This window comes from uncultured Acetobacteroides sp., assembly GCF_963667355.2.
GTDB lineage: Bacteria > Bacteroidota > Bacteroidia > Bacteroidales > ZOR0009 > Acetobacteroides.
This window is the reverse complement of sequence record NZ_OY763328.2, coordinates 57,672-115,342: the sequence shown is the minus strand read 5'-3', so window position 1 is coordinate 115,342 and position 57,671 is coordinate 57,672. Positions and strand designations below refer to the sequence as shown.

Below are 57,671 nucleotides of genomic sequence, written 5' to 3'. Positions count from 1 at the left end.
AAGTGGTGGAGCTGGAAGGATATTAGAAAGTAAAACCCTATACGATGAAAGTAATTGCAGTTAATGGAAGCCCCCATAAGGAGGGCAACACCTACCACGCTCTTATGCAGGTGGGCCGATCGCTAAACCTTAATGGTGTCGATTTCGAGATTATCCATGTTGGCAACAAGGCGATACATGGTTGTACTGCTTGCGGGCAATGCGCAAAGAACCGAGATGAGAGGTGTGCCATATCCTCCGATCCGCTGAACGGCTGGATTCAGCAGCTTAAGGCAGCTGATGGGATTATTATCGCATCGCCAGTTTACTATTCGGGTATTGCGGGCACCCTGAAGTGCTTCCTCGATCGGGCATTCTACGTTTCGGGGGTAAACGGAGGGCTTTTCCGTCAGAAGGTGGGAGCCGCCGCTGTTGCCCTTCGTCGTACCGGTGGCTCGGCTACGCTTGATAGCCTATACCACTACCTAACCTACTCGGAGATGATTCTAGCAACTTCTAACTACTGGAATGTTATCCACGGAAGAACACCTGGAGAGGTGCTGCAGGATGGCGAAGGTGTACAGGTTATGGAGGTTCTTGGAAACAACATGGCTTGGCTGCTCAAGATGCGAGAGCAGACTAAGGATACAGCTCCGGCTCCAGCCCCTGTTGCCAAGGTTGCCACCAACTTTATAAGGTAGTAAGGCCGTGTGGCTAGCCAACGGCGAAGGCCGATCTTTTCTATTGCCTCAAATTCTTACAGTATAAGTAGCGGTCAAACGACCGCTACTCTTGTTTTACGGCCTAGCTCCTTCAGCGCAGAAGGTGCGATGTGATTTATTGGGATGGCTTTTGCAGCGCAGAAGGTATGTCTTTAAAAATGGAGATGTCGTGTGCAGCGCAGAATGGATGGTGTCAAAAGTTGAGATATAAATATCTGCGCAGAATGAGTGGTATGAATTATCGGTATAGCATGTGCAGCGCAGAATGTATGTCTTTAAAGTTGGAGATGGCGTGTGCGGCGCAGAATGTATGGCGTCAAAAGTTGAGGTGTAATTATCGGCGCAGAAGGTGTGGCGTGATTTATCGGTATAGTGTGTGCAGCGCAGAAGGTGTATGACAAAAATTGGAGATGTAGTGTGCAGCACAGAATGTATGGTGTCAAAAGTTGAGGTATAATTATCGGCGCAGAAGGCATGGTGTGAATTGTCAGTATAAAATGTGCAGCGCAGAATGTGTGTCTTCCAAATTGAAGGTGAATTGTGCAGCGCAGAAGGTGTGCCCGAATATTCAATGAATCGTCTGCGGAAAAACGATGCTCCGCCCTGCCCGAGGTGGTGCTCGGTGGGCGAGGGGGCCACTTCTTTGCGATGCGGGAGGTAAGACGCTGCCATAAGGTAACATTTGCGTGGCAGCACCATGCGGCATACCTCCTATCTTTGCGGAAACCTTACGCCAGAGGTGTGGCGTACCGTAAAAGCAAGGATTATGTACGACAGGTTTTTCTTATTCGTGGAGAGCATCATTGGGCTTGCCGATGGCGAGCGGGCGCTGCTTCGGGACGCTTTCCGTCCGGTATCCCTAAAAAAGAACGGCTACCTGGTGGAGGCGGGCCAGCGCTGCACCGAGGTAGCCTTTATGGTGAGCGGCAAGCTGCGCGTCTTCCATTTCGATGGCGCCAACGAGGTTACCTGCTACTTTGCCATGGCTGGCTCCTTTATTACGTCGTTCCCGAGCTTTATCCGCAACAAGCCCTCGAACGAGTACATTCAGGCCGTCGAGGATTCGGTGCTGCTGGTGGTCCATCGCGACGAGCTGGAGCGGATCACCCTGCTGATCCCCCAGCTGCAGCTCTTTAGGCGCATCCTCACCGAGGAGCAGTACATTGCCGCCGAAAAGCGGATAGAGATGCTGCAGACCAAGAGCGGCCAGGAGCGGTACGACCTTATGATGCGGTACTACCCGGAGGTTATCCTCAGCTTCCCCCTTCAGCATATCGCCTCGTACCTCGGCATTACCCCCCAGCACCTTAGCCGCCTGCGCAAGAACCGGTAGTTTTCTTCACATTTGTTCAGCAGCCGGCGAGTGGGGGCGCGTACCTTTGGGGCATTAACGAATAGCCATATCATGGTACATAAAGCATTGCTCCTTCTTACATCGGTGGCCCTGTTCCAGTCAGCCTTGGGCCGCGGCTACAACCCCGACTACCTGAGCATGGTGGCGAGCGCCATCAAGGCGCCATCGGGGCATAACACGCAGCCCTGGAAGTTCCGAATCCGCGAATCGGCCGTAGAGATACATCCCAACCTCAGCTGCTCGCTGCCCAATGTCGATGGCGACAACCGCGAGCTGTACATCAGCTTGGGGTGCGCCCTCGAAAACCTTTGCCTTGCCGCCAGCCAGCAGGGGTACCAGCCCATCCCTTCGGTGGTCGATAGCGCTGGCGGCTGCTACATCAGCGTTCGGCTCGTAAGGGGCGGCGCCAGCGGCTCCTCGTACCTCTTCGGGGCCATCGAAAAGCGCCAAACCAACCGCAGCGTGTACAGCGGGCGCGTGGTGGCTGTCGATACCCTCGCCCTGCTGCAAGGCCTGCCCCTCGAGCGGGGGATACGCTGCCGCATTATTGGCAGGGACGAGCGCTCCTTTCTACGGCTTACCGACTACGTTATGCGCGGCAATTTGGTGCAGATGAACGATAGGGGATTTAAGGCGGAGCTTCTCTCTTGGATTCGATTTAACAAAGGGGAGGTGCGCCGCTGCAGCGATGGGCTAACCTATAAGGTGATGGGCTCGCCATCTACCCCGCGCTGCCTGGGGAAGCGTATTGTTGGGCTATTTCTGAAGGCGGATGCGCAGAACAAGGCCGACTTGGCCAAGATACGGTCGTCGTCGCATCTGGTGCTATTCACCTCCTCGGGCAATACCGCCGAGGATTGGATCCTGACGGGCCGTAGCCTCGAGCGCTTCCTGCTATCGGCGGCGCAGCTCGGCATCTCCTGCGCATATGTAAACCAGCCCTGCGAGGTTAAAGCATTGGCAGGTGAGCTTCAGCAGGAGCTGCTGAGCGCTACCGAACGCCCCATGTTGCTGCTGCGCATCGGCTACGCGCCACCAGCACCCTACTCGCCCCGAAAGGCGGTGGAGGATGTTGTGGTGGAGTAGGCTGCCATCTGGGGAAACGTTGTGCTGCTAGTTTACAACAACAACCTGTGATTATGCATGTAGGCCTAGGGCAAAATACCATAACAAAAAGGCGAGGGGGTTTGCCCTCGCCTTACGATATGCGCTTGCGCGATGATGTTCCTGCTACACGATGCCGATTGTGGTGGTGATGCTATGGCTCTGCCCGGGTTGTAGGACAACCGAGTTGGCGTAGGCATTTACCGCCTCCACGCATACAAACGAGCGGTATCCCTCGTCTGGGATGTCGCCAATGGTTTTTGTGGTAGCCTCCCAGGGGTTCCATACCACCGTAACCTCGCTTCCCTGCTTTTCTACGAGAATCTTGCGATTCCATGCAGCATCGGCGATGGTACAGGCTGCCGAGTGGTCGATATATCTTCTGTTCTCCTCCTTTTCGATGGAAAGAATGGCTTCGTTCTGGGTGTGAGTGGGCTCCTTTTCGAATCCATCGTAGTAGCGGTATCCGCTTAATCCCTCGATGCCTACCTTGCCGGCATCGCTTACGTTAAAGTAGCTGTGCAGCGCGTCGCTCACCGTAAAAGGCTGGCTGCTGCCGGTATTGGTGTAGCAGAGCGTAACCTCTAGCCTTTTGCCCACCACAACGGTTAGCGATGCTGTAAAGCTGAATGGCCAAAGCCCTTCGGTGTCGCTGCTATTCCTAAGCTCTAGTACAATTTCGGTATCTCCGGTAGGTAGGGCTGCCGTTTTTACAACATCCCAGGTGCTAAGGCGGGCGAAACCGTGTGCAGGCTTGCTGCTATCTTCGGGGTTCGGTCCAAACCAAGGGAAGCAGATAGGGATTCCGCCACGGATGGGCGTTCCCACTTCGAATGCGCTTTGTGGGCTCATCCAAAGCACCTCTTTTTGCCCGTTTGGCTGGTATTGCTGTACGTGTGCGCCGTATAGCGATATGGTTGCACAGGCTAGCCTGTTGGCTACCTTGGCTACGATTAGCCCATTTTCTTCCTTAAAGTCGATATGCCCGCTGATGGCATACTGCTGGTTTAGTTGGTTTGTGTTCATCTTCAAATGTCTGTTTTATATTTCTGTTAGGACGATATTGTGCGTAGTTGGCGCAGCATGGCTGCAAGTTTAAGGTTGTTTACTCCACCTGACCAATGATTACGACGTAGTTCTTACCGTACTTTTTGGCGCATTTGGGGCAGGTGGTGTACCACATGTACCATTTCTTAATGGTGTAGCCCTTTTGCTGTGCGATGGTTTTGGAGTCGTCGCACCATTTGCCGGTATCCTTAAAGGAACCTTCGTAAACCTTGCAGTAGAACTTGCCGCTTATGGTGGTATTCTGGGCGCCAGAAATCTCCCTATCTGTTGCTAGGTAGATGTCCATATTCCATCGCGATGTATGATCGGAGAGGCAGAGGTAATCGGGTACATCGGCGCTTGCCTTCGAGAATAGATCAAAGATCCGTTTCATAACCTTGCCGAAGTTGATGGGCATGTAGAATAGTGTACATACCTTATCCTTTATAAACTTCTTATTTTCCCATTTAACGATTCTATCGTCCCAAGGTATAGGGTCGAACACAGGGCAGCATGTTGAATCCGATTGTGAGGTAGTTGTCATAGTAGCCTCCTTTGCTGTTGATTTTATGATGCTAATTTATATATTGTATGGCAATAATCCCATTTTTGTTGATGGGGTGTGCTGTGTTTGGTAGTTGCTTGAGTGTTCTGAATGCTTGAAATGGGACTGCTTCTGTAGTCTACATATTTAACAGATAAAATTTTAAATGCGTGCATATTGGACTTAAAGCGATCGAATAAATTGTTGTGAAGTGATGGAATTGATAGGGGAATTTCTGAACTTTTACAACAATAATAAGTTCTATTAGACTTGTGTAGGATTATACTTAAATCCAAAAATTAACATGAATGTGCTATTATTTACCTGATTTTTGAACAGGGTAATGAATAATAGAGTATTTTCGCTGAAAAATTTAATGTTCACAATTATGAAGTTTAAAGTTGTTATTCTTTCAACTGTTGTTGCAGCTTTCCTTCTTTCTTCTTGCGGAAAGGGAGGACACAAGTTTGCTAACCTAGCAGATTCCGCCAGCTATGCTTTTGGTGTAAGTATCGGACGTAACCTAGAAGGTTATCATGCTCAAAATATTAACGAGAAAGTTCTTGCACAGGCAATTGAAGATGTATTGAGCGGGGATACTACTAAGGTTAAGATGAACGATCAAATGGCCATGACCGTTATCCAAACATACTTCACTAAGCTTCAAAAGGAAGTTGCAAGCAAGAATGTAAAAGAAGGAGAAGAATTTTTGGCAAAGAACAAGAAGGAATCGGGCGTAGTTGCTCTTCCAAACGGTCTTCAATATAAGATTAACGCTCCTGGTGACCAAAATATTAAGCCAACCGCTACCGATACTGTGGTTGTTAACTACACAGGAACATTTATCAATGGTAAGGAATTCGACTCTTCGAAGAAGCAAGGAATGCCTGCTCGTTTCGTACTAGGTGGCGTTATTCCTGGATGGACTCAAGGTCTTCAGCTGATTGGTAAGGGTGGTAAAATTAAACTTTTCATTCCTGCTAACCTTGCCTATGGCGAAAAAGGTGCTGGTAATGTAATCCCTGCAAACTCTACCCTTGTTTTTGAAGTTGAGCTTCTTGATGTAATCAAGGGCGGTGCTAAGAAATAGTTCGCTTCTATTCTAAAATACAAAAGGCTGTCATCATATTTATGTCGACAGCCTTTTTTCTGCCATTTAATTTGAAAAATCAAACCCAAATGAAAAAAGTACTCTTAGTTGCAATTGCTTTTGTTGGCATGAACTCGTTTTCCTATTCGTCTTCGGTTGGTGCTATTCAGAATGCCGATTCGCTGAAAACGTTTAAGCTTAACAGCGAAGCCGATTCGGTAAGCTACGCCATTGGTCTTACCGTTGGTCAGAGCCTTCGAAACTTCAAGGTGAAAGGTGTTGATGAGATCATCGTTGCAAAGGCTATTAAGGATATGCTAAGCAATAATCCGCAAAACCTCCAAATCAACGAAAAGGAGGCGATGGGTATCGTTCAATCGTACTTTGGACGAATCCATAGAGAAGCAACGGAGAATGCGCTTAAGCAAGGCGCAGAGTTTCTTGCAAAGAATAAGCAGGAGGCTGGCGTAGTTGAACTACCTAGCGGGTTGCAGTACAAAATCATCAATCCTGGTGATCTTAAGTTAAAGCCTAAGGCTGCCGATACCGTTGTTGTACACTACACAGGTTCGCTAATTGATGGAAAGGTGTTCGACTCTTCGAAGAACTACGGTAAGCCTATTACCTTTCCTTTAAATCAGGTTATTCCTGGATGGACCGAAGGCGTTCAGTTAATAGGGAAAGGCGGTAAGGTTATGCTTTATATTCCATCGAAGTTGGGATATGGAGAGAATGGAGCAGGAAATGCTATACCTGGTAACTCTACCCTAATTTTCGAAATAGAGCTGCTAGACGTTAAGGTCAGCAACGCCTCTGTTGCTCAACCTAAGGTTGCGGTTCCTACAAAAAACGTGGCTCCAGCAAAAGCAGCAGCCCATGCCTCTAAGGCAAAAAAGAAATAGTTGTAGACGACTTATATGTAAGCTGCCTTCGAATTATCCTCGGAGGCGGCTTTTTTACTATCCGTTTAAAACATAATATTGCTTACCTTTGCGGGCAAACAAAAAATAGACAAATAGATGAGAACAGCAGCAATTCATACCGAGAAAGGGGTGATGAAGGTTAAATTCTTCGAGGAAGATGCACCTAACACCGTTGATAACTTCTGTAAGTTGGCTAAGTCTGGCTTTTACGACGGACTTAATTTTCACCGTGTAATTCCAAACTTCGTAATTCAGGGTGGATGCCCAGATGGTACTGGTGCAGGTGGTCCAGGCTACAGCATTAAGTGCGAGACCAGCGGAAACAATCAGTATCACGACAGAGGTGTGCTTTCGATGGCACATGCAGGCAAGGATACCGGAGGCTCTCAGTTCTTCATTTGCCATAACCGTCAAAACACTCAGCATCTTGACCGTCGCCATACCGTTTTTGGAAAGGTTTACGAGGGATTAGAGGTTATCGACCTTATCCGTCAGGGTGATAAGATTATTAAGATTGAAATTTTTGAAGAGTAAAATATAATGAGTTTAGAAGTATCAGGTAGGCTGCTAAAGGTTTTACCTCAGCAGCGTGGTGCCGGAAAAAATGGCGAGTGGGTAAAGCAAGATTTTATTATCGAAACTACCGAGCAGTATCCCAAAAAGGTTTGCTTTTCGGCTTGGGGCGATAAGGTTAACGACCTAAGCAGGGTTAATGTTGGTGACAGCTTAACGGTTAGTTTTAACGTGGAATCGCGCGAGTACAACGAGCGCTGGTACACCGATCTCCGTTCATGGAGAATCACACCAATGTCTCAGGGTAACGGTCCTGCGGATATGCCTCCATTCCCCGGCGAAATTCCACCTCCTGTTGATTCAATGGAGGGCAACGAAGATCTTCCATTCTAATGATAAATGATTAAAACCTCTGTTTTGGCAGAGGTTTTTTTATGGGCTTACTTTTTCAACATTCCAACTACAGAAGGCATCTAGTTCCAGCATTCAATGCTTAGTGTGGAATGCTTCATTCAATTTGGTGTAATTTTGGGGTTCTAAAATAGTAAGTAATGCGGGTAGCAATTCTCGGAGGCTCGGGGTTTATTGGTTCTCATCTGGTGCAACATCTAGTTCGAGAGAGATGGGAAACTGTTGTAGTTTCACGACGACCTGCTGCTGGTGCCGATAAAGGATCTAGGTCAGTTTCCTACGTGCAGTGGGACGGAAGGTCTGTTGATGGGCTGGTTTCGATAGTTAAAAGGGCAGATGCTGTGATTAACCTGATAGGCGAAGGTGTTGCCGATAAGCGCTGGACACCCGAGCGTAAAGAATCCATATTATCATCACGGATAAACTCTGCTAGCGTACTTTGTCTGGCTATTCAACAAGCAGCCCATAAGCCGGAGGTGGTAGTGCAGGCATCGGCGGTTGGGTATTACGGCTATAAGTACGAGAGGAAGGATGAGGTTGAAATAGATGAGTTTTCGGAGCAGGGCACCGGTTTCCTCTCGGAGGTTTGCAAGCAGTGGGAGGATGCCATACTTCCCATAGAAAATATTATTCCGCGGTTAGCCATTATTCGCACAGGGATTGTGCTTGGCAGCAATAGCGGATTCATTAAAAAGCAGGCTTCTTTATTTAAGCTGGGGCTGGGAGGTGCTGTGGGGAAGGGAAGTCAGCCTTTTCCATGGATTCATATTGATGATGAGGTTGGAGCAATAGCTCATCTTATAAAGGATAAGGCAGCATCGGGAGTTTACAACCTTGTAGCGCCTAATCCATGTACCTATAGCGCGTTTGTGAAAGATTTTGGAGATGTCTTGCATTGTCCCACGTTCCTATCTATCCCTGCGTGGTTCGTTCGGCTTCTGTTTGGAAAGGAAATGGCTAACGAGGTGATTCTGGGAGGTAAGATAGTCGCTCCTCGTAGGCTTGTTGAGTCTGGTTACCATTTTAAATACTCGTTGTTGCAGGATGCCTTAAAGTCGACTCTGTAGCAACTGGGGTTGGCTGTATAACTGGGGTTGGCCGTTTGCTAAAGAATTCAATCAACTATTTCGTGGCTGTTTACTTCCCTTGTTCTACCCTCCCGAGTTTCTCTCGGGGCTATCGCGTTGACGCTCTTAAGGTCTTCAATGTACCGTAATGAAGGTTAGGCGCTATGCTTACCCTTGATTAATGCCGCACTATGGCTGTTAAACCATAATCCGAAGGTGTTGAATACGAATTATACCGTATTGCATTCGATGCAATTTCTACTGGCTTCCTATTCAACTGTTCTGCGGTTGAATAGGAAGCCAGTAGTGGGACTTACCCACCTAAATCGTTATAGTGCCTTAGCATTTATTGGAAGAGAGGGTGTATTATTCTTCTGTTTTGTCGTAAAAATGGCGAAATGACTTCTACATTGTAGCTGCAATTGGGGTTTGTGGTGTAAATGTGATGCAAAATTGCTGTGGTTTGTTTTAAAGTAGTATTTTTACCGTCAAAAGTAAAAGGTATTAATATGATAAACGAACAACTGATAAACCCCAAGAGCATAGTTGTTGTTGGCGGTAGCGACGATATTCAAAAACCAGGAGGCAAGGTTCTTAAGAATCTCATAGATGGAAGCTTCGCAGGAGACCTTATGGTGGTAAACCCTAAGGCCGAAAATGTTCAGGGCGTAAAAACATTTAAAACCGTAGCGGATCTCCCTCATGTAGATTTGGCTATTCTGGCCATTGCTGCAAAGTTTTGTCCTGCATCGGTGCGCGAGTTGGCCGAGAAGAAGGGCACGAAAGCCTTTATCATCCTTTCTGCTGGATTTCATGAGGAGAATGAGGAGGGGGCTCGCTTGGAGCAAGAGATCGTGGATATCATCAACGCAAATAACGGTTGCCTGATTGGCCCCAACTGCGTGGGGGTTATGAACTCCAACTATCAGGGGGTTTTCATCACGCCAATCCCGAAGCTCGACCCCATGGGCGTCGATTTTATCTCGGGATCGGGTGCTACGGCTGTTTTTATCATGGAATCGGGAATTCCTAATGGCTTAACCTTTTCTAGCGTGTATTCCGTTGGGAATAGCGCCCAGATGGGGGTCGAGGATGTTATTAAGCACCTTGATGAGACCTACGTTGAGGGCAAGAGCTCGAAGGTAAAGCTGATTTATATCGAGAGCATCAATAAGCCGGACATGCTGCTTAAGCATGCCTCGTCGCTCATCTCTAAAGGGTGCCGGATTGCGGCCATTAAGTCGGGCTCGTCGGAGGCCGGGAGCCGCGCTGCCTCGTCGCATACGGGGGCGCTTGCCAGCCCAGATGTTGCTGTGGAAGCCTTGTTCCGCAAGGCGGGCATCGTTAGGTGCGGCGGCAGGCAGGAGCTGTCTACCATCGCCTCCATCTTCATGCACCCGGAGCTGAAAGGGAAGAATGTTGCGGTGATTACCCATGCGGGTGGCCCTGCGGTGATGCTTACCGATGTCCTCTCGAACAACGGGCTTAACGTACCTCCTATTACAAGCCCCAAGGCAAAGGATCTTCTCGAAAAGCTCTTCGCGGGATCGTCGGTGGCCAATCCAATCGACTTTTTGGCAACAGGTACGGCGCAGCAGCTGGCCGATATCATCGACGCCTGCGAGCACGACTTCGACGAGGTGGACGCCATGGCCGTCATCTTTGGTAGCCCCGGGCTTTTCCCCGTTTATGATGTGTACGATGTGCTCGACCAGAAGATGAAGGAGTGCAAGAAGTCGATTTATCCCGTACTGCCCAGCGTTATCAACGTAAAGGACGAGATTGCGGCATTCCTCGAAAAGGGGCGCATCAACTTCCCCGACGAGGTGGTGTTTGGCGCTGCGCTTGCCAAGGTCTACAACACGCCCAAGCCTGCTGTTCTGGATGCCGATTCGCATCAGTATGCCGTAGATGCCGCCAAAATCCGCAGGGTGGTGGACGAGGCTGCGAATGGCTACTTGTCGCCCGATAAGGTGCAGATGCTGCTCGATGCTGCAGGCGTGCCACGCGCGAAGGAGATGGTGGTTGCGACCCCAGAGGCCTGCGCTGCTGCGCTCGGCGAGATCGGCTACCCAATTGTGATGAAGGTGGTAGGGCCCGTGCACAAGTCGGATGTTGGCGGGGTGGTGCTTAACGTGACCAACGAGGCGACCGCCCTTAAGGAGTTCGACCGGATGATGAAGATTAAGGATACCACGGCCATCCTGCTTCAGCCCATGCTTAGCGGCACCCAGCTATTTGTTGGTGCAAAGCAGGAGGGCGACTTCGGCCACCTGATCTTCTGCGGGCTTGGGGGTATTTTTATCGAAGTACTAAAGGATGTTACCGCAGGCCTGGCACCTATTGGCATCGGCGAGGCGCACGATATGATTCGCAGGCTTAAGTCGTACAAAATTATTGAGGGCGCAAGAGGGCAGGAGCCCGTTAACGAGGCGCAGTATGCCGAGGTTATCGCGCGGGTTTCGGCGCTATGCCGGGTTGCCCCCGAGATATTCGAGATGGACATCAACCCGCTGCTCGGCACCCGCGATAGGGTGGTGGCCGTGGATGCGCGTATCCGCATAGAGAAGTAGGCGATGTGCTACAGCATACGGAAAGGGCGGCTTCGGCTGCCCTTTCCTGCGTTGGGAGGTGTGGGGCAGTGCATGAGGCTTTCGTTTACGGTTTTTTGGCTCGTGCAAGCTGCAAAGAGATAAAAGTTACTGATTTTTTATCCATGCATACGGTAAGAAGATAAAATGCATGTGCTATTATAGCCATGTATAATGTAGTATGATAAAATGCATGTGAAATTATTACCATGCTTAATGCAAGATGATGAAATGCAATTGTAATTATGGCTATGCATGTTGTAGAAGAGTAAAATGCAAGAGAAATTATATATATGCATATTGCAGAATTAAAAATAGCATGTGTATTATTTTCCATGCATATTGCATGAAGATAAAATGCATAGGTTTTTAGCTCCGTGCAGACATTCAAGAGGCAACAATGTGCAGGATTTTGGTTTGCTCACCGGATATAGATGCCTTCATGTCCGATTTCGAAGTTTTAGGCAGCCTGCAAGGATTGCCCCTTTGTGCCGGAGGGGGAGGCGCCTGCCTTAACGCGGTGTGGGCGTGCGCATAATTTCAGTATGCGGGCAGATAGTAGCATTCTTTTGCTACTTTTGCAGGTCAAAATAAAAGATGAAGCTATGAGTAACCGAGTTGCCTCCCTTTTCAATATAAAGTATCCGATAGTTCAAGGTGGAATGGTATGGTGCAGCGGCTGGCGCTTGGCCGCAGCGGTATCGGAGGCGGGCGGACTGGGCCTTATCGGGGCCGGATCGCTGCATCCCGAGATGCTGCGCGAGCACATACAGAAGGCCAAGGCGGCCACCAGCAAGCCGTTTGGCGTAAATGTGCCGCTGCTCTACCCCGAGATTGAGAAGATCATGCAGATCATCGTCGAGGAGGGGGTTAAGGTGGTCTTTACCTCGGCTGGGAACCCCAAAACCTGGACCAAGCACCTAAAGGATAACGGCATCACCGTGGTACACGTAGTGTCGAGTTCCAAGTTCGCGCGCAAGTGCGAGGAGGCGGGCGTTGATGCCGTGGTGGCCGAGGGCTTCGAGGCTGGTGGCCACAACGGACGTGAGGAGACCACCACCTTTGCGCTGATTCCGCAGGTGCGTAAGGCCACCACGCTTCCGCTTATTGCGGCAGGCGGTGTAGGGTCGGGCAGCGGCATGCTGGGCGCCATGGCGCTGGGCGCCGATGGGGTACAAATCGGAACTCTTTTTGCCCTTTCCGAGGAATCGTCGGCCCACGAGGCCTTCAAGCAGCGCTGCATCGCGCTCGAGGAGGGCGATACGATGCTTAGCCTTAAGAAGATTGGTGCAACCCGCCTTATCAAAAACGAATTCTACCAGAAGGTGGCTCAGCTGGAGGATCGCGGAGCCGCCGCCGAGGAGCTCAAGGAGCTGCTGGGCCGCGGCCGCGCCAAGAAGGGCATCTTCGAGGGCGATTTGGTGGAGGGCGAGCTCGAGATCGGGCAGATCGCCTCGATGGTAAAGGCCATTAAGCCTGTTAAACAAATCGTAGATGAGCTTGTTGCTGAGTTTAGCCAAGCACAAGCGGCCCTATCATCCATTAAATTCTAGGTTGATGATCGATTTTAAAAAGCATACGCTAGCCAACGGGCTAACGGTTATCGCGCACCGCGATGGCTCGTCGCCCTTGGCTGCCTTTAACCTGCTCTACAAGGTGGGTTCGCGCAACGAGTCGCCCGAGCGCACGGGCTTTGCCCACCTCTTCGAGCACCTGATGTTTAGCGGCTCGGCAAACGTGCCCTCGTTCGACGATCCGCTGCAGATGGCCGGCGGCGAGAACAACGCCTTTACCAACAACGACTACACCAACTACTACGAGACGCTCCCCAAGGAGAACATCGAGACGGCCTTCTGGCTGGAGTCCGACCGCATGTTCGGGCTCAACATCAACGAGCAAAGCCTCGGGGTGCAGAAGAACGTGGTGGTGGAGGAGTTCAACCAGCGCTACCTCAACCAGCCCTACGGCGACCTGTGGCTGCTGCTGCGCAAGCTCGCCTACACGGTGCACCCCTACCAGTGGCCCACCATCGGCAAGGAGACGTCGCACATCACCAACGCCACGCTCGCCGACGTGCGCGACTTTTACCAGCGCTTTTACAGCCCCAACAACGCCATCCTGAGCGTAACGGGCGATTTTGATAGCCAGTACATCTTCGACTTGGCCGAGAAGTGGTTTGGCGATCTTCCTGCCCAACCGCTCGATGGAAGCATCATTTCACAGGAGCCCAAGCAAGCCGAGGCTCGCTTCCTTGAGGTGGAGCGCGAGGTGCCCACATCGGCGCTCTACAAGGTGTACCACATGGCCGATAGGCTAGGCTGCGGGTATCATGCCACCGATATGCTGTCGGATATCCTATCGAACGGCCGTTCGTCGCGCCTCTACCGCAACCTGGTGCAGGAGCGCCGCCTGTTTACCGAGGTAAACGCCTACCTCTCGGGCGATGTCGACCCGGGGCTGTTCGTGTTCTCGGGCAAGCTCAGCGAGGGCATTTCCTTTGATGCTGCCGAAGCAGCCATTGCCGAGGAGATTGAACGGGTTACCAACGAGAAGATCTCGGAGTACGAGCTCGAAAAGGTGAAGAATAAGTACGAAGCCTCCATCGTGTTTGGCGAGACCAGCATTCTCAACAAGGCGATGAACCTGGGCTACTACCAGATGCTCGGCGATGCCGGCATGATAAACACCGAGGTGGATAGCTACCGCGCCGTCACCGCCGACGATATCGCAAAGGCAGCAGCCGCGCTGCTGCTCGAGAGCAACTCGTCGACCCTTCGTTACATCGCAAAAAAATAGGGAAACATGGTAAACAGAGCAATCCAACCCGAGTATTCGTTACCGGTCACGCTGGAGATTCCTACTCCCAACAAGTACCTCACCGCCGACCAGCGCGAGGTGCTTTGGCTGAAGATAGGCACCCAAAATATAGTACGCATTACCCTGCAGTTCCCCGCGGGCACCAAGTACCAGCAGAAGATGCTGCAGGCATCGTCCACCATGGGGCTCCTGTCCGATGGCACCAAGAACTACAGCGCCCGGGAACTTGCCGAAAAGCTCGACTTCTACGGGTCGCACATCGACTACAGCATCGACCGCGATCATGCGGTGGTGTCGGCGTTCTGCTTGGAGAAATACCTCTACCAGACCATCGAGCTGCTAACGGACATCGTGCTATACCCCAGTTTCGACGAGCACGAGTTCGAAACCTACCGTCAGAAGCGCAAGAGCACCATGGCTATCGACAAGGCAAAGGTGATGTACCAGGCGCGCGAGCAGTTTGCCGCAGCTCTATACGGAAAAGCGACCCCTTACGGTTCCTATGCCGAGCCAGAGGACTACGATGCCCTCTCGTCGGACGATTTGCGGGCATTTCATCGCGAGCGATACCTTACCCCAGGGGGCTTGCTGTTTGTGTCTGGCATGGTAACCGAGGAGATTGTCGCCAATGTAGCTCGCGAGTTCGATGCCGTTATCCGCCGTAACACTACTGATGCCCCAATAGTAAGCCTATCCGAGCTTCCAGCGCCTAGTCGCATCTTCATACAAAAGGATGATGCAGTGCAGTCCGCCATTCGCATGGGACGGGTGCTCTTCTCTCGCAACCATCCCCACTATTCGGGGATGCAGGTGCTTACCACCGTCCTCGGCGGCTACTTTGGCTCTCGCCTAATGGCCAACATTCGCGAGGATAAGGGGTATACCTATGGCATATTCTCGTCATTGGTGTCCATGCAGGAGAGCGACTACCTCACCATCTCCACCGAGGTGGGATGCGGGGTAACCAACCCAACCATCGAGGAGGTGGTAAAGGAGATGCAGCTCCTTCGTGCAGAAAAGATAGGAGAGGAGGAACTAGCGTTGGTGGTTAACTACATGGTAGGCGAAATGCTTCGCATGCTCGATGGGCCGTTCAGCATCGTCGATGCCATCCTCGACCTGTACCAGTCGGGGCTGCCCATCAGCTTCATCTCGCAGCACTTCGAAAGGATCAAGAGCATTACCTCCGACGAACTTTTGGCGCTAGCCCAAAGGTATCTCGATCCCAAGGACTACTCCGAAATAGTTGTGGGGAAGCGATAGCCCTTCATAGGCTGAATTTTTGAAGCAGGCACATTGTTGTAAACCGTTAATGGGTACAATACAGTCCCTTTTTTAGTTATATTAGGCCACTTGTTTTAAAATAGACGGATTAGACATAAGCCACCGTAGCAAATTACGGTTGTTGAAATTTTAGGTTAACGGACGATGGCAAAAGCGGAGCAGCCCCAATTATCGATACAGGAAGAGCAGGATATGGTCAACGAGCGTTTCGAAGAGATGCTCAGCAGCTGCATACGCCAAATTGACGAGAATGGTGTGGCAATGATTCGTAAGGCATTCGAGTTTGCCAACGAAGCCCACATGGGGGTGCGGCGTAAGTCCGGTGAGCCCTATATCCTACATCCCATCTCTGTAGCGCGCATCGTAGCCCACGAAATTGGGCTAGGGGCAAAGTCTATAACCTCCGCATTGCTGCACGATGTGGTAGAGGATACCGAGTTTACCATCGAGGATATTGAGCATCGGTTTGGAACCAAGATCGCCTATATGGTTGATGGGTTAACCAAGATGTCGGGGGTGTTCGACCAGAACGCCTCGCTTCAAGCCGAGAACTTTCGGAAGATGCTGCTCACCATTACTGACGACATTCGGGTTATTATCATAAAGCTGGCGGATAGGCTCCATAATATGCGGACGCTCGATTCGATGCCTCCGCATAAGCAGATGAAGATTGCCAGCGAAACCATCTACCTCTTTGCCCCGTTAGCCCATCGCCTAGGGCTTTATGCCATCAAGTCGGAGTTAGAAGATTTAAGCCTAAAGTACCGCTTCCCCGAGGCGTACGATAGGATTCTTAAGAAGATTGAGGAGACTGAGGCCAACCGACACGAGCTAATACAGCAGTTTACTCACCCAATTCTAGAAAAACTGCAGGAAAGCAACATCGTGTTTGAGTTGAGCAGCCGGATGAAGTCGATCTACTCCATCTGGAGAAAGATGCAGGTGAAAAAAGTATCCTTCGAGGAGATCTACGACCTCTTTGCCATTCGAATAGTTTTCGAACCATCACCAGGAATACCCGAGCGCGCACAATGCTGGCACATTTACTCCATAATTACCGAAATATACAAGCCAAAACCAGATAGACTTCGCGACTGGGTAAGTACTCCCAAAGCAAATGGCTATGAGGCTTTGCACTGTACAGTAATGGGACCTCTTGGTACATGGGTAGAAGTGCAAATTCGGTCTGAGCGCATGAACGATATTGCCGAGCGCGGCTTTGCTGCCCACTGGAAGTATAAGTCCGGTGATCAAACTGCTGCTGAGAGGGAGTCGGAAATTGATAAGTGGATACGTCGTATTCGCGAGCTGCTCGAAGACCCTAAAAGCGATGCAATAGAGTTCTTGGAGGATTTTAAACTTAACCTTTTTGGAGCCGAAATTGTGCTGTTTACCCCTAAAGGGATGGAGAAGGTCATGCCCCAAGGTGCAACCGCGCTTGATTTTGCCTACGAGATTCACTCGGAGATTGGCAATCACTCAATAGGGGCGAAGGTGAACCACAAATTGGTGCCGCTTAACCATATCCTTAATAGCGGGGATCAGGTGGAGATACTTACCGCGAATAACCAAAAACCACAGAGCGAATGGCTCAACTTTGTGACTACCGCAAAGGCAAAATCGTACATCAAAAGTGCGATGAAGTCCGAAGTGAAGAATCGAATAGCAAAAGGTAAAGAGATTCTTGCCAGCCGCCTACAGGAATTGGGGCTTACCCCAAATTCACGAGTTCTGAATAAGCTGCTTCCTGCCTATAAGATGCAATCGAAGGAGGAATTTTACAGTAAGATTGGTGCCGGTATCATTAATATCGATGATTTTAAGAATATCCTAAAGCAAAACAAGCCCAACCGCTTTGTCCGCTACTGGAATATTACCTTTGGTGGATTAGTTCATATTAATACCAATTCAAATCGAGATTTTGAGGAAGAGGAGAAGCCTAGCGTCGATATTAAGAAGCCATTCATGCTTGAGGAAAATGTGGTGGATAATACGGCGACACTCTCCTATGTTCGTTCTGAATGTTGTAGACCTATTCCTGGTGATGACGTAATCGGCTACCTCGACGAGGACGATAATGTAGTAATTCACAAGAAAGGGTGTCCTGAAGCAATTCGCCTTTCGGCACAGCACGGCGATAGAATTGTGAATGCAAAATGGTCGGTGCACAAGCTGATGTCCTTCCTTAGCCGAATTGAAGTTCGTGGAATAGATAGAATAGGAATCATAAGCGACATTGCAGGGCTTATTTCAGACCAACTCAACGTTAATATGCGCCGATTTACCATCGAAAGCCACGATGGCATATTCGAAGGGTATATTGACCTATATGTTCATAGTAGAACCGACCTGAATAACCTTATTCTAGGTCTTATGAAGATAAAAGGCATAGACTCCATCAATCGTGTAGAAAAGGTGGAGGAATAGCCTTTAATCATCTGCTTACGTAAGGAGATAGGTGTTTGTCTACACATCCCTTGTTAACTTGTTGGTCTTCTTCTTCGGATAATTCATCAATTTTAGTTTGATTTATAATAAATCTAAATAAATTTGCAAAGCCGTTTTGAATAAAAGATTGAGCTATGGTTTGCATCGATTCCCGCGATACCGTTAAGAAAATTTTTACCGACTACCTTGAGAAACGAGGACACCGTAAAACTCCTGAACGATTTGCTATTCTTGAAGAGATTTACTCCCGCGAAGGTCACTTCGATGTAGAAACTCTCTACATCTACATGAAAAATAAGAACTATCGAGTAAGCCGTGCTACGCTTTACAACACCATAGAACTTCTTCTGGAATGTGGATTGGTTACCAAGCACCAGTTTGGAAAGAACTTGGCTCAATTCGAAAAGGCATTCGAGTGTAGCCAGCACGATCACCTAATCTGCCTAGAGTGTGGTGATGTTATCGAGTTTTGTGATCCCCGGATACAGGAGATTAAGGATACTGCCGGTAGGCTGATGGACTTTAAGATTGCCTACCATTCACTCTACTTCTACGGTATCTGCAATAAATGTAAAAGCAAAAAGCCCGAGGAGCAATAGCAGGCTGCTTGTGTTTCGTGATGCCCATTAGATAAGCGACATCTAGCACCTCATCGCTTTACAAAGCATAAATATTAGGGGAACTGATTCTGTCAGTTTCCCTTTGTTGCATAATATAGAATTCATAATGATTAACATAGGACGGTTGCATAATTTTATACCTTTACGAACTGTAAAAAAAGAGCAACTGCGACCCGCACTACTTTGCACCCCTTGTGTTTGGTATTGCGGGTTGTATATGAACAATATAATTTAATGCTTCTTCCGATGAAAGTAGATGTTGTTTTAGGTCTTCAATGGGGAGACGAAGGGAAAGGTAAGGTGGTTGACGTGCTTACTCCGAAATACGAGGTTATTGCACGCTTTCAGGGGGGGCCAAATGCTGGTCACTCGCTTGAATTTAACGATTCAAAGTTTGTTCTTCACACCATCCCTTCCGGTATATTCCACGACACCATCAACCTCATTGGCAATGGCGTTGTTATTGACCCAGTAATTCTCTCGGAAGAGATTAAGCAGATCGAAGAGTTCGGCGCTGATCTTACCAAGAAGCTTGTCATTTCGAAAAGAGCGCATTTAATACTTCCTACCCACCGTATACTTGATGCTGCCTCGGAAGCATCAAAAGGTAAAACCAAAATTGGTTCGACTCTTAAAGGTATTGGGCCAACTTACATGGATAAAACTGGTCGTAATGGCCTTCGTGTAGGCGATGTTATCTCGCCATCTTTCATGCAAAAGTACGAGGCGCTAAAGCAAAAGCATATGGACATGCTTAAGCATTACGATTTCCAGTACGATGTTGCAGAATACGAGCAGAAGTGGTTCGAAGGTATTGAGAACCTTAAGCGATTTAAGTTCATAGAAAGCGAGCATGAGATTAACAAGTACCTTACGGAGGAGAAGTCGATTCTTGCCGAAGGTGCTCAGGGATCGCTTCTCGATATAGAGTTTGGCTCTTACCCATTTGTAACCTCTTCGAATACCATTTGTGCTGGTGCTTGTACCGGATTGGGTCTTGCTCCTTCGCGTATTGGTAACGTTTACGGAATATTTAAGGCATACTGCACCCGCGTAGGTAGCGGTCCGTTCCCTACCGAACTCGACGATGAGGTGGGTGAGGAGATTCGCCGTATTGGCCGCGAGTTTGGCGCAACAACAGGTCGTCCTCGCCGTACAGGTTGGCTAGATTTGGTTGCCCTAAAGTATGCGGTAATGCTTAACGGTGTTACTGGCTTTATTATGACTAAGGCGGATATCCTCGATACCTTCGACACCATTAAGGTGGCTGTTGCCTATAAGGTAAACGGCGAGGTTATCGATTATCTACCCTACGATATTGAGGCAAAAATTGAGCCTGTTTACAAGGAATTCAAGGGATGGAAAAAAGACATCTCGAAGTGCAAAGCTTACGATGAACTACCTGCTGAACTAAAGGACTACATCAAGTACATCGAAACCGAAACTGGTGTACCTATTCAGGTGGTATCGGTTGGCCCAGATCGCGAGGCAACCATCGTTCGTTCGCTGTAGATATTTCTTTTCTTTCTGCTATATACAAACCGCCATTCAGCAATGAATGGCGGTTTTTTTACGTTTGCTTAGTTCCTGCTACAGCAAGATTCAAATAAAAAAGGCACCCCGAAATGGAATGCCTTTAAAATATTGTAGATTTCCCTATTTCTTAATGTTAGGAAGTTCGAGTCCATAACCCTTTTTAGCATCTTCGCGCTTAAGCATGAAAGCAAGAACAACTGCAAGCACACCGAAACTGGCGAATGTAAGCATTGGAAGCGTGTAGTTGTAGGTTGTAAGGGTTATTCCATTAATAACTCTTGTACCTGTAATACAGTAGGTGTTAAGTATCCACCCAATTAGAGCAGGAACACCCATTAGACCAATATTCTGAACCCAGAAAATAAGAGCGTATGCGGTACCAAGTTGATTTTCTGGGATAATTTTAGGAACGGAAGGCCACATAGCAGATGGAACAAGCGCGAAGCCAATACCCAAAATAATGGTAAGAACAATAGCAAATAGCCAACTGTTGAAGAATGGAATAGCAAATAAAAGGTGTACCATCACTAGTATTAACGATCCAAGAATCATGATGGAAGCGCCTTTGCCTTTTCGGTCGTATAGGTTACCAAAAAGAGGGGTGAGGATAATGGTTCCAAATGGAAGCATCGAAGGGATGGCTCCTGCAAGATTTGGATTAATATCAAACTTCTGAACCATCAAATCAGCAGCATACTTTAGGAATGGGAATACTGCAGAGTAAAACAGTAGGCAAAGAAGCGCGATCAGCCACCAACCTTTGTTTCCAAGAATGCTAAATATGTCGCTAATTTTAAACGATTCTTCCTCTTCCTCTACTACATTGTTTTGAATCCCAACGGCGGTAATGGATGCTTCGAGTTTCCTATCCATAAAGGTGTAAACGATGAAGGAAATCAAGCCGATTATTACCATGACCACTCCAAAAAGAACGGGTTTCGAGACGTTATTAAAGGAATTCGCAATTGGAAGCGCGGTGCCTAGCGCAAGACCAGTACCAATACGTGCAACCGCCATCTCGAGGCCCATTGCAAGCGCCATTTCTTTTCCCATAAACCACTTTACGATGGTTTTTGAAACGGTGATACCCGCTATTTCGATACCTACTCCAAAAATGGCGTACCCCAGACCTGCCATTAGAACTTGGGCATTGACGTCCCAAACGATGACTTTCCAAACCTGTCCGTCGAGAGCGTGGGTGGATATTGCCCAGTATTTAATGCATACGCCAATAAACATGATGGCGGCGGCCATTAATCCTGTAAATCGAACGCCCATTTTGTCTAGTATTATACCTCCAAAAATGAGCATCAGTAGGAATACGTTAAACCATCCGTAGGCGCTAGTAAACACACCGTAGTCCACGCTATTCCAGTGGAGTTGTCCCTCGAGCAGTCCTTTAAGCGGAGCCATTACGTCGGTTACGAAATAGCCGCAGAACATCAAGAAGGCTACAAGCCCTAGGGCTGTCCATCTTGCCGCTTTAGAATCAGAAAGGACTTTGTGAATTTTTTCTGTCATGTAGCAGTTAATTTTTGTTTGTCGCAAAACTAAACAAAATGGGCTAACGTGATTCGAAAAGTGAAAGAATTTTAAAAAAAAGAGTGACGAAAAGCTAAGCGATTCTTGAAACCACCTTTTCGCCGACTATTTCGACCATGCCCGTGTCGATCATCCAGCTTAGGACGGTGGCTACCTTTTCGGGGGGGAACTTTACGGATTCGGTAATGGTACTGGGTAGGGCACCGCTGTTGCCAATGGCCTTGAGAATGTCACCCTTGATGGTGTCCTGCTCGTGGCGGGCCATCTCCAACTCGGTTTTTTCGAGGCACACGTCGCACACGCCGCAGGGCTTGTGGCTCTGCTCGCCGAAGTAGGCCAGCAGCTGCTGGTTGCGGCACTGGGGGGCGTTGCAGTAGTCGAGCATGGCGTTGAGCCGCTGCTGGTAGCGCTCCTTGCGCAGGCGGTAGTTCTCGGGCGAGAAGCGGATATTCCTGTCGTCGAGGCGCTCCTCGGTGAAGATGATCAGCGGCGTTTTCTTTCGGGGGATGTAGTTGATGACGCCCGCCTTGGTGAGCTGCTTGAGCAGTTCGTACACCACCTGGACGTTCACCCCCGATATCTTGGCCAGGTATCCCTCATCGATATTCGCGTAGCTGGAGAAGAGGCCGGTGTAGGTGCGCAGCAGCAGCTTGGTGATGGCGTCGAGCTCCTGGCGCGACACCTGCACCTTGTACAGATCCTCGCGCGATACGGTGAACATGGCCCTGGAGGGGTTGTCGAGCTCGTCGGTAACCTCCAGGTAACCCTCGCTCTTGAGCAGCTGGGTGGCGTTGTACACCGACAGGGTGCTCATGCGGTAGTGGGTGCAGAACTCCATCAGGTTGAAGTCGTACACCTGCCCCTTGCCGCCGCCGTAGGGGATGTTGTAGAACGAGTAGAGCGCATGGTACACCCGCCGCAGCTCGTCGATGGGCGGGAACGACTTCTCGAGCCTGTCCCTAGCCTGCACCTCGTCGGCCTGGCTGAAGAGCATCACGGCGTAGGCCTTCTTCAGGTCGCGCCCGCCGCGGCCCGCCTCCTGGAAGTAGGCCTCCACGCAGTCGGGCACATCGAGGTGCACCACAAAGCGCACGTCGGGCTTGTCGATGCCCATGCCAAAGGCGTTGGTGGCCACAATCACGCGGATCTGGTTCTTGATCCAGCGGTCCTGCTTCAGGTTGCGCATCTCGGTGGATAGCCCCGCGTGGTAGAAGTCGGCCGAGATGCCCGCCTTGGCCAGCATGGTGGCAATCTCCTTGGTCTTGTTCCGGTTTCGGACGTACACCACGCCCGACCCCTTCACGCTGCTGGCGATTTTGACCAGCTGCTGCTCCTTGTCGTCGCAGCGGCGCACCACGTAGGCCAGGTTGGGGCGCTCGAAGCTCGACTGGAAGCGCCGCTCGTTCTTAAAGCTCAGCTTTAGGCAGATGTCGTCGGCCACCTCGGGCGTGGCGGTGGCCGTAACGGCCAGGATGGACACGTCGGGCAGGTGCTCGCGCAGCTTGGCGATCTCGAGGTAAGAGGGGCGGAAGTCGTAGCCCCACTGCGAGATGCAGTGCGACTCGTCGACGGCCACCATGCTGATGGTCATCTTCTGCAGCCGCTCCAGGAAGAGGTCGGTGCCCAGCCGCTCGGGCGAGAGGTAGAGGAACTTCACCGAGCCGTAGGCCACGTTGTCCAGCGCGATGTCAATTTCGCGGCGGGTAAGCCCCGAGTGGATGGCCATGGCGCTGATCCCCTTCTTTTTTAGGTTCTCCACCTGGTCCTTCATCAGCGCGATGAGCGGCGACACCACCAGGCAGGTGCCCCCCTTGGCCAGCGCCGGCACCTGAAAGGTGATGGACTTCCCGCCGCCGGTGGGCATCAGCGCAAGCGTGTCGTGCCCCTCGAACACCGATTGGATGATGTCGAGCTGCAGCGGCCTGAAGCTGCTGTAGCCGTAGTACTTCTTAAGTATTTGGTGGAAGATGTCCATATATCCCGTTTGCGGTTGCCATCAGCAAAGATAACCGAAATGTTGGGAATGGGAATTCTTCGGTGGGCGATCGACGCTTCGTACTGATCCCAGTACGCGTTCCTGCAGCGTGCATGGCGTCGTACTGATCCCAGTACGGGTTCCTGCAGTGTGCATGGAGGCGTACTGATCTCAGTACGGGTTCCTGCAGCGTGCATGGCGTCGTACTGATTCCAGTACGGGTTCCTGCAGTGTGCATGGCGTCGTACTGATTCCAGTACGGGTTCCTGCAGTATGCATGGAGTCGTACTGATCTCAGTACGGGTTGCATGGAGCCATGCAGCGTTGAGCGCCGATTCCTTTGGGCTACATGATGCTGTTGAGCCACCGTATCGGCTGCCAACTAGCCTTAAAGGGTACCATTAAAGAATGTCAATCTTGCCGGGCGTAGGCCGCCTGTGAGCAGAAAAAGGCTACTTTTGCTCAATTTTATAAAAAACACTCCTGATGTCGTTCATTAATGATAAGCTTGTAGCCGAAGGGTTAACCTTCGATGATGTTCTTTTAGTACCAGCCTATTCTGAAGTGCTGCCCCGCAACGTCGACATTTCCACCCGCTTTACCCGTAACATCAAGCTGAATGCACCCATCGTATCGGCTGCCATGGATACCGTAACCGAGGCCGAGCTGGCCATAGCCATCGCTCGCGAGGGAGGTATCGGGGTAATCCACAAGAATATGTCCATCGAGAAGCAGGCCGCAGAGGTTCGTAAGGTTAAGCGTGCAGAAAACGGCATGATCTACGACCCCATCACCCTGCACCACTCCGGATCGGTGGGCGATGCGCTTGGCCTGATGAAGGAGAATAAGATCGGCGGAATCCCGGTTGTCGACGACCGCAGCGCTCTTGTGGGCATTGTCACCAACCGCGACCTGCGCTTTCAGGAGGATCTGAGCCGCCCCGTTCGCGAGGTGATGACTTCGGATAACATCATCACCACGATGTCTACCGAGATCGAAACCGCCACCGAGCTGCTCAAGAAGAATAAGATCGAGAAGCTGCCCGTTGTTGATAAGGATAACAAGCTGGTTGGCCTGCTCACCTTTAAGGATATCACCAAGATTAAGGATAACCCTAACGCCTGCAAGGATGTTAAGGGCCGCCTACGGGTTGCCGCCGGCGTAGGCGTTACCGCCGACTCGATGGTGCGCATCAAGGCGCTTGTCGATGCGGGCGTCGATGCCATCGTTATCGACACCGCGCACGGCCACTCCAAGGGCGTTATCGACCTTCTGAAGCTGGTCAAGAAGGCTTACCCCGCCCTCGACGTGGTTATCGGCAACATCGCCACCGGCGATGCCGCCCGCATGCTGGTTGATGCCGGAGCCGATGCCGTAAAGGTGGGCATCGGGCCAGGCTCCATCTGCACCACCCGCGTAATTGCCGGCGTGGGCGTACCCCAGCTCGAGGCCGTTTGGGATGTGTACAACGCCATAAAGGGCACCGGTGTTCCCATTATTGCCGATGGCGGCATCCGCTACTCGGGCGATGTGGTTAAGGCGCTGGCTGCTGGTGCCGATACCATCATGGCCGGATCGCTATTTGCTGGGGTAGAGGAGTCTCCTGGCGAAACCATTATCTTCAACGGACGTAAGTTTAAGTCGTATCGCGGCATGGGTTCGCTCGATGCTATGCAGCAGGGCTCTAAGGACCGCTACTTCCAGGATGTGGAAGACGACATCAAGAAGCTGGTTCCCGAAGGTATCGTTGCACGTGTTGCATATAAAGGTAATCTTGCCGAGGTTTACTACCAGATGATTGGCGGCCTACGTGCCGGGATGGGCTACTGCGGAGCACCAACCATCACCGCGCTTAAGAATGCTAAGTTCATCCGCATCACATCTTCAGGAATGAACGAGAGCCACCCGCACGACGTGCAGATTACCAGCGAAGCACCAAACTACAGCCGATAGAGCCGTAGGTCTTACCATATAACCGAGCCACGCTACCCGCTAGCGTGGCTCGGCTTTTTATGTATGCGAGATGATACTTTGGATTTCCATATAACAAACGGTTAAAGAATAGCGGCCTAGCCTACAATCAAGGCTGCTTTTCCCCTCCTTGGGAGGGGCAGGTGTGGGGTTTGCTGATGATGTCAAAGGCGTTAATGGAAACGTTGGTGTCGCATGGTGGCCGCTGAGCCTATGTGCGAAAGCGGCCTCACCTCTCCCGAAACGGCTATTTTTTTTCAAATCCGCTAATAAAATGGCGATGCCATCCGTTATCTATAGTAATAAAATCGGCTATTTACCTATTTTTGTAGGCTGTCAGCAAAACTGGCAAAAGGATGATGAGAAAAGGACTGTACTTACTTGTGCTTATGGTTGGAGCATCGGCCTGTTCCTTTTTTAGGGACGCCCAGGACGAGCCTATCGCGGAGGCGTTTGGGAAAAAGCTCTACATATCGGATGTAAAAAACATATTTCCCGAAGGGGTGAAGCCCTCCGACAGCCTTGCTATACTTAAGGGGTACATCGATAGCTGGACTCGTAAGCAAATCCTGCTGAACCTCGCCGAGGATAACCTATCAAGCTCCGATAAGGATGTGGAGCAGGAACTCGACGACTACCGAAGCACCCTGCTGATCAACCGCTACGAGCAGCAGTTCCTAAACCAAAAGCTCGACACCAACGTCTCGAAGGAGGAAATCCAGAAGGTGTACAGCGCCAACTCGCAAAGCTTTGTCCTCACCGCCTCCATTGTAAAGGCGCTTTACATTAAGATAAAGACCACCTCACCCTACCTCGATAAGATCCGATCGCTATACAAGGGCAGCGGCGAGTCGTCGATGAAGGAGCTGGAGAGCATTGGGCGTCAGGCTGCCGAAAACTTTGACTACTTTAACGATAAATGGGTCTTCTTTAATGAAATATTGAGCGAGCTGCCAACAAAACCCGCAAATGCGGATGAATTCTTGGTAAAAAATCCCAACTTTGAGCAGCACGACAACGCCTATACCTACTTTGTATCGGTAAGGCAGTATAAGCTCAAAGGTTCGCTCTCGCCTTTCGACTACGAAATGGAGAACATCAAAAGCGTAATCCTCAATAAGCGTCGTCAGGAACTCATTGAGGGCTTGGAAAAGGGCGTTTTCGAGAATGCAAAGCGCCAAAAAAAGGTGAAAGTTTACGTTGATAATAAATAAATTCTATATGCGAAAGCTTTTAAAAGTTGTACTAACGCTATTTTTTCTAACCACCGGATTCCTCTCCTTTGCCCAGCAAAAGGGTGTGGTGGATTATATCGTAGCAGTTGTTGGTAAGGATATTATACTTGCATCGGATATCGATCAGCGCTTGCTGATGATGAAGCAAAGCGGCGAACTTCCTACTACAGGCGATGTAAAGTGTCAGCTACTAGAGCAGATGCTAACCGAGAAGCTGCTCCTAAACCAGGCACGCATCGATAGCATTAAGATAAACCAGATGGGGGTAGAAGGCCAGCTACAAGATAGAATGGATAGGCTTGTTGCCACCATGGGATCAATGAAGGCTGTTGAGGAAATGTATAAAAAGACAGCCTTTCAGATTAAGCAGGAGCTTCGCGAAACCATCAAGGATCAGTATTTGGCAGGGCAGGAGCGTTCTTCCATAATGGAGAAGGTTACCATAACCCCAACGGATGTACAAAGGTTTTACAGCAAGCTTGCCAAGGATAGCCTTCCACTACTTCCCGATCAGTACGTATTCCGTCAGATCGTTCTTTACCCACCAGCAGGTAGCAATGCCAAGTTAGAAGCTAAGGATAAGCTACTTTCCATTCGCGAGCGTATTCTAAAGGGCGAGAAGTTTGCAAACTTAGCCATCCTATATTCGCAGGATGTGGAGTCGGCTAAGCGTGGCGGCGAATTAGGCTTCGCTCCGGGCAAGAATTATGTTAAGCCTTTTGCCGAGGCTTGTGCCAACCTTAGGGAAGGTCAGGTTTCGAATATTGTAGAAACAGAGTACGGTTTCCACATCATTCAGATGGTCGAGCGCAAGGGAGACCTATTTAATGCACGCCATATCCTTATCAAGCCCGATTTTTCGGCAGAGCATAAGATGCAGGTTATAAATAAGCTCGATAGCATTGCCAATCTTGTACGTCTAGATTCGCTAACCTTCGAAAAGGCTGCGCTTCGATTTTCTGAAGACAAGAATAGCCGTTTGAATGGAGGTCTAGTGGTTAATATGGTTCCATACAACTCAAACATTAACTACAACACGACCAAGTTCGATAAGGACTACATCAATCCAAAAGATTACTACTCAATTAGCAGCTTAAAGGAAGGACAAATTTCACAGCCCTACGAATCAATAGATGATGCTCAGCAGGCTGTGGTAAAGATTACCAAGATCGAGAAGTTTATTCCTTCGCACGTGGCCAATCTAAAGGATGACTTTAAGCAAATTCAGGATATAGCCCTTCAAAAAAAGCAGGAAGAATATTTTGAGAAGTGGCTGGGTGAAAGCATCCAAAAGATGTACATCCGAATCGATCCTTCGTATGTAAAGTGCGATTTCCGTAAAAAAGGTTGGATTAAATAGGTGTAGATGAAGATTGTAAAACTTATATTTTCTCTTGCAGTACTTCTTTCTTGTTTATCGGTAAGAGGCCAGTCTGACTGGAAATCAGGTTGCGATAATATGACTGGGGATGGATTAAATACTGTAATGCAGGGGAATGTTTATTTTATAAAATCTGGAGTAAAGATTACCTGCGACAGAGCTGTTCAATTTCCTGACAAGCGAATACTGGCAACTGGCAATTTGGTTATTAACCGTGAAGGTAGTAAACTCTATGGCTCCCAAATGGATTTTGATAAACCCAACGATTTTGCAGTAATCACTAGCAATACTGGTATAGTTCGTATTGTAACAAAAGATGGAGCAATCTTAAAAACCCCTGTGGTAAACTATAAGTTGAATAAAGGCGAGATGTCCTTTTCTGGTGGAGGTGTTATCGAATCGGAAGGTTCCATTATCGAAGGAGAATTTGGCTTTTACGATGACAATTCAGGAAGGGCTAATCTAACCAAGAATGTGCAGGTTCACCATCCCGACTACCTTGCTATTGCCGATTCTGTTATTTACGATAAAAACGCCAAGAGGGTAACCGTATTAGGAAAGTCTGTTTTCTGGCATAAGGATGGAATGCTTACCTGTAAAAAAGGATCTTACCACGAGCCATCGAAGACATTTACCCTTTTTGCCAACTCGTACGCGCTTTCGAAGGAGAATCAGGCTTGGGCTGATTCCATTGTTTACCATAAGAAAACGGAGTTGTTCTATTTAGGTCACAATATTTGCCTCTTGGATACTGCTAACCATGGTGCGCTGTTGGGCGATTACGGTTTTGTTGATAGGAAACGGGAGTACGCCTTTATGACCAAGAAGGCTGCAGCTGTTACCTTTCAGCCTAAGGAGGATTCGCTATTTCTACGTGCCGACACCCTAAAGGTGTATAACATACATAATAGAAAGGTTACCACTAAGGATTCCCTTAACCGTTTTGCCAAGGCACTTCACCATGTTCGCTTTTTCCGTACCGATCTTCAGGGGGCATGTGATTCGTTGGTGTATACAACCAAGGATTCGGTTATGTATATGTATGGTGTTCCATTGATTTGGAATGATCAGAATCAGATTTCAGCCGATTCTATTTCTATTTATACAAAAAATCAGAAGGTAGATAGGGCCGAAATGGTGCTAAACTCCTTCCTTACTCAGAAAGAAACCGATAAGTACTTCAACCAGATTAAGGGCCGTAGCATGACAGCCTTCTTTAAGGATAATAAAATATCGAGGGTTGATGTAAAGGGTAATGGCCAAACCGTATACTTTGTAAAGGATAGCACCATAATAAAAGGTGTAAATCTGGCTACTAGTAGTGGAATAGGTATTAATCTTTCGGAAGGAAAGGTGGAGAACATGGTGTTTAGGGTTAAACCCGAATCGAATATGTTTCCCCTTGAAAAGGTCGAAGAGTCGCAGCTAAAGTTGAAAGGATTTAAGTGGACGCCTGACAACAGGCCGTTAACCCGATTTGACGTAACTCAAAAGGTGGTACGAAAGAGTATTGCTAAGGAGGTAGAGGCTATTCCAAGGCCTACGTTTCCAATATATCAGCGCATAAACGGGAGGAAACTCTCGAATGAGATAAAAAAATAAGGGGATTAAAAATCCCCTTATTTTTTTCTTCTAGTACTCATCCTCGTTAAAGAAGAAGTCGTCTTTGCTTGGATAGTCTGGCCAAATATCTTCGATGCTTTCGTAGATTTCACCCTCATCCTCGATTTCTTGAAGGTTCTCGATAACCTCTAAAGGTGCTCCAGAACGGGTAGCGTAGTCAATAAGCTCATCTTTTGATGCTGGCCAAGGCGCATCCTCAAGTTTAGATGCAAGTTCTAGTGTCCAATACATAGTGATATTTTTTTTTGAGTAATTCGCTTGTTTGGTTGAATTCGCATTTCTGCTTTTGCGCAAAATAAATAAAAATATTTTCTATTCTACTCGCGGTTTCCATATAATTTCATCCGCATTGGCATCTTTAATTGCTTTTCGAGCCAAAATAAATAGAAAATCGGAAAGTCGGTTAAGGTAGCGTATGCAATTTTCAGGTACTTCGCTTTGTTCGGCGAGCCTTAAAGTATGGCGTTCTGCTCTACGGCAAATGCTACGAGCTACATGGCAGTGCGACGATAGTGTCGATCCTCCAGGTATTACAAACGCGCGAAGCGGCGGTATTTCTGACGTATATGCGTCAATTTTACCTTCAATAAAGGCGAAATCTTCGTCCTTTATGAGCGGAATTTTGTAGGTGGGGTCGATAACGTCGAACGAAAGAATGCCCCCAATGCTCATTAGGCGGTCTAGTATCTCTAGTAATACTTCTTTTACCTCCTTGTTGTCGTATAGGTCTCTAACTAGCGCAACGTATGAGGTAAGCTCATCTACCGTTCCGTATGCTTCTATCCTAGGATTGGTTTTTGCCACGCGTGTGCCTGTTGCCAGCGACGTGGTCCCTTTGTCTCCTGTTTTAGTGTATATCTTCATTTTACCCTTCTAATGTTACTTCTTGGTAAAGCGTTGGGTTCTCGTTAATATGATCCGATTCGATAAGTCCATCGCGAAGGCGAACGATTCTACGGGCGTGTTTGGCTATATCCTCTTCGTGGGTAACAACTATTATGGTATTACCCTGGTTGTATATTTCCTCAAATAGGTTCATGATATCAACAGATGTTTTCGTATCAAGGTTACCTGTTGGCTCGTCGGCGAGGATGATGGATGGCTTGTTGATAAGGGCGCGGGCTACCGCTACGCGTTGCCGCTGTCCTCCGGATAGTTCGTTGGGCTTATGGTCCATTCTGTCGTTCAATCCTACGTTGTTGAGAGCTTCAATCGCCTTATTTGCTCGTTCTTCGCGTGTATCCCCGGAATAAATTAGCGGGAGCATTACGTTGTCTAACGCCGAATAACGTGGAAGCAGGTTGAATGTTTGAAAGACGAATCCGATTTCCTTATTTCTAACGCCAGCGAGCTCGTCGTCGTTCATCTTGCTAACATCGGTTCCGTTGAGTACGTAGGAACCTCCTGTGGGGGTGTCGAGGCAGCCAAGGATGTTCATAAGGGTGGTTTTTCCTGACCCTGATGGCCCCATTATGGCAACGTACTCGTTGGTCCCTATCTGCAAGTCCACGCCACGAAGTGCCTTTACGGTTTGTGTGCCGACCTTATAGAATTTGGTAATTCCTTCGATTTTGATGATTGCTTTATCTTCCATATGCTTGGCGCTATATTTTCCCTGAAAGTAGAAATTTTTTTAATAGCGTACCTGATATTCCTGCTTTTGTAGTATCGGATTGAGAAATATTATGCCAATTCGTCCCAAATCGACGCTTACGCGCACTTGCGGATGCTGCTTTACCTGGTTCCAGGCGCGGAACATCTCCTCCGACCAGCGAATATCATCGAGCACGATGAATGCTTCTGGTGCTGCAACGCTTAATGAATGCTCGAAGGTGCTGATGGTTGCCTCGTAGGTGTGGGCTCCATCAATAAAAATTAGGTCGAACTTTGGGGTAGGGGCAAGGCTTTCGAAGAATTCGGCGAAGGTGCTGTTGGCTACCGAGACGTTGGTGATGCCAAGGCTCCTGAAGGTTGTCTGCGCAATATCAGCATAAGTCTTCATCCCTTCAACGGTTACCACATGGCTGTTGGTGTTACTGTTTGCAAGGTAGTACGACGATACGCCTAGCCCTGAGCCCAGCTCGAGTACCTCCTTGGGAGCGTAGTTACAAACGATGGCGTTAAGCAGCTTGCCGTACTTGGGGCTGATGCTTATCTTCTGAAGCAGGCTGTGGGTAGATTCCGTTTGGTTGCTGGGCGATGCCCCAAAGCTGCTTTTGGTAACGGATTTGGGCGCAATTCTCCTTAGCTCTGCAATATACTGGCTGGCATTGGGCTTCTTTGATGCCTTCATGAGTGTTTCCCGAATAAAGTGGTACATGAATGGGGAGTGTACGCCATGCCCCCGCCAGTGCTCGGACTTAAGGAGGTAACGCGCGAATTCTACTAGCTGAAATGCCTTCTTCATCATTTTTGTAAATAGGGTGCGAAATTAAAAATAAAATTCGCCTATTTTTGGTTGATAATACCATTTGTTGGCATGCGATCATCCATTTTAGATAGCGAAATAAAGTTTATTCCGGGTGTTGGGCCTAAGCGGGCGCAGCTTTTGGAGAAGGAGCTGGGGATAAGAACCTTTAAGGACCTGCTCTACACGTTCCCGTTTAGGTATGTCGACCGCTCTAAGTTCTACATGATTTCGGAGCTGCACCCCGATATGCCCTACATCCAGCTAAGGGGTAAGTTTGTTCGCTTCGAGACGGTGGGTAATGGTCGCTCGGCGCGCTACGTGGGCTACTTCAGCGATGGGCGGTCGTCCATCGAGGTGGTCTGGTTTCAGGGCGTGAAGTGGATTAAGGATAAGTATAAGGTAGGGGTGGAGTACGTCCTCTTTGGGAAGCCCACGTCCTTTAACGGCAAGCTGAACGTTGCCCATCCTGAGATTGAGCAGCCCAAGGCGGAGGAGGGGATCATCAGCACCGCCATACACGGGGTGTACAGCAGCACCGAGAAGCTGAAAGATGGGTTCCTATCGACAAAGGCCTTCTCGCGCATTATTGCCACGCTGCTGCAAATGACTCTTCACCAGATAGAGGAGACGCTGCCCGAGCATATCGTTAAGCAGCTAAAGCTGCTGCCGCTGCGTGAGGCGCTTCTGAACATCCACTTCCCCAAGAACTCGCAGCTGCTGGCCCATGCCGTACAGCGGCTGAAGTTCGAGGAACTCTTCTACATCCAGCTAAATCTTTTAAAGCAAAAGGTGATTCGCGAGCGCACCACCAACGGGCTCGTGTGCAAGGTGGTTGGCGACAAGTTCAACACCTTTTACAGCAGCTACCTTCCCTTCCCGCTTACCGGTGCCCAGAAGAGGGTAATCAAGGAGATGCGGGCCGATATGGGCAGCGGACGGCAGATGAACCGCCTGCTGCAGGGCGACGTGGGCAGCGGCAAGACGCTGGTGGCGCTGATGATGGCGCTTATTGCCAGCGATAACGGCTACCAGGTGAGCCTGATGGCGCCTACCGAGATTTTGGCCAACCAGCACTACGAGTCGATCACCGGAATGCTGAAGGATATGCCCGTAAGGGTGGCGCTGCTCACCGGGTCGACCCGAAAGAAGGCACGAACTACCATCCACGAGGGGCTGCTCTCGGGCGAAATCAGCATACTAATAGGTACCCATGCGCTGATTGAGGACACCGTCCAGTTCAGCAACCTCGGTCTGGTGATTATCGACGAGCAGCACCGCTTTGGGGTGATGCAGCGTGCCAAGCTCTGGACCAAGAACCATCTGCCCCCCCATATTCTGGTGATGTCGGCAACGCCCATCCCCCGAACGCTGGCCATGACCATCTACGGCGACCTAGAGGTGTCGGTGATCGACGAGCTGCCCCCAGGCCGAAAGCCCATCACCACCATGCACTTTACCGATAGCCAGCGCCGCCGCCTCTTCGGCTTCATGAAGGAGCAAATCGACCTAGGGAGGCAGGTGTACGTCGTCTATCCGCTGATAAAGGAATCAGAAAAGATGGACTACAAGGACCTAGAGGATGGCTACGAGAGCATTACCCGCGCCTTTCCGCTGCCCGAGTACCAGACGGTGGTGCTGCACGGCAAGATGAAGTCCGAGGATAAGGATATCTCGATGACCCAATTCGCCAGCGGCAAGGCGCACATCATGGTGGCCACCACGGTGATTGAGGTGGGGGTGAACGTGCCCAACGCGTCGGTGATGGTGATCGAGAGCTCCGAGCGCTTCGGCCTTTCGCAGCTGCACCAGCTACGGGGGCGCGTGGGGCGCGGCGCCGAGCAGTCGTACTGCATCCTGATGTCGGGCTACAAGCTCTCCAAGGAGTCGAAGAAGCGCCTGGAGACCATGGTGGCCACCAATGACGGCTTCGAGATTGCCGAGGCCGACCTCAAGCTGCGCGGCCCTGGCGACCTGGAGGGTACCCAGCAGAGCGGCATCCCCTTCGACCTGAAGATTGCCAACCTGGCCAAGGACGGCCAGCTGCTGCAGTACGCCCGACGGGTTGCCGAGGAGATCCTTGACGAGGACCCAACGCTCAGCCAGCCTCAGCATGCCGTACTCCACTATCAGCTGGCGCAGGTTGCCGCCGAAAAGCGGGTAGACCTGAAGGAGATTAGCTAGGGAGTGAGAAGTGAGCAGGGAATAGGGAATAGTGGCTTTCAGACTATACCTCTTTCAGCACTGAAAGTGCTTAATCCGAGCCTCCGACATCCCACTTTCAGTGCTGAAAGAGCAAGATCCGAGCCCCCGACATCCTACTTTCAGTGCTGAAAGTGCTTGCCCTGAGTCCCGACATCCCGCTTTCAGTGCTAAAAGAGCTAGGCCCGAGCTACCGATGTCCCAGTTTCAGTACTTGAATGGTGTGCTTTTCGCCCCCTGATTTGCCTCTCCAGAACCTTGAGAGCTTGCTCCGACCCCCCGATTTGTCTCTCCAGAACCTTGAGGGCATGCTCCGACCTCCCGATTACTCTCTCCAGAACCTTGAGGGCGTGCTCCGACCCCCCGATTAGCCTCTCCAGAACCTTGAGGGCATGCTCCGACCCCCCGATTAGCCTCTCCAGAACCTTGAGAGCTTGCTCCGACCCCCCGATTTGTCTCTCCAGAACCTTGAGGGCATGCTCCGACCTCCCGATTACTCTCTCCAGAACCTTGAGGGTGTGCTCCGACCCCCCGATTAGCCTCTCCAGAACCTTGAGGGCATGCTCCGACCCCCCGATTAGCCTCTCCAGAACCTTGAGAGCTTGCTCCGACCCCCCGATTACTCTCTCCAGAACCTTGAGGCCATGCTTCGCCCCCCGAGCTGCCTCTCCCAATTCGTGGAAGCCTCTTCCGGCTAAATAAGTTGCTTGGACAGCCTGTAGGGGCGTGGCATTCGAGGTGCGGTTCTCTGAAATGTTTCATAAATTGGGGTACTAAAACAGTGCAGCCATGGAACGAGTAGGCGGTAGGGTGGCATTTTGGTGCGGGCTTTTGGTGGTGCTTCTGCTGATCGGGATGCTCGCCAGCGCGCAGCGGCGCAGCAGCCAGATGGATACCAGCAGCGGCGCATGCGCCTTCCGAATCGACGAGGAGATAAAGATTGTGATCAGCTACAGCTGGTTCTTCGTGTGGACCGATGTGGTTGATGTTTGGCTCAAGCTCAGCGCCGAGAAGAAGAACGGGCGGGATGCCATCCGAATCAACGGCTTTGGTAAGTCGCGCCCTTTTTACGACTGGTTCTACCAGGTGCGCGACACCTACGAGACCTGGCTTGATCCAGCATCGCTACGTCCCATCTTCTTCAACCGCGACGTGAACGAGGATGGCTACCTGATCAAAAACTTCTACACCTACGACTGGGGCAACCGGCGCATCGTTGCCCGCATCCAGCGGCGCAGCAAGCAGGCCTACCTGGACACCATCGCCATAACCCCGAGCACCAACGATGTGATTTCGCTCATCTACAGCATCCGGAATATCGATTTTAGCAAGCTGCAGCCCAACGAGCGATTCCCGATAGAGCTGGCCATTGACGATAAGGTACACGCGCTAAGCATTAAGTTCGATAAGACGGAAACGATTCGGGTAAAAGGCATGGGCAAGTTCCGCTGCATAAAGCTATCGGCAAAGATGATGAAGGGTCGAGCCTTTTCTGGCAAGGAGAGCATGTACATCTGGATCACCGACGACGACAACCGCCTCCCCATATACATGGAGTCGCCCATCAAGGTTGGCACCATTAAGGCCCGAATCACCGAAATGAAGAACCTAAAGCATCCGTTAACCTCAAAGGTAAGCGGCAGGGAGTAGCGAATAGTTGCAGCCTTTCTGAACGTTGGCTGTAGCGCGATGTTTAGTAAAGGAGCGCAAATCCCAATTCCTTATAAGAATTGCAGGGCGCCTATAATATCGCATTATGTAGAGTTATGTTGCAGCAAAGCCCAACCATTAAGCATCTAGGTGTTGTTGATGAGGTAACCGAGCGCACCATCAGCATCCGCATTACCAGCACGTCGGCCTGCGACGCATGCGGGGCAAGGCAGGCCTGCTCGATGGCCGATCAGGTGGATAAGCTGCTTCGTATTCCCAATACTGGGATAGCGGTTGTAAAGGGCGAGACGGTAAACGTTGTAATGGAAGCATCGGCGGGGTACTGGTCCGTTTTTCTGGCCTACGTCATCCCCATTCTTCTTTTAGTTCTGGGGATTGCCCTTTTCACCCTCCTTTCCCTTGCTGATGTCGCTGCGGTGCTGCTTAGCCTCGCTCTAGTAGCGGCCTACTACGCTATCCTTTTCTGGCTGCGCAAGCCCCTAGAGAGGAAGTTCGCGATGCGTATCGAAAAGCTGTAGCCTAAACCATACCACAAGATAATGAGCACAACAATCCTATTTACGGTAATCACGCTAAGCCTTCTGGGGGTTGTCCTAGCCGTTGTTCTCTACTTTGTAGCCGAAAAGTTTAAGGTCTACGAAGATCCTCGGATTGACGAGGTAGAGGCGCTGCTGCCCGGCGTTAACTGTGGCGGCTGCGGCTATCCGGGCTGCCGGGGGCTTTCGGATGCCATCGTCAGGGCCGACACCATGGAGGGGCTGTACTGTCCGGTTGGCGGTGCCGAAACCATGGCTTCGATTGCCAAGCATCTGGGGCGCGAGGTTGCCGTTAGCGAGGTTATGGTAGCAGTACTTCGATGCAGCGGGGCAAAGTCGGTGCGCAGGAGCATCAATACCTACGATGGAGCCCCAACCTGTGCCATTGCCTCGGCTACCTATGCGGGGAATACGGGGTGCCAGTACGGTTGCCTTAGCTTTGGTGACTGCGTTGCCTCGTGCCGCTTCGATGCCATGAGGATGGACGACGCTACCGGCCTCCCGGTTATCGACGAGGAGAAGTGTACCTCCTGTGGCGCCTGCGTTAAGGCCTGCCCGAAGGTAATCATCGAGCTGCGTAGGAAGGGCCCTAAGGGAAAGCGTGTTTTTGTTTCGTGCATCAGCAAGGATAAGGGCGCCGTAGCCAAGCGTGCATGCAACGTGGCCTGTATTGGTTGCGGGAAGTGCGTTAAGATCTGCCCTTACGATGCCATTACCCTCGAAAATAACCTTGCCTATATCAATTTCAACAAGTGCAAACTCTGTCGAAAATGTGCGCCAGTTTGTCCGACCTCAGCCATCCTCGAGGCGAACTTTCCACCACGGCCAAAGGAAGATGCTGGAGCCTCTGCACCCGATGCATAATCATCCGCACAAAACCATTTGAAAGGAGGTTAGTCGTGTCAAGAACATTTAAGATAGGAGGTATTCATCCGCCAAGTAGTAAACTTTCGGCAAGCAGCCCTATAGAGGCGCTTCCCCTTCCCGAAGTTGCATATATCCCCGTTGGACAGCATGTCGGTGCTCCGGCAACGCCCATTGTTGCCAAGGGCGATAGGGTAAAGGTGGGGCAGCTCATTGCCAAGGCAACTGGATTTCTTTCGGCAAATGTTCACTCGTCGGTTTCGGGTACGGTTATCGGTATCGAAAATATGGTGGATGTCAGCGGATATCCCCGCCCAACCGTTGCCATTGCCGTAGAGGGTGATGAGTGGGAGGAGTCGATTGATAGAACCCCAACGCTGGCCGAAGAAATTCGGTTATCCTCCCAAGAGGTTATAAGGCGTGTTGCCGACATGGGCATTGTTGGCATGGGGGGCGCAGCCTTCCCCACGCACATTAAGCTGATGGTGCCCGAAGGCAAGAAGGTCGAAGTGCTCATCATCAATGGTGCCGAGTGCGAGCCCTACCTCACCGCCGATGACAGGCTGATGGTGGAGCATGGCCGCGAGATTCTGGTTGGCGTTAAGCTGCTGATGAAGGCGCTCAACGTAGATCGTGCCATTATTGGCATCGAAAATAACAAACTGGAGGCCATTGGCAATCTTTCCATGCTTTGCGAGTATCATAGCGGGATAAGCGTACTGCCGCTAAAGGCTAAGTATCCGCAGGGAGGCGAAAAGCAGCTGGTTAAGGCTACCATTACCCGCGAGATACCCTCAGGAGGTCTTCCTTTTGATGTTGGAGCCGTTGTGCAGAACGTGGCAACCGCTTTTGCCACCTATGAGGCCGTGCAAAAGAACAAGCCCCTTATCGAAAGGGTTGTGACCGTAACCGGCGAATCGATCTCTCGTCCATCCAACTTCCGTGCTCGTATAGGAACCCCAATTAGCCAGTTGCTGGAGGCTGCTGGAGGGCTGGCTGAAGGTGACGTTAAGGTTATCAGCGGTGGTCCTATGATGGGGAAGGCGCTGTCTACCGTAATGTCTCCTGTAGTCAAGGGTACTAGTGGCGTGCTGGTAATAGCGGGAGGGCTGGTCAAGCGTCCTGCCGTTTCGGAATGCATCCGCTGCGCCAAATGCGTAAGCGTATGCCCAATGGGGTTGGAGCCATTCCTTTTAAATAAGTTCAGCGTGCGCAACATGTATCCCGAGCTCGAGGGCAATAGGGTAACCGACTGCATAGAGTGCGGCTCGTGCGCATACACCTGTCCGGCAGGTATCCCCTTGCTCGATTACATTCGCTATGGTAAGGGAGCAGTAATGCAAGCCATGCGTTCGCGAAAAAAGTAGAACAGAAAAACATTCCGATAAATGGAACGACAGCTTATAGTAGCGCCCTCGCCACATGTTCATGGCAGCTATAGCACCCAACGGCTGATGTTGGATGTGGTAGTTGCCCTGCTACCCGCTTGGGCTGTTTCGATATTCTTCTTCGGATGGGGAGCCGTAATCACCACGCTTGTTGCTGTTGGTGCCTGTATCCTTTTCGAGTATCTCATCCAAAAGTACCTGATTAAGGGGCCTTCTACCATAAACAACCTTTCGGCAGTGGTAACGGGGATGCTCCTAGCCTTTAATCTTCCAACCAACATCTCGCCATTCCTGGTGGTGCTTGGCTCTCTGGTTGCCGTTGGCATTGCAAAGATGACCTTTGGGGGGCTAGGCTCAAACCTCTTTAACCCCGCACTTGTCGGGCGTGTGTTCCTGCTTATCTCTTACCCCGTACAGATGACCTCCTGGCCTGCTCCAATACTAGCTCGTGCGCATTATATGGATGCCGTAACGGGCGCAACGCCTCTTGCAATAGTAAAGGAAGCGGTGAAGGCTGGTAAATCGGTCTCGGAGATTGCCAACTCAATACCCTCGTATATGGATCTCTTTATTGGTAATATGGGAGGATCTTTGGGCGAGGTTTCGGCCCTTGCGCTCCTTCTTGGGGGGGCATATCTGCTGATTCGAAAGGTGATCACCTGGCATATTCCTGTTACGATATTTGGAACCATTGTCATCTTCTCAGGAATACTTTGGATGGCAAATCCTGAAAGGTTTATCGATCCAGTTTTCCACCTAATTACAGGAGGGGTAATGCTTGGCGCCATCTACATGGCTACCGATTACGTAACCTCGCCAATGACGCCGCGCGGAATGATCTACTATGCGGTAGGCATTGGGGTGCTTACCATTCTTATTCGCGACTTTGGTGCATATCCCGAGGGCGTCTCATTTGCCATCCTGCTGATGAATGCCGCCACTCCGCTTATCAACAAGTCTGTTAAACCAAAAAGCTTTGGGGAGGTGTAAGTCATGGCTAAGGAGTCGTCCTTTAAGGAAATGGTACTAACGCTTTTGGTTGTCTCGATCTTTGCCTCAATTGCTCTTGCCGGAGTTTACCTGGTAACGCTGGAACCCATAAAGACCGCAAAATCGGCAAAGATTAACGAGGCCATCAAAAAGGTGGTGCCTGCGTTCGATAACAATCCCGGTGCCGATGTTTACAAGATGGCTGTTGATGGCGATACAATTCGCCTTTACCCAGCCCGAAAGGGAGGGGAACTTGTTGGAACTGCCGTCGAAACATTTACCAACAAAGGATTTGGTGGGCACTTTACCCTTATGGTTGGGCTTCTGCCCGATGGAACCATTAAGAGCGTAGAGGTGCTTACCCATAAGGAAACTCCGGGATTGGGCGATAAGATGGAAAAGTCGAAATCCAATTTCAGCGTTCAGTTCGAAGGTAAGAATCCTAAAACTTTTAAGATGATGGTAAAGAAGGATGGGGGAGACGTTGATGCTATTACCGCATCAACCATTACCTCGCGAGCCTTTACCGATGCCGTAAACCGCGCATACAACGCCTACATGAAAGGAGGTAAGCAATGAGCCCGCTAAGCAACCTCACCCGAGGAATTATTCAAGAAAATCCAACATTTGTACTGATGCTGGGCATGTGTCCCACGTTGGCAACTACCACATCGGCACTAAACGGGATGGGTATGGGTGCTGCAACGCTGTTTGTGCTTGCGCTCTCCAACTTAGCCATTTCGATGGTGGCCAACCTTATCCCCAACAAAGTCCGTATTCCCTGCTACATCGTTATCATTGCAACGTTTGTAACGATGGTCGATTTGCTGATGCAAGCCTTCGTTCCTGCTCTTTATGCCGCATTGGGCATCTTTATTCCGCTTATTGTGGTAAACTGTATCGTGCTTGGGCGTGCTGAAGCGTTTGCCTCGAAGAACGGCATGCTGGCTTCGCTGCTCGATGGCGTTGGAATGGGCCTCGGCTTTACCCTTTCGCTTACCGTTATTGGCGCAATACGCGAGTTTTTTGGCAGCTGGTCTATCTTCGGGCATAAGCTGGTTGGCGTAGATGGCATGCTGATGTTTATTCTTGCTCCTGGTGCCTTTATTGTGTTGGGTTACCTGATGATGCTGTTTAACCGAATCAACAAAAAGAAGTAGTATGGATTTCTTCATCATAGTCATATCGGCGATATTCGTCAACAACATTGTTCTGGCGCAGTTTCTAGGGATTTGTCCCTACTTGGGCGTCTCCAACAAGGTCGAAACCTCCATTGGCATGTCGGGCGCGGTAACCTTTGTCATAGCCCTTTCGACTATTATAACCTGGCTGCTGCAGAAGTACGTGCTTGTACCGCTCAACATCACCTTTATGCAAACCATCACCTTTATTTTGGTGATTGCGGCGCTGGTGCAGATGGTGGAGCTTATCCTCAAAAAGATTAGTCCGGCGCTTTACCAAGCGCTGGGAATTTTTCTTCCCCTTATTACCACCAACTGCGCGGTGCTTGGTGTTGCCATTCTGGTGCAGCAAAAGAGCTACGACCTGCTGCATAGCATCGTGTACAGCGTTGCCATCAGCGTAGGATACGGGTTGGCCATTGTGCTTTTTGCCAGCCTTCGCGAGGAGCTGGAACTGAACAACGTTCCCCGCGAGATGAAGGGAATTCCCATTGCACTTGTTACTACCGGTATTCTAGCCATGGCCTTTATGGGCTTTGCGGGGCTGGTGTAGCGTTGTTCGAACTGAAAGGAATGGTAAACAAACCTCCCTATTTTGTGAATTTTGACTTGTAATTGCGATCCAATAAATCAATACATTGTGAACCGTGTTTAGGGGGCGAAACTAGAGATCCAGTGCTTCCTCAATATTTACGGACGAAGCCTGTTGTAGCCGATAATAGTACGCTGCTGCAACGAATGGCATCTGAATATGGTTGAACTAAATCAATATATAGGATGAGCAATCTGATAGAAACGTTAGAAGGCAAGGGGATAAAGCTGCCGGCAAATCTTGTTGGTGTCCTTAGTGGATGTAAGGGGGCTACCCTTTACAGCACAACCGATGAGCTTGCAGCAGCAGCAACAGGTGGCCTTCAGAACGAGACTTTTGAGGTTAAGTACGATATTCCCGGCAAGGGTATGTACACCGAAGTAGTCGTTGACAGGGTGACCAACGGCATTTCTGCCAACTATACAGAGGCCTACATGCGCCGCCGCGACCCCAATACTATGGTGATTGCCGATAATAAGCCAACCGATAAGGTTCGCTTTAAGGATAAGTTCGGATACGAGTTCTCGGAGCTCCGCAAGGAGACCGAAGAGTGGTTAAAGGATCAGGAGTTGGCCGTTTTCTTCTACTTTGCCGGAAGTCATAACCTAGGCGCAGGAGGTATTGCGGTATGCCCTGCCAATGCCGCATTCTTTGCCCTTGGGCTTGCCATGCTGCAGCAGATTGTTCCTGTCGATAAGGTCGACGCCTCCTTCAGCCTCGATTCGGTTATCTACGTTGCTCCTCCCTTCCGTCACACCCATTTCGATGGGAAGCAGGTGGTGGTGCATAACCGCACCAACGAGCTTCACGAGGTGTTCTCGTTCAACCTTTACCCCGGACCGAGCGCCAAGAAGGGGCTCTACAGCGTTCTTCTCGACAAGGGCGAAAAGGAGAATTGGATTACAGCACACTGCTCCACAGTCCTTGCCATTAGCCCATACGACAACGTTACCACCTTTATGCACGAAGGGGCTAGCGGTGGTGGTAAGAGCGAGATGCACCAGCATATTCTTCGTGAGCCAGATGGTCAAATTCTTATAGGGCAAAACGTGGTTACCAGCGAAAGGCGCTTGATAAGCATTCCTATGTTCTGTGAGTTCCGTCCGGTTACCGACGATATGGCCTTGTGCCACCCCTCGCTCGATAAGGGCAACGGCAAGCTTACCCTTGTTGACGCCGAGAACGCCTGGTTCATTCGCGTAGATAGCATCAAGGAGTATGGCGACGATCCTTTCCTCGAAAAGCTGACCATTCGTCCTAAAAAGCCCCTGCTGTTCCTGAATCTGGAAACTAGGCCCGGATGTACCGCTTTGGTTTGGGATCATATAGAGGACGAGCCTGGTAAGCATTGCCCTAACCCTCGCGTTGTGGTTCCCCGCGAGCTGGTGCCTAACACCGTCGATAAGCCCGTAAGCATCGACGTGCGCAGCTTTGGCGTGCGCACCCCTCCATGTACAGCCGAGAGTCCATCGTACGGGATTATTGGTATGTTCCATATACTTCCGCCTGCGCTTGCATGGCTATGGCGCCTGGTTGCCCCCCGCGGCTACGCTAACCCAAGTATTGCTGGTGCCGGAAGCGGAACCGCAATGGAGTCGGAGGGGGTAGGGTCGTACTGGCCTTTTGCCACCGGCGAAATGGTGCACCATGCCAACATGCTGCTCGATCAGATTGTGGCATCGCCCAACGTGGAGTTTACCCTAACGCCCAACCAGCACATCGGCGCCTGGAAGGTGGGCTTCAAGCCTCAGCTATTCATGCGCGAGTATCTCACCCGCCGAGGAAACGTTAGCCTTCGTGCCGACCAGTACCAGCCTGCGCGCTGCTCGCTGTTGGGCTACGAGCTCAACTACCTCACCATCGAGGGGTCGAAGATCCCCTCGCGCTTCCTGAAGGTGTACAAGCAGCCCGAGATTGGCTTTGACGGATACGATGGCGGAGCTGAAATCATCCGCGAGTTCTTCGCAAAGGAGTTGCAGAAGTACCTCCGTCCCGAGCTTTCGCCGCTTGGACGCAAGATTATTGAGGCATTCCTTGCCGGAGCATCAGTGGAGGAATACAACGAGCTGCTGCCAATGGCCAACAACTTCCCCGACCTACAGAAGTAGCCAGTAGAGGAATAGATACCTTATGCAAAAGGAGGAGCTTGCCCGCGTGCAGCTCCTCCTTTTTTTGTGCAGTAGGCACGGTTTCGTGAATATTCCCGTTGTCGAGACTGTTCATGCAACTGTGTCTGCAAAATGATAACGATAACTTTGCAGACAATGAAAGAGGAAGAAAAAGTAGCGAGCTTCAGCTACGAGGAATTTGAGAAGGAGGCCATCAAAGGCCTTTACGAGCGCAAGAGCCTAAGCGGCGAGAATGGGGTGTTCGCCCCGCTGCTCAAGCACTTTTTGGAGAAGGCCCTAGCGCTGGAGTTGGAGCAGCACCTGAAGGATTCGGAGGGCAACAAGCGCAACGGCGCTACCACCAAAACGGTTAAGAGCTCGAACGGCGAGTTTGAGCTCAGCCCCCCCAGAGACCGTAACGGATCCTTTACCCCAGAGATCGTGGCCAAGCGGCAGGTGCTGCTGGACGACGAGCTCTGCGAGAAGGTGCTCTCGCTCTACGCCAAGGGGATGAGCTACGCCGACATTCGGAAGCTGCTGATGGAGGTTTACGGGCTTTCGCTCTCGCCCGCCCAGATGAGCGAGCTCACCGATCGGCTCATCCCCGAGCTGCAGGAGTGGCAGCAGCGCCCGCTGAGCCCGCTCTACGCGATAGTCTGGTTCGACGCCATCCACTTCAAGTGCCGCGAGGGCGGTGCAGTGCAGGGCAAGGCGCTCTACAACGTCTACGCGGTCAGCCAGGAGGGCTTTCGGGAGCTGCTGGGCATCTACATTGCCGGGAGCGAGTCGGCCCGCTTCTGGCTGGAGGTGCTGCAGGATCTGCGCCTTCGGGGCGTGGAGGACATCCTGATCGCCTGCACGGATAACCTCAAGGGCTTCAGCGAGGCCATCAGCAGCACCTTTCCCGAGACGGTCATCCAGAGCTGCATCGTCCACCAGGTGCGCAGCACGCTCAAGTACGTGGTTAAAAAAGACTACAAGGCCATCACCGCCGACATGCGGGCCATCTACGGCAGCCCCACGCTGGAGGCGGGCGAGGCGGAGCTCGAGCGCTTCGCCGAGCGCTGGGGGACGAAGTACCCCCACCGCCGTCAAGAGCTGGCGGGAAAACTGGTACAAGCTGAGCTCCTTCTTCGACTTCGGCAGGGAGATCCGCCGGCTCATGTACACCACCAACCCCATCGAGGGCATCCACCGGCGCATGCGGAAGGTGACCAAGACCAAGGGGTGCTTCTCCTCCGACATGGCCATCAAGAAGCTGATATACCTCGTTATTCGGGATATCAACTCGAGCCCAAAGCGGGAAGTTGCGGGGTGGAAGCTCATCTACGGGCAGCTTTGCATTAAATTTGCCGAGCGGATGGCCAAGTTTGGAGCATGAAGAACACCCGCGAAGGAAGGCCAGGCCTCCTAGCGGGGCAAGGGTATACAAGTGGCTCCGTTCCTCCGCCACCCTTGCCCCGCTAGCAGCCCTAACCTAAAAGGCAGGCGTAATTCCTGCTTCCGAAAAAATAGGGTAGACACAGTTCCGTGAATAATCCCCCCTATTTTTTTGGAAGCCCGTTATCTACACTAGAAAGCCCCCCAATGTCGCCAGAAATCGACATGGATGATGCTTCGCTACGTTAGAGGATAGGGGATTTGATGGTCGAAGAGCCAATGATCGCCTTATGGCTTAGTGGCAGACTGCAACTGGGCCAATACCCATATGCGCCTATTTAAAATAAGCTGTAGTTCAAGCGCCTTATAGTGTTTCGAAGTTTGAATCTTTCTTTTTTTTTATACTTTTACGATCGAATAATGTAGGGTGTTGTGAATTACTCTAAAGTTTGTAAGTTGTTTATTAGCATTTTATTGTTGCTTTAGCAAAAGCATTAAGGAGTGTTGATGGGCTTATGTTGGTTGGGCTTTCAGATTTTGATCAAGGGTAAGCTGTCCGTGGAAAAAGAATCTCTGGCTGAACAATTTTAGTATAACAAGCGGAACCTGTTTCCTTATATACATTATTTATTTCTGTTGAATACTATTATATGTTGATCATGAATCAGTATATGGGAATTAGAGACCTTTACGACATTCTTTTTAATCGTAAGGAGTTCGTTGTTACCGACGATATCAGGGAAAAGGTTGAAAGTGCTTACCGCTTTCTCGAATGCTTCTCGAAGGATAAGGTGGTTTACGGGATTAATACCGGATTTGGGCCAATGGCGCAGTACCGTGTAGATGACGAACACCTCAAGCAGCTTCAGTACAACATTATTCGTTCCCACTCGGCTGGTGCTGGCGATCCGCTCCCCGAACTTTACGTTAAGGCCGCCATGGTGGCACGCCTGCTAACCTTTGCGCAGGGCAAGTCGGGCGTTCATGTCGAGCTCGTCGATATCCTTTCGAAGTTTATCAATCATGACATATACCCTATAGTTCCTCAGCATGGAAGCGTAGGAGCCAGCGGCGACCTCGTTCAGCTCTCCCACATTGCGCTAACGCTCATCGGCGAGGGCGAGGTAATCTACAAGGGCGTAAGGCGCGATACCAAGGAGGTTCTCGAAGAGGTCGGGATAAAGCCACTTGGCGTACACATTCGCGAAGGCCTTGCCGTTTGTAACGGTACCGCTGTTATGACCGGTATTGGTCTGGTTAACCTGATTAACTCCCGTAGGCTGCTCCGCTGGGGCGTTATCGCCTCGGTAATGATGAACGAGATTGCCGCATCGTACGACGATTTTATGTCGGAGGTGCTAAACGGCATGAAGTTCCATGAGGGGCAGCAGCGCATTGCCGAGATGATGCGCGACCTATCGAAGGATAGCCGTTGCCTTCCTAAGCGCGAGGTGGAGCTCTATGGAGACACCAACAACGAAAAGATATTTACGCATAAGGTGCAGCCATACTACTCGCTGCGCTGCGTACCTCAAATACTCGGTCCAGTTCTGGAAGAGCTGGATAACGCCGAAAAAGTGCTCGTAAACGAGCTGAACTCGGTTGACGACAATCCAGTTGTAGATACCGAAACCAAAAGCGTTTACCACGGAGGTAACTTCCATGGCGACTACGTTTCGTACGAGATGGATAAGCTTAAGATTGCCATCACCAAGCTTACCATGCTTTGCGAGCGCCAAATGAACTACCTGTTTCACGATAAAATTAACGGCATCCTGCCTCCATTCGTAAATCTAGGTGTTCTAGGCCTTAACTATGGCTTGCAGGCTGCACAGTTTACGGCTACATCTACCACTGCCGAGTGCCAAACGCTTTCCAACCCGATGTACGTGCACAGCATCCCCAACAATAACGACAACCAGGACATTGTAAGCATGGGAACGAACTCAGCGCTGATAGCCAAAACCGTTATCGAGAATTCGTTCCAGGTAATGGCCATTCATTTTATGGCAATTGCTCAAGCTGTCGATTGTTTGGGAGTACAAGATAAGTTGTCTTCTAGCACTAAGGCTATCTACGATCAGGTTAGGGCGATTATCCCTGTATTTATCGAAGATACGCCTAAGTACAAGGAAATTGAGGCGATGGTAGCCTTCCTTAAGGCAGGAGAAATGAGTAATTAGTCTCTATAAGTGCATTTCTATTGCTCAAGTATGTTGAAAAAAGCTAACCGAATGCTACTTTTGGCGCTTTAAAATGGAGTAGGCTTAAGTAGAATCTGTAATGGAAGAATAGATTAATATGAGATATGCATTGGTAACTGGCGGTAGTCGTGGAATCGGAAGAGCAATTTGCGTAAAGCTTGCTCAGATGGGCTATCAGGTTATTGTAAACTATAAATCGAATAGGGAAGAAGCAGAGAAGACCCTTGAGCTTATAGTGGAGCAAGGTAGTAAGGGCGAGATGCTGCAGTTTGATGTGGCAAATGCTCAGGAAGCTGCTGCTGCTCTCGAAGGATGGCATTCGGCAAATGCAGGAGCGCATATTTCGGTGCTGGTTAACAACGCAGGAATACGTAAGGATAACCTTTTGATGTGGATGCAACCCGAGGAGTGGAGTGCAGTGCTCAATATTAGCCTTAACGGATTCTATAATGTAACTCAGCCTTTGCTGAAGGATATGCTGGTAAAGAAGTTTGGACGTATTATCAACGTCGTTTCTCTATCGGGCATCAAAGGATTACCTGGGCAAACCAACTATTCGGCAGCCAAGGGTGGTGTTATTGCTGCTACAAAGGCGTTAGCTCAAGAAGTTGCCAAAAAGGGTGTTACCGTAAATGCTGTAGCTCCCGGTTTTATCAAAACCGAAATGACTGCTGATCTTGATGAGGCGGAACTGAAGCGTCTTATTCCAACTGGACGTTTTGGCGAGGCTAAGGAGGTTGCCGAACTCGTGGGCTTTCTGGCTTCCGAAAATTCGGCCTACATCACCGGTGAGGTGATTTCGATAAATGGAGGATTATACACGTAGTACTATGAACAGAGTGGTTATTACCGGTATGGGGATTTATTCCTGCATCGGCAAAAATCTTGAAGAGGTAAAGGACTCATTATATAAGGGAAAATCTGGAATAGGATTCGATTCTGCCCGTAAGGAGATGGGCTTTCGTTCGGGTTTAACAGGGGTTTTAGAGTTGCCTGATCTAAAGGGGAAGCTTGATCGTAGAAGCCGCATTTGTCTTCCCGAGCAGGGCTACTATGCTTACGTAGCTACGCTCGAAGCTTTGCAGAACGCGGGTGTTGATCACGATTTTCTATTAGAAAATGAAGTAGGAATACTTTACGGTAATGATAGCTCGGCTAAAGCGGTAATTGAAGGAGTCGATATCATGCGTGCCAAGAACAATACCACGCTTATTGGTTCGGGTAACATCTTTCAGGCGATGAACTCTACCGTTACCATGAATCTATCGACGATCTTTAATCTTCGAGGCATCAACTTTACCATTGCTGGTGCTTGTGCCAGCGGTTCTCACTCTATTGGCATGGCCTACCTTCTAATCAAGAGCGGCCTTCAAGATTACGTTATTTGTGGAGGAGCGCAGGAGGTTAACAGCTACTCTGTTGGTAGTTTCGACGGGTTAAGTGCCTTTTCGATTCGCGAGGATGATCCGACTGCTGCATCGCGCCCATTCGATAAGAGTAGAGATGGCTTGATACCTAGCGGTGGTGCAGCCACCCTTTTCGTGGAAAGCTTAGATTCGGCTCTTCGTAGAGGTGCAACCATTTTGGGAGAAATTGTTGGTTACGGTTTTTCCTCCAATGGCGAGCACATATCGGTTCCTAACGTTGATGGGCCACGTCGTTCGTTACAGATGGCGATAAAGGATGCTGGAGTCGACTGCAAGGATATTGCCTACGTCAATGCTCATGCAACATCAACCCCAATAGGCGATTTCAACGAAGCAAAGGCTATTAGCGAAGTTTTTGGCGAACATAAGCCTTACGTAGCCTCTACCAAATCGATGACCGGACACGAGATGTGGATGGCCGGGGCCAGCGAAATCATCTACTCGACCCTGATGATGCAGAACGGGTTTATTGCGCCGAACATCAACCTTGCCGAAAAGGACGAGGCGTCGGAGGCGCTTAACATCCCAACCCAAACGGTGGATGTAGAGTTTGACACGTTCCTTTCGAACTCGTTCGGATTTGGAGGAACCAACTCGACGCTAATTGTGAAGAAGTATAATAAATAAATAACGATGACAAACGAAGAAATTAAGGAAAAGTTGACCGCTGTGTTGGCCGATGAATTTGAAGTTGATGCTTCTATTATTACTCCAGATGCTCCTTTGATGGAAACGCTTGATCTCGACAGCTTAGACCTAGTGGATGTGGTAGTGCTGATTGAGCAAAACTTTGGCGTAACGCTAAAGGGACCTGATTTTGTGGGCATCAAAACGTTTGAAGATTTTTACAACCTGATCTCGGCAAAGGTTAATGGGGCAAACTAACGGAAAGACATGGAATGGCAAGTCAAGAGGAGGCTCGTTTGGGCACCTCTTTTTTATTCTTGTGATAAAGTATCTGGGAATACGGGCTGCCTATTTTTATCTCTTTTTTGTGGTTCCTTACTTTGTGCCCTTTGCGCCCAAGGCCACTAAGGCTATATGGCGCTACAACCGCTTCATCCTTAAGTACGGTAAACTGAAGGCAGGGTGGATGGTTCTCGTTAGCTACTACCGCTTTGGACAAACAATCATCGACAAGGTGGCCATCCTGAATGGCATGGCCAATCGGTATAAGTTTGACTTTGATAACTACGAGGAGTTTCTTAGTGTGCTAAATTCTGGCGAAGGCGTAACCATAATTGGTGCACACGTAGGTAGCTGGGAGGTGGGTGCGCCATTCTTCGACCACTATGGCCGTAAGATAAACATCGTGATGTACGATGCCGAGTACCAAAAAATAAAGGCTACTATAGAGAAGCATGGAGGCGAGAAAAACTACAAGGTGATTCCGCTAACCGAGGATTCGCTGGAAAGCATTATACGCATTAAGATGGCCGTTAACGCTAAGGAGTATGTGTGCTTTCAGGGCGATAGGTATATGTCGGACAAGAACGTGATTGCCACAAGTTTTATGGGCGCTGATGCCAAGTTTCCGTCAGGACCGTTTCTAGTTGCTTCGCGGTTGAGAGTTCCTGTTGTTTTCTACTTTGCCATGCGCGAGAAGAACTGGAGGTATCGCTTCTACTTTAAGGTGGCTACTCCGGTAACGCGTACGGCTGCACGAAAGCCGGAGACGCAGCTATTTGACCAGTATAAGGCGGAACTGGAGTCCATTGTGTCGAGGTATCCTCAGCAGTGGTATAACTTTTACCAATTTTGGAATTAATGGAGAAAACTATACTGCTTGTTTCTGCCAACCGCCACCGGGTACCCTATCCGGTGTACCCTATTGGGGTTTCTTATCTGCGAGGTTACTTGGAGTCGAATCTTGCGGATTTTCAAGTGGAGGTATTTGATTGTAACCTTCATTCCGACGAAGAACTTGCCCATGAACTTAAAAGGATAAATCCATCGTATGTTGGAGTCTCGTTACGTAATATTGATGGGGCAAACTCGTTGGACCGATCAAGTTTTATAGGAAACTACAAGGAGATAGTTTCTTGTATCAGGGCAAACTCAGCAGCAACAATATTTATTGGTGGGGCAGGATTCTCCATCTATCCTCAAGCGCTTATCGACGAGCTTAAGCCTGATTACGGCATTATTGGAGAGGGAGAGGAGTCGCTATGCCTGCTTATTCAAACTCTTGAGAAGGGAGAAGACCCTTCGGAGATAGAGGGCATTGCCGGCTACGTGGATGGAACCTTTAGGTGTAATCCTCATACAAAATACTTAAAGTCGCTCGATGTTAATTTTGAGCACGATCTTATCGATTTCTACTGGCAGAGCAGCGGAATGCTCAACATTCAAACTAAGCGCGGGTGTCCCTACAGCTGCATCTACTGCTCCTATCCGCTGATTGATGGACGAAAAGTCCGCACGCTCGATACCGATCTGATTATAGATAATATCAAGCGGGTAAAAGAGGAGAAGGGGATCGACTACCTTTTCTTTACAGATTCGGTATTCAACATCAACAACAGCTACAATATCGAGCTGGCCGAGAAGATTATCAAAAGCGGTTTAAAAATACGATGGGGAGCATACTTCGCTCCAAATAACCTTAACGATGAGATGCTGGCGCTGTTTAGGGCATCTGGGCTAACGCACATCGAGTTTGGAACAGAATCGTTTTCGGACAAGCAGCTGGCTAACTACGGGAAACACTTTACTTTTAAGGATGTGTTGGAATCATCGGAACTGTGCCTAAAGCATAACATCTTCTATGCGCACTTTCTGATACTTGGCGGCTACGGCGAAACGCCGGAAACCTTAAAGGAAACGATAGAGAACTCCAAAAAGATACAATACAGCGTCTTTTTCCCCTATATGGGTATGAGAATATATCCTGGAACTAAGCTTCAGTCAATTGCTATAGCGAAAGGAGTTATTTCTCCAAACGATGATCTGCTTGCTCCAACCTACTACCTCGAAGAAGGCTTCGAGGTGGAAGAGGTAAAACGAATGGCTTTGGAAACAGGAAAGACTTGGGTTTTCCCGGACGATCCGCAAAGCGACATGATGGACGTGCTGCGCTACAAGCGTAATAAAAAAGGATTGCTATGGGAGTATTTGAGAAAGCCATAATTGAAGGCGACGAGGTGCTGACGTACATTCCTCAGCGCCCCCCAATTGTGATGGTCGATAAGTTTTTTGGAGTTCAGGAGAACATGTCGGCTAGCGGACTTCTGGTGAAGGAGGATAACATCTTCTGTGAGGATGGCGTGCTTCAGGAGTGCGGTGTAATTGAGCATATCGCTCAGTCGGCAGCCATGCGCATCGGTTACATCCATATCAGCAATGGAACGGAGGTTCCCATTGGCTTCATAGGATCTATAAACAGGCTAACGATAGATCGCTTACCCTGCGTGGGCGATGACCTTTACACAGAAGTAGAGGTGGAAATGGAGGTCTTCGACATCACCCTGCTATCGGCAAAGGTAATGCTCTGTGATAGGGTTATTGCTGAATGCCAAATGAAGGTTGCAACACCAGGTTCAACAAAATAATTTGAAATGGTAAAGAAAGTAAAACGCCAAGCGGCAAGCCTGATAAACCGTACTCCAATTAGGGTGCGATTTAGCGAGGTCGACTCGATGCAGATCGTGTGGCATGGAGAATATGTACGCTACTTCGAGGATGGTCGCGAAGCATTCGGTCGTGAGTACGGCGGATTGGGCTACATGGAGATGTACAACAGTGGCTATGTGGTTCCGCTGGTAAAGATAAATATGGAGTTTAAGTATCCGTTGGTATGCGGCGATACCGCAATTGTGGAAACGCGCTACATCAACTGCGAAGCGGCAAAGATTATCTTTGAGTACACCATTTACAGGGAGTCGGACATGCAGGTTGTTGCCACAGGCGAGAGCACGCAGGTGTTCTTGAATAGGGATAACGTGCTGGAGCTCATTAACCCCGAGTTTTACATTCAGTGGAAGAAGAAATGGGGAGTGGAGTAAGTAACATAGCCTACTTAGGTGCAACCAACGTTATTAGCTCGGTGGGCTTTACCACCGAAGAGTGCTTTAACGCCCTTGAGCACTACGTGTCGGGTATTGTACCTGTTGATGATCCGATCCTTTACGAGCATCCGTTCCTTGCAGCGCAGGTCAATTGGCAGCGCCTAAACGCGATGGCTCAAGCCGCAGGTTTGGATTGCTACTCTAGCACCGAAAGAATGATGATTCTTTCAATTAAAGATGTTTTGAAGCAATCGGGTGTTAGTTTGGCAAGCAAAGATGCTGTAGTGATCTTCTCCTCAACCAAGGGTAATGTCGATCTGCTTAGCCAAAGCGTAGAGGTGCTCGACGAAGGTGCCTACCTTTGGAAGATGGCTCAATGTGTCTCCAACTACTTTAATGCTTTCAATAAGCCGGAGGTAATCTCCAATGCCTGTATATCTGGCGTATCGGCAACCGTTATAGCCTCGCGTCTGGTCCGTGAAGGTGTATATAAAAATATTATAGTTGTAGGTGCTGATATCCTTACCCGCTTTGTAGTAAGCGGATTTTCTGCATTCAAGTCGGTTAGCAGCCGTCCATGTACGCCGTACGATGTCAACCGTGATGGTCTGACGCTGGGTGAAGGTTGTGCGACGATCCTTATTACTTCGGATAAGAGCCTTTCCTGTGGCATTGCTGTCGAAGGTGGTGCCATTACCAACGATGCCAACCATATTTCTGGTCCTTCGCGCACGGGTGATGGTCTGTGCTACGCCATACAGCAGGCAATGGAGGAGAATGATCTGACTACTGAAGATATTAGCTTCATTAACACACATGGAACGGCAACACCTTATAATGACGAGATGGAGTCGAAGGCAATAGCCTTGGCTGGACTATCATCTGTATCAGTGAATAGCCTAAAGCCTTACTTTGGTCATACCCTCGGTGCTTCGGGTGTTATTGAAACGGTGATGTGCGTGGAGATGCTGAAGCACAGGCTGATTATTGGAACTAAGGGATTTGCTGAACTGGGCGTTTCTCAACCTATTATAGTCTCCGGCGAGCATCAGCCTATAAGTAACATGATGCGATGCATAAAAACAGCTTCTGGCTTTGGGGGATGTAATGGTGCCTTGATACTTGCCCTCGAAGAGCATGTAAAAGCAATTCCGACTAAGGAGAAAAAAGATACAGCACAACGTATTGGTAGCTGCCAAATTGCCGATGGTAAGGTGGTAGTAGATGATAATATAGTATTTGAAGGCAGCGGAGACTTTGCGGAGTTTATTCGTGGCGGGTTTAAGTATCTTGAGGCTCCAAATATGAAGTTCTACAAGATGGATAACCTGTGTAAACTGGGCTATCTAGCCGCGGAGTACCTACTCAAGGATAAAAAGTACTCGCCTCTTGAGTTGGGTATTGTACTTGCCAACCGCAGCTCATCGCTCGATACCGATATTAATCACCAGCGCATACTTAACGAGCATTCGGAGGCTGGAGCAAGTCCTGCCGTGTTCGTTTACACCTTGCCCAACGTTGTTCTGGGCGAGATATGCATTCGCCATAAGATACAAGGCGAAAATACGTTCTTTATCAACGAGAATAAATCTGATAGTTTCCTCGAAAGCTACGCACGTATGGTACTCGAAAGGAGCCATTATAGGGCTGTCATCTACGGCTGGTGCGAGCTGTTGGGAAAAGACTATCAGGCAGAGCTAGTAATAATTGAAAAAAAATAGAGATGGAGAAGCTTATAAACGATCTAAAAGTTCAGCTTATTGAAGCGCTTAACCTAGAAGAGATAACTCCCGAAGAAATTGATGCCGAAGCACCTCTTTTTGGAGATGGGCTTGGTCTTGATTCGATTGATGCCCTAGAAATCATCCTTATTCTTGAGAAGCAGTATGGATTACGCATCGAGAATCCTGCCGAAGCAAAACCAATATTCTATTCGGTGCGTACCTTGGCGGAGTACATCGAAAAAAACATGAAGTAATGCAGATTTGTGTTAGCGGCATAGGAGTTGTTTCCTCAATTGGCATTGGGGTAGATGCTAATGTGGCATCGCTTGCATCGCAAAAGGATGGCATGGGCAGCATAACCTTATTTGATTCTACCCTTAATCTTCCTGTTTCGGAGGTTAAGGCATCTAATAGGGAACTGATGCAGATGCTATCGCTACCCGAGCGTAATACCTATTCGAGAACGACTCTGTTAGGTATGCTCGCTGCCAATGAAGCATTAAAGGATGCTGAAATCGATTTGGATAAGCTTAGAGTTGGGCTTGTGTCTGCCACCTCGGTAGGCGGAATGGACTTAACCTACGGCTTTTACGAGGAGTTCAGAAAGGATAATTCAAAAGGAAGTTTAAGAAACGTCGCGTCGCACGATTGTTATGATAGCACGAGTAAAATAGCGGAGTACTGTGGCATAAAGGGCTTCTCAACGACTATCAGCACTGCTTGTTCGTCGGCTGCAAATGCCGTAATGCTGGGGGCCCGACTAATAAAGCATGGCTACCTAGACTGCGTTGTTGTTGGTGGCACCGATGCGCTGTGCAAGTTTACCCTCAACGGCTTTAAATCGTTGATGATTCTCGATAGTCAAAAGTGTCGTCCGTTCGATAATTCGCGTACAGGACTTAATCTTGGAGAAGGCGCAGGATATATTGTGCTTCAGCGTACCGACACCGTTGTCCGTAAGCCATACTGCTTGCTAGGCGGATTTGCTAACGCCAACGATGCTTACCATCAAACGGCATCTTCTGCAGAGGGGAATGGCGCATACCTTGCCATGAGCCAGGCGTTAAGCATGAGCAGACTAAAGTCCAGCGATATTGGCTACATAAATGTTCATGGAACGGGAACTCCCAATAATGATGCTTCGGAAGGTGCAGCCTTACGACGTCTGTTTGGTGACAATGTTCCTGCGTTTAGCTCAACAAAGTCGTATACCGGACACACGCTTGCTGCTGCCGGAGGTATTGAGGCTGTATTTTCGGTGCTTTCAATTGATAGAGGGATGGTTTTCCCAAATCTGAACTTTACAATTCCAATCGAAGGGTTAGGGCTTATTCCTGAGGTATCCTTTAGTGAAGGAAACGATATAAGCGCCGTTATGTCCAACTCGTTTGGCTTTGGAGGAAATAATTCATCACTAATATTTACGAAGAAAGATGGCTCTATACATCAATAGTGCGAGTGCTTACCATGCGGAGTTAGACTTTAAAACGCTGATTCCCGATGCTAACATGCGTCGCCGAATGAGCTACGTTGTAAAGATGGGAGTAGGCACGGCGATGGATTGCATTCGTAAAGTTTCTGTTGATCGTATTGATGCCATTATTACAGCTACTGGATTGGGCTGCCTCGCCGATAGCGAGAAATTCTTGAAGTCGATACAGGATAGCAACGAGCAGCTGCTTAATCCTACGCCTTTCATTCAGTCTACCTTTAATACGATTGGGGGGCAGGTTGCCCTTTTATCGAAAAGCCATTGCTACAACATGACCTATGCCCATCGCTTCTCCAGCTTCGAGAGTGCTCTGTTGGATGCGTTGATGATGGCTGAAGATGGAGAGGCTGAGAATATTCTTGTTGGTACTGCCGATGAGAAAACTCCTACCCAACTGAAGATCATGGAGCGATTAGGTGCTTTCCGTAATGGAAATACGCCAGACGAAGGTTCGTTCTTCTTTATGCTAAGCAGCACCCCTGCAGCCGAATGCCTTGGTGTTCTTGAAGGACTGTACTTAGGTGGACAAAATCTTGATGGAGAGTTCGACATCACAATAAATGCTGATAAATGCTACCATACAGCCTCGGCTGCTGCCATGTTTAGGGGAGTAGAGGAGATTAGATCTGGTGCTAAGCGAGTTTTGGTGGTTAACGACGACTATAAAGTAGCCTTGAAATGTATGTAGCAATTCTAGTTGTTGGCTTTTTGCTTTTAGCGGTGTATGCCTCGGTAAGTATCTCTGCCGGAGTGTACGTTAAGGCTTTTTGTAGAGCAAAAAGTAGCAGCAAGGTTGTAGCGCTCACCTTTGACGATGGTCCTGATCCAGTTTGGACGCCTAAGGTGATAGAGGTCCTTAGAAAGTATGATGTTAAGGCTACATTCTTTTGTATAGGTGAAAAGGTAGATAGGAATTCACAGTTGGTTAAGCAGTTGATAGCCGAAGGACATCTTATTGGCAATCATACATATTACCATACTTCGTTTTTCCCACTTTTGAGTAGGGAGAAGATGGTTGCTGAGCTGCAAAAGTGTGATGAAGCCATAAAGAATGCAATAGGAGAGCAGGTAACTCTGTTTCGTCCTCCATTTGGGGTAACGAACCCTACTATTGCCGCTTCTGTGAGGAAGTTGGGTTATAAGGTTGTTGGCTGGAGCATTAGATCGTTTGATACGGTTAAGTCGGAACGGGAGGTGGTGCTCAGTAGAATTCTTAAAAAAGCGCATGCAGGAGGTGTTATCCTAATGCACGATAACCTAGAAAACAGCGATTGGCTGGTGGAGCAGGTTATTGTCAGTCTGCATAGCCAGGGATATGAGATAAAAAGATTAGACGAACTTTTTGAAATATAGGATAAAATGAAATCCAAATTACTCGCTTTGATGTTGCTGTGCTCAACAGTTGCTTTTGCACAGAACTATGGCAATAAGATCGATCCTTCGCGTGGTTTTAGCGAGCGACTAAAGAGTGCCAGCGATAGAACTCAATCCATCACTTGCGATTTTGAGCAGGTTAAGTTTATGTCTGTCCTGGCAAAAACAAATAAATCGAAGGGAAAATTCTTCTACAAGAAGGCTCAGAAAATATGTCTTGAGTACACCAATCCTCAGGGCAACCTTATTGTCATGAATGGTGTAAAGTTTAAGATTCAGACAAACGGTAAGGCTACTGTTGTTAAGATGAACTCGAACCCAATGATGCGTCAATTGGGCGATATGTT

At 49.5% G+C, this 57,671-nt stretch carries 54 protein-coding genes and 1 pseudogene (2 of these 55 cut by a window edge); 46 read left to right on the top strand and 9 right to left on the bottom strand.

Features of this window, described 5'->3' with window-relative positions; genetic code table 11:
- The 4 genes from ACHZA1_RS00560 to ACHZA1_RS00545 form a co-directional block, all read left to right on the top strand.
- A protein-coding gene (locus tag ACHZA1_RS00560) for a helix-hairpin-helix domain-containing protein (protein ID WP_320053290.1) crosses the window boundary here: on the top strand, nt 1-33 show its 3' portion. 246 nt of this gene lie to the left of the window's left edge; 33 of the gene's 279 nt are visible here — the last part of the coding sequence; its start codon lies off the left edge, out of view; it ends in the stop codon at nt 31-33.
- An 11-nt stretch (nt 34-44) separates the two neighbouring features.
- A complete protein-coding gene (locus tag ACHZA1_RS00555) occupies nt 45-680 on the top strand; it encodes a flavodoxin family protein (RefSeq protein ID WP_320053289.1) in 636 nt (211 codons plus the stop codon).
- Nucleotides 681-1,467: 787 nt separating this feature from the next.
- Nucleotides 1,468-2,034 carry a Crp/Fnr family transcriptional regulator gene (locus ACHZA1_RS00550; protein WP_320053288.1) on the top strand — a complete coding sequence of 189 codons (567 nt, stop codon included), beginning with the start codon at nt 1,468-1,470 and terminating at the stop codon, nt 2,032-2,034.
- Between the two features lie 72 nt (nt 2,035-2,106).
- Nucleotides 2,107-3,141 carry an Acg family FMN-binding oxidoreductase gene (locus ACHZA1_RS00545; protein ID WP_320053287.1) on the top strand — a complete coding sequence of 345 codons (1,035 nt, stop codon included), beginning with the start codon at nt 2,107-2,109 and terminating at the stop codon, nt 3,139-3,141.
- Nucleotides 3,142-3,285: 144 nt separating this feature from the next.
- Here the strand turns inward: ACHZA1_RS00545 and ACHZA1_RS00540 are convergent, their stop codons facing one another.
- Nucleotides 3,286-4,185: a D-hexose-6-phosphate mutarotase gene (locus tag ACHZA1_RS00540; protein WP_320053286.1), complete on the bottom strand. Its 900-nt coding sequence runs from the start codon at nt 4,183-4,185 to the stop codon at nt 3,286-3,288.
- Between the two features lie 79 nt (nt 4,186-4,264).
- Nucleotides 4,265-4,750 carry a hydrolase gene (locus ACHZA1_RS00535; protein ID WP_320053285.1) on the bottom strand — a complete coding sequence of 162 codons (486 nt, stop codon included), beginning with the start codon at nt 4,748-4,750 and terminating at the stop codon, nt 4,265-4,267.
- A 343-nt stretch (nt 4,751-5,093) separates the two neighbouring features.
- Here ACHZA1_RS00535 and ACHZA1_RS00530 point away from each other — a divergent pair, with 343 nt between their 5' ends.
- The 12 genes from ACHZA1_RS00530 to ACHZA1_RS00475 all read left to right on the top strand — a co-directional run bounded on the left by ACHZA1_RS00530 (nt 5,094) and on the right by ACHZA1_RS00475 (nt 20,026).
- Nucleotides 5,094-5,840 (top strand): FKBP-type peptidyl-prolyl cis-trans isomerase, encoded by a 747-nt coding sequence (locus ACHZA1_RS00530; protein ID WP_320053284.1) that lies wholly within the window; start codon nt 5,094-5,096, stop codon nt 5,838-5,840.
- A gap of 89 nt (nt 5,841-5,929) precedes the next feature.
- Nucleotides 5,930-6,742: an FKBP-type peptidyl-prolyl cis-trans isomerase gene (locus tag ACHZA1_RS00525; RefSeq protein ID WP_320053283.1), complete on the top strand. Its 813-nt coding sequence runs from the start codon at nt 5,930-5,932 to the stop codon at nt 6,740-6,742.
- Between the two features lie 117 nt (nt 6,743-6,859).
- The gene (locus ACHZA1_RS00520; RefSeq protein WP_320053282.1) at nt 6,860-7,297 is read left to right on the top strand and encodes a peptidylprolyl isomerase; all 438 of its coding nucleotides are present in this window, start codon (nt 6,860-6,862) and stop codon (nt 7,295-7,297) included.
- 6 nt (nt 7,298-7,303) lie between these two features.
- Nucleotides 7,304-7,669 carry a DUF3127 domain-containing protein gene (locus ACHZA1_RS00515; protein WP_320053281.1) on the top strand — a complete coding sequence of 122 codons (366 nt, stop codon included), beginning with the start codon at nt 7,304-7,306 and terminating at the stop codon, nt 7,667-7,669.
- A 158-nt stretch (nt 7,670-7,827) separates the two neighbouring features.
- On the top strand, nt 7,828-8,754 hold the full coding sequence (locus ACHZA1_RS00510) for a TIGR01777 family oxidoreductase (protein WP_320053280.1): 927 nt from the start codon (nt 7,828-7,830) through the stop codon (nt 8,752-8,754).
- Between the two features lie 509 nt (nt 8,755-9,263).
- Nucleotides 9,264-11,327, top strand: coding sequence for an acetate--CoA ligase family protein (locus tag ACHZA1_RS00505; RefSeq protein WP_320053279.1), 2,064 nt, complete (start codon nt 9,264-9,266; stop codon nt 11,325-11,327).
- 623 nt (nt 11,328-11,950) lie between these two features.
- The gene (locus tag ACHZA1_RS00500) at nt 11,951-12,898 is read left to right on the top strand and encodes an NAD(P)H-dependent flavin oxidoreductase (protein ID WP_394701046.1); all 948 of its coding nucleotides are present in this window, start codon (nt 11,951-11,953) and stop codon (nt 12,896-12,898) included.
- A 4-nt stretch (nt 12,899-12,902) separates the two neighbouring features.
- Nucleotides 12,903-14,141 carry a pitrilysin family protein gene (locus ACHZA1_RS00495; protein WP_320053277.1) on the top strand — a complete coding sequence of 413 codons (1,239 nt, stop codon included), beginning with the start codon at nt 12,903-12,905 and terminating at the stop codon, nt 14,139-14,141.
- 6 nt (nt 14,142-14,147) lie between these two features.
- The gene (locus ACHZA1_RS00490) at nt 14,148-15,425 is read left to right on the top strand and encodes a pitrilysin family protein (protein ID WP_320053276.1); all 1,278 of its coding nucleotides are present in this window, start codon (nt 14,148-14,150) and stop codon (nt 15,423-15,425) included.
- 165 nt (nt 15,426-15,590) lie between these two features.
- On the top strand, nt 15,591-17,873 hold the full coding sequence (locus tag ACHZA1_RS00485; protein WP_320053275.1) for a RelA/SpoT family protein: 2,283 nt from the start codon (nt 15,591-15,593) through the stop codon (nt 17,871-17,873).
- Nucleotides 17,874-18,028: 155 nt separating this feature from the next.
- Nucleotides 18,029-18,493: a transcriptional repressor gene (locus ACHZA1_RS00480; protein ID WP_320053274.1), complete on the top strand. Its 465-nt coding sequence runs from the start codon at nt 18,029-18,031 to the stop codon at nt 18,491-18,493.
- Between the two features lie 267 nt (nt 18,494-18,760).
- Nucleotides 18,761-20,026: an adenylosuccinate synthase gene (locus ACHZA1_RS00475; RefSeq protein ID WP_320053273.1), complete on the top strand. Its 1,266-nt coding sequence runs from the start codon at nt 18,761-18,763 to the stop codon at nt 20,024-20,026.
- A 144-nt stretch (nt 20,027-20,170) separates the two neighbouring features.
- Here the strand turns inward: ACHZA1_RS00475 and ACHZA1_RS00470 are convergent, their stop codons facing one another.
- Nucleotides 20,171-21,571 (bottom strand): MFS transporter, encoded by a 1,401-nt coding sequence (locus ACHZA1_RS00470; RefSeq protein WP_320053272.1) that lies wholly within the window; start codon nt 21,569-21,571, stop codon nt 20,171-20,173.
- Nucleotides 21,572-21,665: 94 nt separating this feature from the next.
- Entirely contained in the window at nt 21,666-23,567 is a 1,902-nt protein-coding gene (locus ACHZA1_RS00465; protein WP_320053271.1) for an ATP-dependent DNA helicase RecQ, read from the bottom strand.
- Nucleotides 23,568-24,053: 486 nt separating this feature from the next.
- On the opposite strand from ACHZA1_RS00465, the gene guaB reads away from it, so the two are divergent.
- From guaB to ACHZA1_RS00445, 4 genes are all read left to right on the top strand, one after another.
- On the top strand, nt 24,054-25,520 hold the full coding sequence (gene guaB / locus ACHZA1_RS00460) for an IMP dehydrogenase (RefSeq protein WP_320053270.1): 1,467 nt from the start codon (nt 24,054-24,056) through the stop codon (nt 25,518-25,520).
- 374 nt (nt 25,521-25,894) lie between these two features.
- Nucleotides 25,895-26,752, top strand: a complete 858-nt coding sequence (locus ACHZA1_RS00455; RefSeq protein ID WP_320053269.1) for a hypothetical protein — start codon at nt 25,895-25,897, stop codon at nt 26,750-26,752.
- Between the two features lie 7 nt (nt 26,753-26,759).
- Nucleotides 26,760-28,133 (top strand): peptidylprolyl isomerase, encoded by a 1,374-nt coding sequence (locus ACHZA1_RS00450; RefSeq protein ID WP_320053268.1) that lies wholly within the window; start codon nt 26,760-26,762, stop codon nt 28,131-28,133.
- 6 nt (nt 28,134-28,139) lie between these two features.
- On the top strand, nt 28,140-29,756 hold the full coding sequence (locus ACHZA1_RS00445; protein ID WP_320053267.1) for an OstA-like protein: 1,617 nt from the start codon (nt 28,140-28,142) through the stop codon (nt 29,754-29,756).
- A gap of 30 nt (nt 29,757-29,786) precedes the next feature.
- Here ACHZA1_RS00445 and ACHZA1_RS00440 read toward each other — a convergent pair whose 3' ends face one another.
- The 4 genes from ACHZA1_RS00440 to ACHZA1_RS00425 form a co-directional block, all read right to left on the bottom strand.
- Entirely contained in the window at nt 29,787-30,008 is a 222-nt protein-coding gene (locus ACHZA1_RS00440) for a DUF2795 domain-containing protein (RefSeq protein ID WP_047450676.1), read from the bottom strand.
- 81 nt (nt 30,009-30,089) lie between these two features.
- Nucleotides 30,090-30,641: a cob(I)yrinic acid a,c-diamide adenosyltransferase gene (locus tag ACHZA1_RS00435; protein WP_320053266.1), complete on the bottom strand. Its 552-nt coding sequence runs from the start codon at nt 30,639-30,641 to the stop codon at nt 30,090-30,092.
- Nucleotide 30,642: 1 nt separating this feature from the next.
- Nucleotides 30,643-31,371 carry an ABC transporter ATP-binding protein gene (locus ACHZA1_RS00430; RefSeq protein ID WP_320053265.1) on the bottom strand — a complete coding sequence of 243 codons (729 nt, stop codon included), beginning with the start codon at nt 31,369-31,371 and terminating at the stop codon, nt 30,643-30,645.
- A 39-nt stretch (nt 31,372-31,410) separates the two neighbouring features.
- A complete protein-coding gene (locus ACHZA1_RS00425) occupies nt 31,411-32,184 on the bottom strand; it encodes a class I SAM-dependent methyltransferase (RefSeq protein WP_320053264.1) in 774 nt (257 codons plus the stop codon).
- Nucleotides 32,185-32,256: 72 nt separating this feature from the next.
- On the opposite strand from ACHZA1_RS00425, the gene recG reads away from it, so the two are divergent.
- Nucleotides 32,257-34,368 carry an ATP-dependent DNA helicase RecG gene (recG, locus tag ACHZA1_RS00420; protein WP_320053263.1) on the top strand — a complete coding sequence of 704 codons (2,112 nt, stop codon included), beginning with the start codon at nt 32,257-32,259 and terminating at the stop codon, nt 34,366-34,368.
- 197 nt (nt 34,369-34,565) lie between these two features.
- Here the strand turns inward: recG and ACHZA1_RS00415 are convergent, their stop codons facing one another.
- Nucleotides 34,566-35,060, bottom strand: coding sequence for a hypothetical protein (locus tag ACHZA1_RS00415; protein ID WP_320053262.1), 495 nt, complete (start codon nt 35,058-35,060; stop codon nt 34,566-34,568).
- Between the two features lie 115 nt (nt 35,061-35,175).
- Here ACHZA1_RS00415 and ACHZA1_RS00410 point away from each other — a divergent pair, with 115 nt between their 5' ends.
- From ACHZA1_RS00410 to ACHZA1_RS00290, 25 genes and pseudogenes are all read left to right on the top strand, one after another.
- Nucleotides 35,176-36,036 (top strand): DUF3108 domain-containing protein, encoded by an 861-nt coding sequence (locus ACHZA1_RS00410; RefSeq protein ID WP_320053261.1) that lies wholly within the window; start codon nt 35,176-35,178, stop codon nt 36,034-36,036.
- Between the two features lie 116 nt (nt 36,037-36,152).
- The gene (locus ACHZA1_RS00405; protein ID WP_320053260.1) at nt 36,153-36,575 is read left to right on the top strand and encodes a SoxR reducing system RseC family protein; all 423 of its coding nucleotides are present in this window, start codon (nt 36,153-36,155) and stop codon (nt 36,573-36,575) included.
- A 21-nt stretch (nt 36,576-36,596) separates the two neighbouring features.
- Nucleotides 36,597-37,457: a Fe-S cluster domain-containing protein gene (locus tag ACHZA1_RS00400; RefSeq protein WP_320053259.1), complete on the top strand. Its 861-nt coding sequence runs from the start codon at nt 36,597-36,599 to the stop codon at nt 37,455-37,457.
- 35 nt (nt 37,458-37,492) lie between these two features.
- A complete protein-coding gene (gene rsxC / locus ACHZA1_RS00395; RefSeq protein WP_320053258.1) occupies nt 37,493-38,824 on the top strand; it encodes an electron transport complex subunit RsxC in 1,332 nt (443 codons plus the stop codon).
- Nucleotides 38,825-38,845: 21 nt separating this feature from the next.
- Nucleotides 38,846-39,835 (top strand): RnfABCDGE type electron transport complex subunit D, encoded by a 990-nt coding sequence (locus tag ACHZA1_RS00390; protein ID WP_320053257.1) that lies wholly within the window; start codon nt 38,846-38,848, stop codon nt 39,833-39,835.
- A 3-nt stretch (nt 39,836-39,838) separates the two neighbouring features.
- Nucleotides 39,839-40,414 (top strand): RnfABCDGE type electron transport complex subunit G, encoded by a 576-nt coding sequence (locus ACHZA1_RS00385; protein ID WP_320053256.1) that lies wholly within the window; start codon nt 39,839-39,841, stop codon nt 40,412-40,414.
- Nucleotides 40,411-40,995, top strand: a complete 585-nt coding sequence (locus ACHZA1_RS00380) for an electron transport complex subunit E (protein WP_320053255.1) — start codon at nt 40,411-40,413, stop codon at nt 40,993-40,995. The genes ACHZA1_RS00385 and ACHZA1_RS00380 overlap by 4 nt, the downstream gene beginning before the upstream one ends.
- A gap of 1 nt (nt 40,996) precedes the next feature.
- A complete protein-coding gene (rsxA, locus tag ACHZA1_RS00375) occupies nt 40,997-41,569 on the top strand; it encodes an electron transport complex subunit RsxA (RefSeq protein ID WP_320053254.1) in 573 nt (190 codons plus the stop codon).
- A gap of 224 nt (nt 41,570-41,793) precedes the next feature.
- Complete coding sequence (locus ACHZA1_RS00370) at nt 41,794-43,716, top strand: DUF4914 family protein (RefSeq protein WP_320053253.1); 1,923 nt, start codon at nt 41,794-41,796, stop codon at nt 43,714-43,716.
- 132 nt (nt 43,717-43,848) lie between these two features.
- Nucleotides 43,849-44,751, top strand: a pseudogene (locus ACHZA1_RS00365) (IS256 family transposase); the annotation flags it as partial.
- 85 nt (nt 44,752-44,836) lie between these two features.
- Complete coding sequence (locus ACHZA1_RS00360; RefSeq protein WP_394701084.1) at nt 44,837-45,097, top strand: transposase; 261 nt, start codon at nt 44,837-44,839, stop codon at nt 45,095-45,097.
- Nucleotides 45,098-45,749: 652 nt separating this feature from the next.
- Entirely contained in the window at nt 45,750-47,279 is a 1,530-nt protein-coding gene (gene hutH / locus ACHZA1_RS00355) for a histidine ammonia-lyase (protein ID WP_394701083.1), read from the top strand.
- A gap of 118 nt (nt 47,280-47,397) precedes the next feature.
- Nucleotides 47,398-48,126 (top strand): 3-oxoacyl-ACP reductase FabG, encoded by a 729-nt coding sequence (gene fabG / locus ACHZA1_RS00350; protein ID WP_320053250.1) that lies wholly within the window; start codon nt 47,398-47,400, stop codon nt 48,124-48,126.
- 4 nt (nt 48,127-48,130) lie between these two features.
- Entirely contained in the window at nt 48,131-49,354 is a 1,224-nt protein-coding gene (locus ACHZA1_RS00345; protein ID WP_320053249.1) for a beta-ketoacyl-[acyl-carrier-protein] synthase family protein, read from the top strand.
- 6 nt (nt 49,355-49,360) lie between these two features.
- Nucleotides 49,361-49,612 carry a phosphopantetheine-binding protein gene (locus ACHZA1_RS00340; RefSeq protein WP_320053248.1) on the top strand — a complete coding sequence of 84 codons (252 nt, stop codon included), beginning with the start codon at nt 49,361-49,363 and terminating at the stop codon, nt 49,610-49,612.
- Nucleotides 49,599-50,495, top strand: a complete 897-nt coding sequence (locus tag ACHZA1_RS00335) for an acyltransferase (RefSeq protein ID WP_320053247.1) — start codon at nt 49,599-49,601, stop codon at nt 50,493-50,495. The genes ACHZA1_RS00340 and ACHZA1_RS00335 overlap by 14 nt, the downstream gene beginning before the upstream one ends.
- The gene (locus ACHZA1_RS00330) at nt 50,495-51,856 is read left to right on the top strand and encodes a lipid biosynthesis B12-binding/radical SAM protein (RefSeq protein WP_320053246.1); all 1,362 of its coding nucleotides are present in this window, start codon (nt 50,495-50,497) and stop codon (nt 51,854-51,856) included. The genes ACHZA1_RS00335 and ACHZA1_RS00330 overlap by 1 nt, the downstream gene beginning before the upstream one ends.
- Nucleotides 51,832-52,278 carry a hydroxymyristoyl-ACP dehydratase gene (locus ACHZA1_RS00325; protein ID WP_320053245.1) on the top strand — a complete coding sequence of 149 codons (447 nt, stop codon included), beginning with the start codon at nt 51,832-51,834 and terminating at the stop codon, nt 52,276-52,278. The genes ACHZA1_RS00330 and ACHZA1_RS00325 overlap by 25 nt, the downstream gene beginning before the upstream one ends.
- Nucleotides 52,279-52,284: 6 nt before the next feature.
- Complete coding sequence (locus ACHZA1_RS00320; RefSeq protein ID WP_320053244.1) at nt 52,285-52,731, top strand: thioesterase family protein; 447 nt, start codon at nt 52,285-52,287, stop codon at nt 52,729-52,731.
- On the top strand, nt 52,716-54,455 hold the full coding sequence (locus ACHZA1_RS00315; protein ID WP_320053243.1) for a beta-ketoacyl synthase N-terminal-like domain-containing protein: 1,740 nt from the start codon (nt 52,716-52,718) through the stop codon (nt 54,453-54,455). The genes ACHZA1_RS00320 and ACHZA1_RS00315 overlap by 16 nt, the downstream gene beginning before the upstream one ends.
- Nucleotides 54,456-54,457: 2 nt before the next feature.
- The gene (locus tag ACHZA1_RS00310; protein ID WP_320053242.1) at nt 54,458-54,712 is read left to right on the top strand and encodes a phosphopantetheine-binding protein; all 255 of its coding nucleotides are present in this window, start codon (nt 54,458-54,460) and stop codon (nt 54,710-54,712) included.
- Nucleotides 54,712-55,911 carry a beta-ketoacyl-[acyl-carrier-protein] synthase family protein gene (locus ACHZA1_RS00305; protein WP_320053241.1) on the top strand — a complete coding sequence of 400 codons (1,200 nt, stop codon included), beginning with the start codon at nt 54,712-54,714 and terminating at the stop codon, nt 55,909-55,911. Before ACHZA1_RS00310 ends, ACHZA1_RS00305 begins: the two co-directional genes overlap by 1 nt.
- Entirely contained in the window at nt 55,892-56,638 is a 747-nt protein-coding gene (locus ACHZA1_RS00300; RefSeq protein WP_320053240.1) for a beta-ketoacyl synthase chain length factor, read from the top strand. The genes ACHZA1_RS00305 and ACHZA1_RS00300 overlap by 20 nt, the downstream gene beginning before the upstream one ends.
- A complete protein-coding gene (locus tag ACHZA1_RS00295; protein ID WP_320053239.1) occupies nt 56,629-57,303 on the top strand; it encodes a polysaccharide deacetylase family protein in 675 nt (224 codons plus the stop codon). The genes ACHZA1_RS00300 and ACHZA1_RS00295 overlap by 10 nt, the downstream gene beginning before the upstream one ends.
- A 6-nt stretch (nt 57,304-57,309) precedes the next feature.
- Nucleotides 57,310-57,671, top strand: the 5' portion of a protein-coding gene (locus ACHZA1_RS00290) for an outer membrane lipoprotein carrier protein LolA (protein ID WP_320053238.1). The gene runs 268 nt beyond the window's last position; the window shows 362 of its 630 coding nt (coding positions 1-362); it begins with the start codon at nt 57,310-57,312; its stop codon lies off the right edge, out of view.

Bases quoted from the DNA above. Each gene is read 5' to 3' on its own strand.
- ACHZA1_RS00555 (WP_320053289.1), top strand. From the start codon at position 45: ATGAAAGTAATTGCAGTTAATGGAAGCCCCCATAAGGAGGGCAACACC.
- ACHZA1_RS00550 (WP_320053288.1), top strand. From the start codon at position 1,468: ATGTACGACAGGTTTTTCTTATTCGTGGAGAGCATCATTGGGCTTGCC.
- ACHZA1_RS00545 (WP_320053287.1), top strand. From the start codon at position 2,107: ATGGTACATAAAGCATTGCTCCTTCTTACATCGGTGGCCCTGTTCCAG.
- ACHZA1_RS00540 (WP_320053286.1), bottom strand. From the start codon at position 4,185: ATGAACACAAACCAACTAAACCAGCAGTATGCCATCAGCGGGCATATC.
- ACHZA1_RS00535 (WP_320053285.1), bottom strand. From the start codon at position 4,750: ATGACAACTACCTCACAATCGGATTCAACATGCTGCCCTGTGTTCGAC.
- ACHZA1_RS00530 (WP_320053284.1), top strand. From the start codon at position 5,094: ATGAATAATAGAGTATTTTCGCTGAAAAATTTAATGTTCACAATTATG.
- ACHZA1_RS00525 (WP_320053283.1), top strand. From the start codon at position 5,930: ATGAAAAAAGTACTCTTAGTTGCAATTGCTTTTGTTGGCATGAACTCG.
- ACHZA1_RS00520 (WP_320053282.1), top strand. From the start codon at position 6,860: ATGAGAACAGCAGCAATTCATACCGAGAAAGGGGTGATGAAGGTTAAA.
- ACHZA1_RS00515 (WP_320053281.1), top strand. From the start codon at position 7,304: ATGAGTTTAGAAGTATCAGGTAGGCTGCTAAAGGTTTTACCTCAGCAG.
- ACHZA1_RS00510 (WP_320053280.1), top strand. From the start codon at position 7,828: ATGCGGGTAGCAATTCTCGGAGGCTCGGGGTTTATTGGTTCTCATCTG.
- ACHZA1_RS00505 (WP_320053279.1), top strand. From the start codon at position 9,264: ATGATAAACGAACAACTGATAAACCCCAAGAGCATAGTTGTTGTTGGC.
- ACHZA1_RS00500 (WP_394701046.1), top strand. From the start codon at position 11,951: ATGAGTAACCGAGTTGCCTCCCTTTTCAATATAAAGTATCCGATAGTT.
- ACHZA1_RS00495 (WP_320053277.1), top strand. From the start codon at position 12,903: ATGATCGATTTTAAAAAGCATACGCTAGCCAACGGGCTAACGGTTATC.
- ACHZA1_RS00490 (WP_320053276.1), top strand. From the start codon at position 14,148: ATGGTAAACAGAGCAATCCAACCCGAGTATTCGTTACCGGTCACGCTG.
- ACHZA1_RS00485 (WP_320053275.1), top strand. From the start codon at position 15,591: ATGGCAAAAGCGGAGCAGCCCCAATTATCGATACAGGAAGAGCAGGAT.
- ACHZA1_RS00480 (WP_320053274.1), top strand. From the start codon at position 18,029: ATGGTTTGCATCGATTCCCGCGATACCGTTAAGAAAATTTTTACCGAC.
- ACHZA1_RS00475 (WP_320053273.1), top strand. From the start codon at position 18,761: ATGAAAGTAGATGTTGTTTTAGGTCTTCAATGGGGAGACGAAGGGAAA.
- ACHZA1_RS00470 (WP_320053272.1), bottom strand. From the start codon at position 21,571: ATGACAGAAAAAATTCACAAAGTCCTTTCTGATTCTAAAGCGGCAAGA.
- ACHZA1_RS00465 (WP_320053271.1), bottom strand. From the start codon at position 23,567: ATGGACATCTTCCACCAAATACTTAAGAAGTACTACGGCTACAGCAGC.
- guaB (WP_320053270.1), top strand. From the start codon at position 24,054: ATGTCGTTCATTAATGATAAGCTTGTAGCCGAAGGGTTAACCTTCGAT.
- ACHZA1_RS00455 (WP_320053269.1), top strand. From the start codon at position 25,895: ATGATGAGAAAAGGACTGTACTTACTTGTGCTTATGGTTGGAGCATCG.
- ACHZA1_RS00450 (WP_320053268.1), top strand. From the start codon at position 26,760: ATGCGAAAGCTTTTAAAAGTTGTACTAACGCTATTTTTTCTAACCACC.
- ACHZA1_RS00445 (WP_320053267.1), top strand. From the start codon at position 28,140: ATGAAGATTGTAAAACTTATATTTTCTCTTGCAGTACTTCTTTCTTGT.
- ACHZA1_RS00440 (WP_047450676.1), bottom strand. From the start codon at position 30,008: ATGTATTGGACACTAGAACTTGCATCTAAACTTGAGGATGCGCCTTGG.
- ACHZA1_RS00435 (WP_320053266.1), bottom strand. From the start codon at position 30,641: ATGAAGATATACACTAAAACAGGAGACAAAGGGACCACGTCGCTGGCA.
- ACHZA1_RS00430 (WP_320053265.1), bottom strand. From the start codon at position 31,371: ATGGAAGATAAAGCAATCATCAAAATCGAAGGAATTACCAAATTCTAT.
- ACHZA1_RS00425 (WP_320053264.1), bottom strand. From the start codon at position 32,184: ATGAAGAAGGCATTTCAGCTAGTAGAATTCGCGCGTTACCTCCTTAAG.
- recG (WP_320053263.1), top strand. From the start codon at position 32,257: ATGCGATCATCCATTTTAGATAGCGAAATAAAGTTTATTCCGGGTGTT.
- ACHZA1_RS00410 (WP_320053261.1), top strand. From the start codon at position 35,176: ATGGAACGAGTAGGCGGTAGGGTGGCATTTTGGTGCGGGCTTTTGGTG.
- ACHZA1_RS00405 (WP_320053260.1), top strand. From the start codon at position 36,153: ATGTTGCAGCAAAGCCCAACCATTAAGCATCTAGGTGTTGTTGATGAG.
- ACHZA1_RS00400 (WP_320053259.1), top strand. From the start codon at position 36,597: ATGAGCACAACAATCCTATTTACGGTAATCACGCTAAGCCTTCTGGGG.
- ACHZA1_RS00390 (WP_320053257.1), top strand. From the start codon at position 38,846: ATGGAACGACAGCTTATAGTAGCGCCCTCGCCACATGTTCATGGCAGC.
- ACHZA1_RS00385 (WP_320053256.1), top strand. From the start codon at position 39,839: ATGGCTAAGGAGTCGTCCTTTAAGGAAATGGTACTAACGCTTTTGGTT.
- ACHZA1_RS00380 (WP_320053255.1), top strand. From the start codon at position 40,411: ATGAGCCCGCTAAGCAACCTCACCCGAGGAATTATTCAAGAAAATCCA.
- rsxA (WP_320053254.1), top strand. From the start codon at position 40,997: ATGGATTTCTTCATCATAGTCATATCGGCGATATTCGTCAACAACATT.
- ACHZA1_RS00370 (WP_320053253.1), top strand. From the start codon at position 41,794: ATGAGCAATCTGATAGAAACGTTAGAAGGCAAGGGGATAAAGCTGCCG.
- fabG (WP_320053250.1), top strand. From the start codon at position 47,398: ATGAGATATGCATTGGTAACTGGCGGTAGTCGTGGAATCGGAAGAGCA.
- ACHZA1_RS00345 (WP_320053249.1), top strand. From the start codon at position 48,131: ATGAACAGAGTGGTTATTACCGGTATGGGGATTTATTCCTGCATCGGC.
- ACHZA1_RS00340 (WP_320053248.1), top strand. From the start codon at position 49,361: ATGACAAACGAAGAAATTAAGGAAAAGTTGACCGCTGTGTTGGCCGAT.
- ACHZA1_RS00335 (WP_320053247.1), top strand. From the start codon at position 49,599: ATGGGGCAAACTAACGGAAAGACATGGAATGGCAAGTCAAGAGGAGGC.
- ACHZA1_RS00330 (WP_320053246.1), top strand. From the start codon at position 50,495: ATGGAGAAAACTATACTGCTTGTTTCTGCCAACCGCCACCGGGTACCC.
- ACHZA1_RS00325 (WP_320053245.1), top strand. From the start codon at position 51,832: ATGGGAGTATTTGAGAAAGCCATAATTGAAGGCGACGAGGTGCTGACG.
- ACHZA1_RS00320 (WP_320053244.1), top strand. From the start codon at position 52,285: ATGGTAAAGAAAGTAAAACGCCAAGCGGCAAGCCTGATAAACCGTACT.
- ACHZA1_RS00315 (WP_320053243.1), top strand. From the start codon at position 52,716: ATGGGGAGTGGAGTAAGTAACATAGCCTACTTAGGTGCAACCAACGTT.
- ACHZA1_RS00310 (WP_320053242.1), top strand. From the start codon at position 54,458: ATGGAGAAGCTTATAAACGATCTAAAAGTTCAGCTTATTGAAGCGCTT.
- ACHZA1_RS00305 (WP_320053241.1), top strand. From the start codon at position 54,712: ATGCAGATTTGTGTTAGCGGCATAGGAGTTGTTTCCTCAATTGGCATT.
- ACHZA1_RS00300 (WP_320053240.1), top strand. From the start codon at position 55,892: ATGGCTCTATACATCAATAGTGCGAGTGCTTACCATGCGGAGTTAGAC.
- ACHZA1_RS00295 (WP_320053239.1), top strand. From the start codon at position 56,629: ATGTATGTAGCAATTCTAGTTGTTGGCTTTTTGCTTTTAGCGGTGTAT.